Genomic DNA, 54,707 nt, shown 5'->3' on the forward strand with positions numbered 1-54,707 from the left:
TCGCGAGGACATGATCTGGCGTGTGGTGGCTCGATACTGCGAACTTCGCGGCACTACGCCTGCACTCGACAAGGCCTCCGCCTACATCCTTCTCGATGGCATCTTTCAGCGCGCCCTCCTGCATCACCTGGCCGACAACACAGCCGAGGTAACCGCAGCGCGTCGCCAACTGCATGCTGCGTTCGCGTTACTGGATTGCCCGACGCCTCAGTAGGTTCCCGGCCGAGTCCCCGTGTAGATGCCGGGAACTCGAAAGCGCAGGGGCTCTTCGTCGTATTCTTCGAGGGCGTGTGCCGTCCACCCCACGATCCGGGCCAGTGCGAACAGCATCTCCGGCATGTCCGCCCGGAGTCCGTAGGCGAGCGTGAACGCGGCGAGAGCGAAATCCGAGTTCGGAAAGGTATCGAATCTGCTACTCACCTCCTCGATTATCGTGTCCGCAGCAGCGACCACCATGGGGTCCGCACCGCAAGCGGGGTCCCGAAGCAATCGCAGTATTTCCTCGGCGCGAGGGTCTCGGTCGGTGTAGATGACGTGCCCGAAGCCGGGCACCCGCTCCCCGGACCTCAATTGTGTTGCGAGAGCGCCTATCGGATCATCGATTGCCGTCGTCAGGAACCGGTGCACGGGATCGGCGGCCGAGCCGTGCAGGGGGCCGTCGATACAGCCGAGTCCCGCCGAGACTATCGAGTACAGATTGGCCCGGGTGCTCGCCGCAACCCGAACTCCGAGCGTCGACGCAGCCAGACCGTGGTCGGCCATCAGAACGAGCGCGGCCTGCAGCACTACCCGACCATTCGGATCGGATGCGTCGGACTTGATTGCCTCCCAGACCGATTCGGCGATCAGAAGCTCAGAGGAACCACCACCGAGGGCTGCTGCGACCGTCAGCAGCAGCTGCCCTGCCTCGCGGACAACGGATGTGGACCCGGTGTCGAATCTCATCGGGCGGTAGGTGGACGCGATGTCGACGGCAATGCGGATCCGATCGATGGACCGGCAATCAGACGACAGCAACCCGAGTGCAGCTCGGCATCGTTGTACGACAACAGGATCGGCGACGAACTGCGCTCCGTCCACCAGCTCACCCGTCCACACGAACTGTGCGACCGACTCGAAAGTACGTGAGCTGAGCTCGACCGCGTCATGCCCCCGGTAGTAGAGATGACCATCGTCGATCAGCGTGATCCGAGTCCGAATTCGTTCCACCGCACCGATATCGGTGCGGCGAGCAGTATCACGTCCGGCGAGAGATTCCACCTCGTCGACGTCGAACACGCTCCCGCGCACTCCGGGTAGTCGAGTGCTGGTCAACAGACCGCGGCTGACGTAGGCGTACACCGTTTCCGGCTTGACGCCCAGTCGTGCGGCGGCTTGCGTGGTGGTGAGCATATTCCGACCGTCGGCGTGCGTCATGTCCGCCTTCCACATTGACTCGATCAACATTGACAAGAATCAACATTAGCGCGGATCGTAGGGGTTGACCAGCGCAAAGGAGTGCAGCCATGACCGTTCTCGACGCCCCACGGGGGCTCCACAACGTCGTCGTCACCACCACATCGATCGGAGATGTACGCGGCGACGAAGGCTTTTATCACTACCGCCAGTACTCGGCGATCGACATCGCGCTACACAAGACCTTCGAGGACGCGTGGTTCCTCATGATCGAGGGCCGGTTGCCCAGCGACTCCGAGCGCGCCGAGTTCCTGCGCACGGTGGCACCACTGCGCGTGCTGCCGAAGGACGTCGCAGCGGCCGTGAAGACAGTGGCACTGTCGGGTCCGGAGCAACCACTCTTCGCGTTACGGACGGTGTTGTCGGGAGTGGCCGGCGCTGTACCGCTGTACGAGTCGTCGGAATCGGACAAGCGTGCGACCGCGCTGCGTCTGTGTGCGATGACGCCGACCATCCTGGCTGCGGTGCACAGGATTCGGGCCGGCCAGGAGCCGATCGATCCACGCGAGGACCTGACCACGGCTCAGAACTGGCTGTTCATGATCACCGGACAGGTGCCCGACAACGACCGCGCCCGGGCAGTCGACCGATACCTCACGGCCACGATCGATCACGGGTTCAACGCGTCGACGTTCACTGCGCGAGTCGTGGCGTCGACCGGGTCGGACATCGCGTCCGCAGTGTGTGCAGCGATCGGTGCCTTCGCGGGCCCATTGCACGGAGGTGCCCCGGATCGCGCCCTCGACGGGCTGGACGAAATTGCCGATGTCGATTCTGCAGATACGTGGGCACGCGCGAAAATCGCGGCAGGAGAACGCATCATGGGATTCGGGCATCCGGTGTACCGAACCGATGATCCCCGATCGGTGATGCTGCGCGAGACTGCGCAGGAGATGGGCGGTGAGCTCATCGACAAGGCGGTTCAGGTCGAGAAGGTCATCGCCGCTGCGCTCGCCGATCTGAAGCCGGACCGCAAGCTGTACGCCAATGTCGAGTACTACGCCGGCGTCGTGATGGAGCTGTGCGGAATTCCGCGGTCGATGTTCACGCCCACCTTCGCATGCAGTCGGATGGTCGGGTGGTGCGCCAACATCGTCGAGCAGTCGCACGACAGCAAGATCATTCGCCCGATCGCCCGCTACGACGGCCCAGCGCCTTCGGCAGTGGTGCGGTCAAGTGCCAACCAGGGCACCTAATCACGCCACTGCGGAGCACTCATCTTCGCGAACAGGTAGCGCCGAAGCGCATTCGATCACAACTCTGGTCGATGTCACGCCAGAACTCGTCGGGAGACATGTGGCCTGCGACCTTCATGCGCACCTTCTTCACGTCGAGAGCAGGTCTTCCGTTACGACGACCATTGCGAATTCCCCGTGCAGGTCGGTCGCAGTCATGGCCGACAACGTCGCGGCAGGAACTGTGGTTCCGTCGAGGGCATGGAGATAATTGCAGCCATCGGGGAGCTGTACGAAATGATGAAGAAGGGAACACCCCCGACTCTGTCACACTACGACCATGAGCGGCCACAGCGACGAGCACAACCGTGTGAAGCGACAACCGGCGAGCTTCCGGCGCGAGTCGGCAGTGTGGTTTCCGATCTCGCTGGCTTTCGCACTCACCGTTACCTTCATCGAAGTCGATCTTCGAGCGATTGTGTCGAATCCAGCCGTAGTTCTCTTCGGCCCGGTCTTCGTTGTTCTGTCCCTCATTCCTGGAGCGATAGTGAGCTTCTTCGCGGTCGCCGCAACAAGAGTTGCCGATCGATTGATGAGGGAAACGCTGTCGAAGGAAAACACACAATCGGTTGCTTCTCTTCATGGCACCTTGGCGGGGTTCGTCGCCGGCCTTCTCACATGGTTCTGGTTGCTGTTGAACAACTCGAAAGCTGATACAGCATCAGTCATCATCGCCGCCGCCTTGGTCGCGCTGGTCGCGGCGATCTTCGCAGCGCGAGGATTGATAGCGAGACGATCGAGTTTCTGACTACTACTACGAAGACATAGGCTGCCAGCCCGGCCAGCTCCTGCATTGTCCTGTCACGATGCAGGTCACTTCCGTTGTGCGCTTGTTCAATTCGAGAACAGGTCTTCCGTCGCAACCACAGTCGCAAATTCCCTGTGCAGGTTGGTCGCAGTCATCGCCGACAACGTCGCGGCAGGAACGGTGGTTCCGTCGAGGGCGATGCGATCGAAGGTGTGAGTGGCGTCGATGACGAAGTACGTGTCATATCCGAGGTTTCCGGCCATGCGAGCCGTCGTCTCGCAGCAGTGGTTTGTCGTGATTCCGCAGATGACGACCTGGTCGATGCCTTCGGCGCGTAGCCAGGCATCGAGATCCGGCGTGCCGTAGAAGCTCGAGTTGACCCGTTTGCTGACCAGTAGGTCGGGACTTCCTTCGATGATGTCTTTGAACGCGTGCCCAGAACCGCTCGGCGACAAAGGAGATCGGGGGTTGTCGGAATCGTGTCGGACGAACACCACCGGCCAAGACTTGGACCGCCACAAGCGAAGTAGAGCGGCGATGTTGCCTTCACACAACGGGTTGTCCCGCGGACCCCAGAACTCGGCATCGTCGAATCCCGCCTGTACATCGACAACGATGAGAGCGGGCCTTCGGAAGTCGATCTGTGATTCGCCCATGCGGCCAAGGATACGACGAGGTTGCTACTGCTGAATGTCGAGCAGCAGTCGCTTCAGCAAGGCAGCAAGTTGGCTTCGCTCGCCGGGAGTAAGTGATGTCAGCAGCGCTTCCTCGTTCGCCACGTGTGCCGGTAGCGCTGCATCCACAGCCGAAATCCCTGCAGCCGTCAATTGCACGATGACCACTCGACGGTTCGTCGGGTCGATTTCGCGTTCGATCAGACCTTTGTCCGTGAGCCGATTCAAGCGGTTCGTGATGGCTCCCGACGTCACCATTGCACTATCGAGCAACTGCCCCACGGTGAGGCGATGCGGGGCTCCGGTGCGCCGAAGCGTAGCGATCAGATCGAATTCGCCTGGCTGCAAACCATACTCGGCCAAAGTCACCTGAATACGCTTGTCCAGAACGGATGCAGCTCGACTGATGCGCCCGATGACCGCCATCGGGCTGACATCGACATCGGGCCGCTCGACCGTCCACTGTTGCAGGATCCGATCCACTGCGTCCCGCACCTCGTCCGACACCTACTGACCCCTCACCGCTGAACCGTTGACGTCCGGCAAGCATACGCATACTGTTCAACGCAGGGATAGTTCAACGTTAAGATCTTTTCCGAACCAGGAGGCGAGATGCGGGCATCACCTACCGATGCTGATTCGACCCACGCTCGGGAGCCCCGCGGCGCATCCTCGACTCTCGGAATCACCGCCGCGGCCGCACTGGCCCCCATTGTCTGGGGGACAACATATTTGGTGACCTCCGAGCTTCTCCCGCCGGATCGACCCATGACCGCCGGTGTTCTTCGCGCCGTTCCGGCGGGGCTGCTGCTTCTACTCATCTCACCGGGGATTCCAGGACGCGGTTGGCGACTGAAGACCACTGTCCTCGGCGTGTTGAACATCGGATTGTTCTTTCCGATGCTGTTCGTAGCGGCCTACCGGATTCCTGGAGGCACCGCAGCCGTCGTCGGTTCTGCGCAACCTCTCGTCATCATCGCGATGTTCACGGCGCTCGGGTGGGGACGCACGCGTCCTGTGCAGATCGGATGGGCCCTCGTCGCTGCAGTCGGGGTCGCGCTGACGACGATCTCGAGCACCGTTCGACTCGACGCGATCGGCCTCGCCGCCGCGGCCATCGGTACCGCCAGCATGGCGACCGGCATCGTCCTCACCAAGCGTTGGGGTGTGCCGCCGAACACCAATCCGCTCAATTCCACTGCGTGGCAACTACTCGTCGGCGGCATGGTGATCTTCCCGTTGATTCCGATCGTCGACGACGGTCCGTGGGCCATCGACGCCGAGGCTGTACTCGGCTACGCGTGGCTCTCGGTGATCGGCGGCGCGATGGCGTACGCGTTGTGGTTTCGCGGTGCCCGCGCGCTGCCCTCGGCAAGCATTTCCCTGCTCGGCGTCCTCAGTCCGCTCACCGCGGCCGCCCTCGGTTGGATCGTGTTGGGACAGAACATGACAGCGCTGCAATGCGCTGGTTTCGGCGTTGCACTCATCGGCTCGACAGCCGGACAGTTCATGCCGAGAAACACACGGTGACGGTTGGCCGCATACAGAGAATCCCGAGCGGGCGCTCGTATGAGCTCCCACCCGGGATCCGCTTCGACTCGACGGGCTACCGAGTCAGTAGTTCGTAGATCAGCAGGCCCGACAGAGACAGGATGGACAAGAAGCCGAGGACGCCGAGCGCGTTCTTCCACCACGTGTTTCGGAGATCCCCCATCAACTGACGGTTGTTACTCATCACGTAGAGCAGGAAGCCGAGGAACGGGGCCACCAGCACGGTCAGAGCCTGAGCGACGATGATCAGTTGGATCGGCGACGAGGTGAATACGATCGTGATCGCCAGGCCGAATGCCAGGATTGCAGCGCACGTCGCCTTTGCCGTCGGGGTACTCGGTGAGGCCCCTCGCCCCAGTGCGTCGGACAGCATCGTGCCGCCGGCGGTTGCGTTGGCGACCATGGACGAGAACGCAGCTCCCGACAATCCGAGCGCGAAGATCGTGGATCCGATGGGCCCCGCGATGGGTTCGAAGATCTTGGCGAGTCCGACCAGGGTTGCCGCTTCGGCGTTCTGACTCCCGAGAACGGCGGCGGCCACGACGATGACGAGTGCGGTCATGATGCCCGGAGCGACGATGCCGGGAATGGTGTCGGCGATGGAGGTTCGACGATATTCGTCTCTGGTACGGCCCCGCTCATGAATGCCGTAGGAGGTGAAGAACGCTGCGTTGAGCGAGAAGTTGGTGCCCACGAGAGCGACGATGAGCAGCATGCTTCCGGGAGGGGCACTGGGCATGACTCCGCTGAGTGCCATGTACCAGTCGGGCTTGGCAATGACTGCGCTGATGATGAACGCGGCACCGAGAAGTCCGACGATGACGAGCAGGACTCGCTCGACTATGCGATAGACGTTGCGGAACAACAGAATCAGTGCGACGAATACCGTGCACGCTATCGTCCAGATCAGCGGGGAGCCGCCGAAGACCATCGACAGCCCGAGCCCGGATCCGACGGCGTTGCCGACCGAGAAGCAGAGTGTGATGACGAAGACGCCGATTCCGGCTGCGACACCGACGCGCTGACCGAGGACGTCTTTGACCGAGCTGATCAACGACTTCGGCGTGCGTATACCCAGACGCACGCTCATGTCGGCGTAGACGAGCATGAACACCGTCGACAACACGACGACCCAGATCAACGCGTAGCCGTACTTGCTGCCTGCTTCGACCGCACTGGCCAGGTTTCCCGGGCCGAACTACCAGGCACCGGCGATGAAGGCGGGACCCGCCATGGCCAGCGTGCTCAAGACGGTCTTCCATCGATTCGACATGGCAGGCGGTCCGTCTGCGGTGATGGTGGACGCAGCTGGTGCCACCGGGGTCGTGCGGGGATGACTCATGACGAGCCTTTCTGGTGACGCTCCGTACTCGCTACTAGAGGCAGTGTGCCCTCGGCTCGACGCGGTGGGGAGCGGATACGAAAAGTACGAGCGAAGGTCGGTGTGCGGCATCGATGGCCACAGGAAGATGGCCATCGATGCCTACCGAGTGATCTGACGCGGTCTGATCCTGTGAAGGAACTCAGACCAGCGCGGGTACTACCGAGCCGAGGTTCGCGGAGTCGAGTGCTGCTGCGATCTCTTCGTGAGCGCCTGCGGCGAGTGGCAGCAGCGGCGAGCGGACGGTGGCGTGCTCGAGGATGCCGCGGTGGACCAGGCCTTCCTTGAGCGCGACGGTGCCCTCCATGTGAGATCCGCGGTGGTAGACGTTCGCGGTGACGGGCAGGAGTCGGTCGTGGATGGCGCGTGCGGCCGGGTAGTCCTTGGCCTTGCCTGCGGCGATGAGCTCGACGAGGGGTTCGGGAGCCAATCCGCCGTAGCCGACGAGGAGCCCGTCGACGTCGAACATGGTGTGCAGCAGGTACTCGTCGTGGCAGCTGAGGATCTGCAGGTCCGGGTTCTCCTTACGCAGAACCGGAATCTCACGGTCCCAGCGGCGCATGTTCCGAACACCGTTCTTCGTGGCGAAAACGCCCTCCTGAGCAGCGATTTCGAGCTGGGTGTCGAGGTTGTACGTCGCCTTGGTGACGTCCGGGTACTGGAACAGGATCAGAGGCAGGCCCGACCCTTCGTACAGTGCCTTGTAGCGGTCCTGCGGTGCGCCGTCCTGGTAGCCGAAGCGCAGCCAACCGTGCGACGGGTAGACCAGGCCGCCCGACGCACCCGCGTCGACTGCGCGCTTGGCTTCTTCGACCGACACGGCCGTACCTTCCCCGGTGATGCCGGCGATGATCGGAAGCTTTCCGTCGACCGAATCGCGAAAGGCACCGATCACTTTGGCCTGCTCGGTCTGGGTGAGGAACGTGCCTTCACCCGCGTGACCGAGGACGACGAGACTCTTGACGCCATCGACGCTGCCGAGCCAGGACCCGAGGCGCTGGATTGCGTCGTAGTCCACCTCGCCGTCGCGAGTGAACGGCGTGATCGGTGCCGGGCTGAGTCCGCGGAGATCGAGTGAATTCATGTTGTCGTCCTTCTCGAGAATTTGATGGGAACGTTGTCGGGAACGTTTGCATCACGCTAAGCCCACTGCCATGAATGTGTCAACCATCACCTTCGAGATGCAGAGTGACGGGCGTTTCTCTACGCCGGTGCAAACGTTCCTGGGACGTTTGCATGCGCCGCAGGCTGGCGATCTGTAAGTTCGGCCGTACCAGGAGTTCAACGAACAGTCAGGAACTGCACATGCGTTCCACCCGAAGCGGGCTCTCGACGGAGCGCACGGACGCCGTCACGCTGCGTGACGTCGCCAAGGCTGCCGGGGTGAGCATCTCGACCGTCAGCCGCGTGCTCGACGACCGTGTCGCACCGTCCCGATCCGCGACAGCCGTCCGGGTGCGCGAGATTGCCGAGCATCTGGGGTATCGGCGCAACACGTTCGCGTCGAATCTGCGGCGGGGTGCCACCGCCACCATCGGCGTCCTGGTGCCTCGCCTCTCGGACACCGTGATGGCGTTGATGTTCGAGGCCATCGACAGGGCTGCAGGCAAAGAGGGCTACCACGCCGTCGTCGCGACGAGCGGCGACGATCCCACCGACGAATGGAACGCCGCGCAGTCGCTTCTCGAGCGCAATGTCGATGGGGTCGTTCTCGCCACGAGCCGCACCGACGACCCCCTCCCCAGCCATCTCCGCGAGAACGGAATTCCGCACGTCCTGGTCTTGAGAACCGACGGCAAGAGCCCGTCCTCGATCGGCGACGACGAGACAGGCGGATATCTGGCGGTTCGTCACCTCATCGATCTCGGCCACACCGACATCGCAGTGCTGACAGGCCCTCTGTTCACCTCCAGCGCCGTCGGCCGTCTGGCGGGCGCGCACAAGGCATTTGCCGAAGCCGGCCTGCAACAGCGCCCGGAGTGGACTATCGAGACCGGCTATGGAATCGAAGCCGGTGCACGCGCAGGACACGATCTGCTCGACGGCACAGGCCGCCCGACCGCCGTGTTCGCCGCCAACGACAACCTCGCCCTCGGAGTGTTGTCGGCAGCGCACCGACATAATCTTGCTGTCGGAGAGGATCTTTCGCTCGTCGGTTACAACGACATCCCGCTCGCCCAACTGTTGCCGGTCCCCCTGACATCGGTTCGCACCGCATTCGACCAGATCGCGCGAACCGCAATGGAGATACTGCTCAACGGTGACGACGGCTCGACTCCCCTGAAAATGGCGCTCCCGACGCTGATTCCGCGCCAATCATCGAGCCGCGCGGCGCGATGAGTGCATGAGCGTCATTGTCTCGGTTGAGCCCTCCCGCATGGTCGGGGTGATCGACGTGATGCCGGTTGCCCTGTGGGCTGAAGCGATTGCAGGCCGAATCGGGTGCAGCTGACCGCGGTGAGCGCGGTCAGCTGCACCCGATTCCGGCTGTCAGCGGGCTCCGAAGTGTCTACCTTCGGATCTCGATCGAAGAACCGGTTTGCCTCGTCGTTCTCGAACCCGGGACACTGGGGTGCCCACCCATGTTGGCGTACAACGCTTTCCACCCGGCCGTGAATGCGTCGAACATATTTCGGGCACGAAGCTCCCGGCGAACAGAAGTGCAGCGGCGGGTCGCCCCTCTCCGTCGGCGAACAGACGTCGGGCCACGTCTGTTGAATTCGCGACAATCCCGCTACGATCCTCGGTACATCAGACCGACCGGTCTCGAACATGGAGGATCACATGCCGTATCTCGGTTTGCTGGTGATGTTGCTGTGGGTGTTCTGTCTGATCGACGTGATCACGGCCGACGACGGTGGAGTGCGATTCCTCCCGAAGATCGTGTGGCTGCTGTTGGTGGTGTTTCTCCCGCTCGCCGGCTCGTTGGCGTGGCTGTTCGCGGGTCGTCCGATCGGGGGTGGAATCTGGGGAGGTCCCGGCGGCGGCAACCGGCGGGCGATCAATTCTGCGTTTCCGGAGTACGAAACGCGCCCCGGTCGTCAGGCCGCGCAGAATCCAGATGCCGATGCGGAATTTCTTCGGCAGTGTCGAGAGCGCGCAGAAGAGCAACGTCGACTCGAGCGCGAGCGCCGCAAGCGAGATCTCGGATTCTGATCAGTGTGCCTGGATCGACGGCGACTCGATGGTGCCCCATCGCGAGGGTGGCAGAACGATCAGGCGCGCTTTGCCGATGACATTTCCAACGGGCACCGTGCCGCCCAGTTCGTCTTTGCGGTGGGCTCTGGAATCGGCTGAGCCGCTGCGGTTGTCGCCCATCATCCAGAGATTGCCGGTGAGCACGGTGACCGGCCCGAAGCAGCGTCCGGATCGGGGCGCCGTCTCGCAGGTGAGCGTGTTCTCGACGAACGGGAAGTCCATGACGACGTACGGCTCGTCGAGTGGCTGACCATCCACCTCGACGCGACCCTGCGCATCGCAGCACTGCACGGTTTGCCCACCGGTGGCGATGACGCGTTTGACGAGGTCGTTCTCGTCGGGTGCAACCAGTCCAGCCCACGAACCGGCGTCCTGCAGCGCTTTCGCTATCGGGTTGGTCGACCGCGAGGAGCTGTACCCGACGTTCCACGACGAGGTCGGCGCACGGAACACCACCACATCACCTGGTTGCGGGTCACCGAAGCGAAAGGTCATCTTGTCCACGACGATCCGATCGCCCGTGCATCCCGCACACCCGTGCAGCGTCGGTTCCATGGACTCGGACGGTATGAAGTACACGCGGCCGACGAACGTCTGCAGAGAAACGCTCAACACCAGCGCAACGACGACGAGGACGGTGATCTCGCGAAGCCAGGACGGGATTCTGCGTCGCTGAGGATCGCGTGCCTTTGTCATCCTGGCAGCCTAGAGCCAGGCAGTTGCGTAACGTACTGAGCATGTTGTTTCTGGGTCTTGTCATCGCTGTCCTCGGCGCGGTGATGATGACCGTCGCGACGAGACAGCTGTCGCGCGTCAACGAAGGCCACCATCTTCCGATGATCATCGGAAGATTCGCGGTCCGTTCCCCGTTCGCAACGGCAGCGCTTCGAGTGGGAGCTCAAACTGCAGCCCTCATCGCTGCGCTGATCGTCATGAATGCGACGTGGGATTACACCGCGCCCTGGCCCTCGATCATTGCCGTCGTCACAACTCTCGTTGCACCAGTTGCAATTCCAGTCATTGCCATAACCTCGACGCACAATCGGTGCCTACCGGCCCCGGCACAGTGACCATCCGGGACATCACGGACTCACGAGGTCGAGACGGACCGGGTAGACCCGGAATCGACGGCACGGTCGAAGATGGCCGTCACTCGACGATCAAATGCATGCCGGCACGGTAGCAAGCCGATTCAGTGGTGCGCCATCGGCTTTCGTCAGCTCGAAGGACACGTTCCGAACCGCTGGCGGCCTCGGCGAGCATCGGTCCATACTGTTCCGGTGCGAAGAGCCGGATTCGGAGCCATCACCCTGGTTGCCTTCGGTTGCGCCTGCGCACCCGTCGAAGTCGACGAACCCCGGCTTCCGATTGCATCTATTCGATCGACTCAGTTCGCCGCTCCCCCGTCGCCTGTCACCGATGCCGTTCCCAGCGCCGAGCAGTTGACTGCCTTGCTTGCAGCCAGCCTGAACTACTCGGTACAGGAGGAGGACCGGGCGCGACTGTTCGACGGACCCAGCGAAGGCAACGTGTCGCTTGCGCGCGCGTGGGGTGCGCAACCGGATCCGCAACACATCGATTTCACGACAGTCGCATTCACCGGCCCGGACACAGTCGATGCGAGCGGGACGGGATCTTTTCGTGGCCTCGAACCCTATTCGGTCGGTCCCATCCCCTTCGTGCGGTTCGACAACGAGTGGAAGGTCTCCCGTGCCTTCGCCTGCGGAGTGGTCAGAGCCTTCGATGGACCCGATGCATGCGAGTGAACGCGATCGGTCGCACCACACTCGAAACCGAACTCAGCGCGTCTGGACGTTCTCACTGACCGGATTACCGAAACGGGAGGGCGCGAGAACATACGCGAATGCGTAGCTCACCGATGTCAGTGTTCCGAGCACTATCAACGACTCCGGGTGCAGAGATGGATTTCCCGAGGCCGCCTCGGTCCATGCGAGCAGTCCGCCAACCACCAGCATCACGGCCGCTGCCGAACACAGCGCGAAACGGTGCCTCCATCGGTTGCGAGTCCGCGGCGGCCAGAACGCCGCAGTCCGCACTGCGTAGTGCCCACCTGCGACCGCGACCAAGCCGACCATCAGTCCGAACACTCCGCCGATCACAGCCGGGAGGGTCAGGTCCCACCACCGACCGTTGGCACTCGACCAAATGAGGACCGCAGCCGTGCACGCACCGCTGGCCGCCGCCACGCACAGCTCCTTGGCGACCCATTCCATGCGAATGACTCAAACACACAGCTCCACGTCGATTGAATCCGGTGCAGCCAGCCGCGCTGAGCGCGGTCCATTGCACCCGATTCGCACTGTGGAACCGCTCCGGCGCAGTGAACGTCCAAGTGGACATGCTCGATGAATGGTTGGCACAGCACGACGGCGTGATCACCCGCGCGCAGGCGGCGATGTGCGGCCTGAGCGGCGATGCTGTGGACCGCTCGGTGCGAGCGGGTGCGTGGCGAACGATTCGTCGCGGGGTGTATTTCGTCGTCGATCGCCCGTTCACTGCGGACGCGCGCATTCGATGCGTTGTGTGGGGTGCTGGACCGAACGCTGTGCTCAGCGGGGAAGCCGCGGCCTTCTGGCACCGGGTGATCACCGACGCACCGAGCATCATCGAAGTCACCACCCCACGCAAAGGGCGAAGCCGCGCCGAGGGATGCCGACTCCGCCGCCGCGATATCCACAGCAAGGACATCGTCGAGCGCCGCGGGCTTCAGGTCACGTCTCTCGAACTCACCGTTCTCGAAGCCTCGATAGGCAAGGCGCACATCATGGATCGGGCACTTCAGCGACACACCGACCTCGGGCGATTGCAGCGAGCCCATGCGCGAAACCCGGGTCGCACCGGCGCTCCCGAGGCGAAGCGGCTGCTGAAAGTAGCAGCGAACGGTGCCCGCTCGGAGGGAGAGCGTCTCTTGATCGGAGAGTTCCGGGCCCGCAAGATCAGCGGCTGGGTGGTCAACTATCGATGGGGCGAGTACGAACTCGACATCGCGTTCCTGGCCGAGATGCTGGCCATCGAGATCGACGGCTGGGCATTCCACTCCGATCACGATGCATTCCAACGGGATCGGAGCAGGCAGAACGGCATCAGCCCGAGCTGGACGATCCTTCGCTACACCTGGGCCGACCTGACCGAACGCATAGATCACGTGATCGCCGAAATTACCGAAACCCTTGATCGAATCCGGTGCAGCCAGCCGCGCTGAGCGCGGTCAGCTGCACCCGATTTGGCCGCCGCGAGGATCATCAGAGCACCCTCCCAAGACATCGTCAGCGTCGCGAACTATCCGGTATCGTGAAGGAAACGGGCAAAATGGACCACGCCAGGTCGGAGGCCGAGATGCAGAAGCCGTTTCGCGAGTGGGTCATGACCGGCGCACTCAGCAAGAAGTGCGGCGCAACCCGAGCCGATTACATCAATGCGCTTGCCCTGGTCCCCGCAGTCGGTCTCGGCTTCCTCCTGATGCACTTGATGATCAACTCGGGCTCGACAGCTCTCGATACTGCAGCAGGATGCCTGGGCGGTGCCATCACCGGATTCCTGTATCTCTACCTGGCCTACCGGGTCGATTCACGCAAGAAACGCGGACCTGCCCCCACGCCGCCACTCGGTGCTCGGCCGACGCGTCTTTGAGATACACCGGTCCGGCGGATCGATGCGCCTCTGTTGCACTCTGACCGACTGAAACCCACATCGATCCGGATCTCAGGCGCGCTTGGACAAGTACATTCGCTCGTCTGCCATTCGTAGCAGTTGGTCCGGGTCGGCGGCCGGTTCCCAGCTCCATCCGACGCTCACCGAGACCGGGATGTCGGTGCCGTCGATGTCGTAGGGGCCGGCGAGGAGTCCGCGAACTCGGTCGGCGAGGCATTCGACACCGTTGCGTGAGCGGGCACTGCGCAGGAGGACGACGAATTCGTCTCCGCCGATACGGCAGGCGACGTCATCGGAGCGGGTGTTGTCCAGGATGCGACGGCCGATTGCCTGGAGTACTCGATCCCCCACCGCGTGTCCGAATCGGTCGTTGATGGACTTGAATGCGTCGACGTCGACGAAGAGCACTCCCACCGGACGACCGTCGGCGGAGTCCTTCATCGCATGCAACTCGGACATCAGGCGTCGGCGATTGGCCAGTGAGGTGAGGTCATCGATCAGCACCTGGCGTTCGAGTGATGCCTCGGCAGCTTTGCGTGCGGTGATGTCCTGGATCTGCGCGATGATCACGTCGCCGGATTCGTCGTCGCGCACCACGGTCACGTTGCGCTGCACCCAGATCGTGGCACCGTCCTTGCGGATGTATCGCTTCTCCGACGCCACGTTCGTCAGCGTCCCTTCGGCCAATCCCTTGAGGTGTTCGTCGGCGAGGGGAATGTCGTCGGGATGGGTGATGTCGCGAAAGGTTTTCTGTCGCAATTCTTCTGCGGTGTAGCCGAGCAATTCGCACAGGGCCTTGTTCACCTGGAGCCATCGTCCGTCGCGGGTCATCACCGCTTTGCCGATCGGGGCGTTCTCCATCACGTTCTGGAACAGCCGGATCGCGCGATCGCGCTCACGCTCGACCTCGGCGCGCGCGCTGACGTCGACGACCAACGCGGTGAACCCGACGACGACACCGTCGACGATATCGGGAACGTAGGTGGCCTGAGTAACGCGCACAGCACCGTTGACGTCGATGAGGGTCCGGTCGAACTGCTGCTGCTCACCGGCGAGGACGCCGGTGATGTACGGCAGGTTCAATTCGTACAGCGTCTCACCGAGCAAATCTCGGATGTGCTTGCCGACCAAGTCCTGAGGTTCGATTCCGAAGAAATCCGCATACACGCGGTTGGCGAACACATTCCGGAGCGCGCTGTCCCAGTATCCGATCATCGACGGCAACCGATCGACGGCACGGCGCATCACCTCGTTCGATGCGTTTCGCGTAACGGTCATGAACCACCTCACTTGTGACGCCGACCGTTGAACGGTACCGAAATATATCGCGATCGGCCTGCAACACGAACATCGATCCCATCAGTGCGCAAGTGCGCACATGTGTGTACGTTGAATCCATGCTTCGCGCCAACATCGCTTTTCGACGCCTCTTCACCGCGCAGGTCGTCGCGTTGCTGGGCACCGGACTGCTCACGGTCGCGTTGGGGCTGCTCGCCTACGACATCGCAGGCAGTGCCGCAGGCGCTGTGCTCGGCACCGCTCTGGCGATCAAGATGATCGCGTATGTGTTTGTCGCTCCGATTGTTTCGTCACTGACCAGCATGCTTCCCCGCAGGTTCGTGCTCGTCACCGCCGACGTCGTCAGAGCACTCACCGCGCTGGCGTTGCCCTTCGTCGATCAGGTGTGGCAGGTATACGTGCTGATCTTCGTGCTGCAGGCCGCGTCGGCCACCTTCACTCCCACCTTTCAGGCCGTCATTCCGTCCGTGGTGCCCGACGCGCAGCAGTACACCCGCGCGTTGACTCTCTCGCGACTCGCCTACGACCTCGAATCTCTGGTCAGCCCACTCATCGCCGCAGCCCTGTTGACCGTCATCGGCTTCCACACGCTGTTCGTCGGCACAGCCCTGGGGTTCGTCGCCTCCGCGGCACTGGTGCTCGGCACCGCATTACCGAGACACCTCGCAACCAAGGCCCGAAGACCGACCTCGGGCATCGCGACGTTCCTCAGAAATCCCGAACTACAGGGACTGCTCGCGTTGAACACGGTGGTTGCTGCAGCGACGGCTCTCGTGGTGGTCAACTCCGTGGTCTATGTCCGCGATCTGTTCGGCGGATCGAGCAGCCAGCTGGCCATCGCTCTCGGCGTCTACGGTGCCGGTTCGATGGTGGCGGCACTGTTCATCCCGCGAGCCCTCGGATCCATCAGCGATCACACCCTCATGCTCACCGGGGCGGCAGTAGCCGTGACCGGAACTGCCGCAGCAACACTGGTGGCCACCCTGCACGGAGGGTCGGCCGCCTGGGTTGCACTGGCCACGACATGGGCGCTGCTGGGCGTCGGGACGTCGATGATCAACACGCCGTCGGCGAGGATTCTGCGTCGTGAATCCGACGAGAGCACTCGGACGTCCATCTTCACAGCGCAGTTCTCGCTGTCGCACGCGGCGTTTCTGCTCACCTATCCGATTGCGGGTTGGGTCGGTGCCCGGTTCGGGCTGTTCACCGCGGCGATGGTGCTCACGGGCTTGGCTACACTTGCGGCACTGTCCGCAGCACGCCTGTGGAGTCGCTCCCGAATGTCGGTGGTCGTCTCCGCGTAGGGAGACGACGTTCGATGCCACCGAAGAAGGAACCGCGCATCAGTCTCGACCATGCCGTCGAACCGGACTCCGCCCGCCTGGCCACGGCCAGCGACACCTTTCGGATGCTCTCGGACCCCACCCGACTGCACATCCTCTGGCTACTCGACCGAGGCCCCGCCGACGTCAGCGCATTGACCACGGCCACCGGAACCTCCCGCACCGCCGTCAGCCAGCATCTGGCCAAGCTCCGATTCACCGGACTCGTCGAGACCCGACGCGACGGCCGCAACGTCATCTACAGCCTGGCCGACGGTCACCTCGCCCGTCTCGTGCGTGAGGGCCTCAACTTCGCCGACCACAAGGTCACCGGCGAGCCCCCGCACGAATAACCCTGCATTACAACAAGAAAGCACCCGATGAAACGCCTGGCCGTTATCGCAGCCGCCTTACTCACCGCGACGGCACTGTCGGTCGCCCCGGCAGCTGCTCATGCGTCTCTGCAGTCCAGCAATCCTGCCGAGAACTCCATGCTCGACGCCGCGCCGGACGAGGTGACCCTGACGTTCAATCAGTCCGTGCAGTCGAACTTCGCCACCGTCACCGTCATCGCACCCGATGGGATCGATTGGGCAGCATCGGATCCCGTCGTCGACGGCAGCACGGTGACCGTAGATCTGGACGGGCTCGGCGCTGCGGGTGAGTACAACATCGGCTACCGAGTGGTCTCCGCCGACGGGCATCCGATCACCGGCAGCATCCCGTTCCAACTCACCCAGGCGTCTCCGACGTCGGCGGCGACCGCAGCAGCGGCGGCCCCAGCCCCTACCGAAACAACACCGACCGCCGCCGCGGAAGACACCGAAGACAGCAGCGGCTTTCCGATCTGGATCATCGCGGTGGTCGTCGTCGCTGTGGGTGCGGCCGGTGTTCTGTTCGCGCTTCGCAAACGCAGCAACTGACAGCCTCGACCAGTGCGGACGTGAGAACATGCAGCATGAGTGACGGTGGCCCACGCCCGAAGTCCGATGGCCGTAAGCGGCGTTGGGAACAGCACAACACCGATCGTCGACGCCATATCATCGACGCCGCCATGACGGTGCTGGCGCGCGACATCGCACCCGGTGAGCGGCTCACCACCGCTCAGATTTCCGCCGAGGCCGGGGTGCATCGCACCGGTCTGTACCGGCATTTCCGTGATCGCACCGACTTGGATACGGCCATTCAGCGGGCCATCTGCTCGGAGTTGACGGCCACGTTGGTCACGTCGTTCGCGTTGACCGGAACACCTCGCGATGTGGTCCATCGTGTGGTGAGCACCTACGTGCGGTGGGTTGCCGAGCATCCCGCGTGGACGCGTTTCGTCGAGCAGGACGTCAGTGCCGAGGCACCGACTCCCCTCGAGGAGACCAACGCAATGCTGGCCGAGCAGTTGGAGGTGAGCGTCGCCGCGTTCCTGGCGCTCGTGCACGCGGACCTGACCGCCGACGATTGGTCGCTGGTGCGGCCGTGGGTGGCGGGCCTGGTCTCCGGCTGCATGGGTGCGGTGCGCAGTTGGAGCGGGCAGACCGAATCACGGACCGGCCTCGATCATTTCGCCACGTTCCTGGCCGACACCATCTGGCTGCAGGTCAAGGGACTCGGAGCGTCCCGCGGGATCGCGATCCCGCAGGTGCCCCTCGAAAGCGTCGTCGAGGAAACTCAGCCGAACGACGGCTCACTGCGGTAGCGCGAGGGGCGTCCGTCGATACCGAGGGCGCGCCAGACGCGTCGGGACACGCGGTTCATCAGTCCGAGCTCACCCGCCAGCATTCGGACGTCACCGAATGTGTCGCGCAACGCCTTTCGTGACGGTTCGCTGTTCCACCACACGGCGTCGACGACGTCGTCGGGGATGGCGAGGTCGCGTCGCATCTGCTTGCTGGGCTTCATGATCATGTCGCACAGGATTCGCATGATGACGGGCATGAGCACCGAGATCGACGCCTTCTGAACGCGTCCGAGCCGCGGTGCCTTGTGCTTGAGGTACTGGTGCGCGAAGCCGATGTGCCGCGCCTCTTCGGCGATGTGGATCTGCATCACGCGCATCACCAGAGGGTGCCCCACCGCACCGCTGCGCAGAATTCCCTTCTGCATGTGGTCGATCGGCTCCTCTCCTGCGAGGACGCCGACGAAGAATCCGAACGGTGCCGATCGGCTCGCGAACAGTGCGAGCACCGGCACGATCTTGCGGAACCACGCGGGCCCGCCCGGTACGTCGATGCCGATACGGTTCACCAGTTCCTGGAACATCTGGGTGTGGTGGCACTCTTCGGTCGCCTCGTGCGTCGAGTACCGGAATTCGGGTGAATCGTTCGGCAGCGTGAGGGCGTAGTGCATGAGTCCGCTGATGAGGATCTGCTCGAACTGCAGGCCGACCTTGACCATGCTGGCCTGGCGATACATGCCGATGCGGATCTGCTCGTCCAGGGGACGCGACTTGTACCAGTCGGTGTGGCCGAGCGGATCCTCGTCGGGAAGTACCCAGCGTGGATCGTTGGGGACGATCGCGTACTCGGGCTCATCCCACGGGATGTCGAGGAAGGCGTCGAAGTGCTGGTGCACCGATGCCGTCGACAGTGCATGCAGGTTGTCTCGGTAGAGCGTTCGTGCGTCGTCGACTGCAGTCATGGTGGCCCTTCCGCCTGCGTCCGAACAATGTGTACGCAACACAGCGTCACACATAAAATGCGTTAGTGCAACGGACCGTCGCAGATAAAACGGAAATTCTCTTCGAAACGACGAAACCGGCCGACCGCTGTGCGATCGACCGGCCTCGGGGAGGGTCACGTCACCAGTACGGCAACACCATCACAACAAATCCGACGCCGACGATGATGCCGAGAATTCCGGTGCCGACGGCCAAGGCGGTGTCGGAGCGTTCGGCTCGCTCCCCGGCGAGATCGGGGCTGCGATCGGCCCAGAGCGCGGAAGCGACGGCGATCAGTCCTGCCGCGATGCCGAGCCCGGCAGCCCAGAACGAGACGATCGACAGCGCGCCGAACATGACGGCGATCTCGGTCACCTGAGCGCGGGTACGGATGCGTCGGTTCCACCACTTCGGTGGCATGTCGTCGTCCGAATCACGTGTATCGAAATGGGGAGAGGTGACGGTCACTGCGGACTCCTTTCGAGTGAGAATGTGCCTCCATTTTGGCACTCGCCGGTTGAGAGTGCCAATCCCCTGCTCCACTCGACGACGGTCGGCGCAGCCCGAGGCGGTCGACGCAGCCCTTGGCGCACCGGCGATTTGGATTGATCTTTCTGAACTAACCAAAGGACCTCGCTGCATGCCGCCCAATTCCTGGGATCCATGTCGATCGAACAGACTATTGCAATAAACGCGCTCCACTGATTCCCATTGCGCTACCGATACTTTCGATCGAACTACGCGACACAGAAGACCCCTTCTCTGTAGGCTCTCGCTTCCGAGAGTGCACTGCCTGTTCGAACCCTGAGGAGCCGTCGAGTATGAACCCGAGTCAAGAGGTAGATCTGCTCACCTTGATCGACTCGATACAGCGAATGGATGATCTCGACGCTACCTGGCTGGCAGTATCGACACTTCTTCTGCAATTCTGCGACTCCCACAACAACACGCCCCAAGATTGGGGGTTGCCCATCGGCGAACCACAGTCGGCAATTATGGCTACCGAGGCATTATTCATTGCCGAAGTTCTCGAATCGGGCGGGTCGAACCCCACCGAAGATTCTTCGTCTGCGTTCGCATCCGCCGACCACCGGATGGCACTCCAACGAGTCGCACGAGAGGGACTGGCGCAGTACCGGTTCGCAACCACCAATTTCACGAGCCTTGTCGTTGCTCGAGGTATCGCCGGCGGAATCGACGAAATGTTCGGGCACACCTACATCGAATGGTTCCGAAACGAACTGGAAGTCGCTGTCACGGCCGGAAACGTTCATCCCATTCTTGCCCACGATCCGAGACGATGGATCGGAGAACACAAACCCAACTCCAACATCTCGAGCCTTCCGAGCAGGGACCTCGCCCGGTCGCCACGGCTGCAGATCGCACCGAAGTCGGCTTCGACGATCGGATTCGTCCTAGATTTTTCTTTTTGGCATCGCCTCAGCATGCTCGGCGACTCGACCGGACTGAGCGCCGCAACGTTGCAACCGAACCTTCGACTGCACGAGTTCGACGTTGTCAAAGACGAGGGAGAGCCCCCGACCTACACCAACTCAGGTCCTTCCGATCCTCGAATTCAAGCGGCACGGGTGTTGAATCTGATTCGCGACGCCGGCGAGCGCGATACGCCGGTCGCTCTACTACCGGAGTACTCACTGAGCCAGCAGGCAGCCGAGCTCGTCGAGTCGGGAATCGAAGACCTCGAGCGTTGCCCTGTCCTCGTGGTCGCAGGGATATCGGGCGAACCGGATGGTGACGGCCGAGTGCGCAATGAGGTGTGGGTCCACATCGGGGCCGACTTCGCTACGCGCGGGAGGTGGGCAAGGCTGCCAGGCAAGTTGTACGGGGCAACGATCGAAGGCTACCAGGAGGGAATTGCCGCCGGAACCGAAGTGCGGGTGCTCTGCTGCGAATCGTTCACCGTGGCAATACTGACATGTAAGGACTGCCTGGACGGCGCACTGATCGATCAGCTCGCGGCGATCGGAGTCAATCTCCTACTGGTTCCGGCAATGACCCCCAAGACTGCGTCCATGATCGGGTCCGCTACTCGCCTGTCCCAGCAAAGCCAAGCTTTCGTAGTGATGGCCGTCGGACCCGCCCTGTGGGTCGACACCGAAAACGACCACGTGCCGTCGAGGTACGTACCGCACCGAGCAGAGGCCACGTTCGCAGGACCGTACGCCGACGGCAGTCCTACTCGATGCCTTCCAGATCAACATCTCTGCCCTGGCCTCGACGAGGTCGGTTCATGGCATTTCGACTTCTCGACCCGGTCTGCCCAATGGTTCCCCGAACCGAACACAACTATTGACAATAATTGAACAAGGGGTAGCCTCGACACATGACTTCTACCGCCGATCTCACAGTGCTACTAGGCAGCCTCGCGACTCGTGCTCGCGACACGAAGCCCAAGCTGACCGCGGCGGTAGGCCTGATCAACGATGTCGGGCGGATCATGACGGTCGGTCGACCGTCGGATCTGCGGAGCGTTCAAACAGCAGTTGCCGCTGTGCGCGAGCAGCTCGATGGCGGCGACGTGCAGAACACCCCGACGAAGGCGCTGAACGGTGAGCACAGCCACGTGTACCTAGCGGGTGCCCTGTGGGCTCTCAACGAGGTCATCGACATACAACTCAGCTCGATCGACGCAGTACAGTCGCAACCCCGACGTGCGACCCGAAAGAAGCGGATAGCCGATGCGGCGCTGGCAGCAATGAAGGACACATCGGACGTGACGCCTTCCTCCCTACTGGAAGCCGTTTCCCATATCGAAGCCACAGTTCGACCGGACGAAATCTCTCGGGCGCTCGGCGACCTTCTCGCAGACGGGGTCATACAGACTTCGCCTGCCGACCGAAACGCTGACCGCCGCAATAAGTTCTTCACCCTGACCACCGTCGGCAGATCTCTAACCACTGGAGATACGCCTCGATAAGCAATTGAGTTCTCGCTGCGCAGCACTCAGTACGTAACTGCTGAATCTGCCGTGGATCCTGGGGGCAACAATGGACTCGACTCAGCTCCTGCCCAGCGAATATGACGGCGCGTACGATCCGAACCACCCACTGAGCCGGGCATGCAGCAACCTGATCGCAAGTGTGGAGGCCTTGAAGAACGACTTCACAGAACTTCAGGTCAGCCTCGAGAAACGAACTGCTCGGGCTGTCGAGAACTGGAACCGAGCGCGGCTCGAGTACGCGCCGGAGAGTGGGACCGGATCAGTTGACCGTGTTCAATACTTCGCCCCACCGGCAAAGCAACGCTCCTTCACCGACAGTCTTCGTCGACTCAGAATGTCGGAGTCTGCAGAACACACGTTTGCGGGAAATATGATGCTGGCCCTGGTCGCAGCATTCGACACGTTCGAGAGCGAACTCATGAGGGCGGCTTTCAAGTTGCGGCCAGAACTTCTGAACCCGTTGACAAAATCGATCAACTGGGCAGACATCTCACCTTTGGCAGACATCGAGGCTGTTCGCGGTTTGTTCATCGAGATGGAAGTGGAGTCGATCCTTCGATCCAGTCACGCGGAGCAAATCAAGGCAATCGGAGTCCGATTCCACCTCGGTCCAATGGACGATTTCACCGAACGGGAGTCGCTGATCGAGATAACCGAACGACGGAATCTGTACGCACATCAGGGCGGCCGTGTGTCTGCGTACTATATTTCACAGTGCGGCAAAAACATTCGAGAAGCACCGGTCGTGGGCACATTCCTGGAAACCACTTCAAATTATTATGCGTCGGCATGTGAAGACATCTTGACCATCGCGGTGATGCTGACCCAGAAGGTGTGGCGATCCGTCGGTGGCAGTACGCAGATCGGGAAGGCCGACCGCGATCTGGCGCAGGTCATCTACGTCTTCCTGGTGTGCGAGGAATGGGCGTTCGCTGCGCGTCTGTTGAAGTACGCATGCTCGATGAAGAAGCACAGTTCGGAGCAACACACACTGGTCTTCAGAGTCAATCGTGCACAGACTTTCAAGTGGATCGGCAATCAACAAGCATGTGAGTCGATTCTGAACACAATCGATTGGGATGCACGAGACGTCGGCCTCCGACTGTCACGAGCAGTCCTGTTCGACGACTTCGCCGAAGCCGGGGAGTTGATGCACGAAGCCGGGTCGACAAATCATGTCCGAAAGTCCGCGTTCGATCATTGGCCGGTGTACCGAGAATTTCGGCACTCGGAGGAGTTCCGCAGGGTTTACCGAGACCTGTACCAAGAAGACGCACCCACAACCATCGAGACTCGTGGAGCCGGTCGAAACAGGAGTATCGATGAACCGCCAGGTCCAGAACGATCGATCGCCGGATAGCCGAACGCACTACACAAAACCCCCTGCTCCCCAGTGGCGTCAAAGGACCCCGGTGCACGGGAGGTCGACGCCAGTTTGCTGTTTCAGCAAGCACGCTTGCCAATGAACCGGATGGCTGTCAGGCTCCGATCAGCACACCACCGGGAGAGGACGATCGATGACTCACGCATTCGACAAGGACTACTGGGAGCACCATTGGGATGACAGAACATCCCATACCGTCGCCGCGAATCCGTATCTCGTGGAGGAAACAGCCGGATCGACGCCCGGCACCGCGCTCGACGCAGGATGCGGTGCCGGAGGGGAGGCGATCTGGCTCGCCGAGCAAGGCTGGCAGGTCACCGGCGCCGACATCTCCGCAGCCGCCCTCCAGTCCGCCGCGCGACAAGCGCAGACAGCAAAGGTCGACGTCACCTGGATCGAAGCCGACCTGACGACCTGGAACCCCACCGAGCGATGGGATCTGGTGATGACCCACTACGCGCATCCGTCGATTCCACAGTTGGAGTTCTATCGACACATCGCGCAGTGGGTCGCGCCGGGCGGTTCGCTGCTCATCGTCGGGCATCTGCACGATGGCGGACACCATCATTCACAAGATGGCGAGCCGCCGCACGAGGCCACCGTCACCGCAAAAGAGATCACCGCCCTGTTCGACGCCTCCTCGTGGCACATCGAGACCGCAATCGAGCGTTCCAGGACCGTCGGCGGTGTGGGTGTGCACTCGAAGACGTTGCGCGATGCGGTGGTTCGGGTCAGTTCGCGGACACCGCGATAGCTTCGGCGAGTCCGTCGACGAGTGTCGGCAGGAAGTACGGAATCGACAGTGCCGTCGGGCCCACTGCAGCTCCGGCTTCCTGCCCGACGAATCCGGCGACCACACCTGCTGCAACGGCCGGAATCTGGCGCGAGACAGGCGAATCGAGGAACTGCTGCAGGGCATCCTCGGTATCGACCTGAGTGAAGACCACGTCGGCATCGATCTTCGAGATGTTCTCCGCCGAGACGGTCGTCGAGTAGGTGGCATCGTCGGTCGCGAGGTCGGTCACCGAGGCAGGTGAGACGAAGCCGAGATTCTCGAGCAGCTCCACTCGCGGGTCCGACGGCAACAGAAGGTAGTACACGTCGGCAGCCTCGGACACGTATGCGATTGTGCGGCCGTCGAATTCGGGATGCCGAGCGCCTGCGTCCTGCACCTGGCGGTCCAGATCGGCCACGAGTTCGCGTGCGCGCTCGGGGACCCCGAGAACATCACCGGTCGTCGTGATGACGTCGCGCCACGGCGTCGACCACAGTTCCTCGGGCGGGGCGATGACGGGAACGCCGGCAGCGGTCACCGCGTCGTACTCGGCACGCGTCAGTCCGGAGTGCGGAGCCAACACGACGTCGGGGTCGGTGGCGAGAAGCTTCTCGACCGACAGTGCGTCCGTGACGTTGTCGAGCAGAACCGGGGCCGGACCGCCGAGCGACTCGATCGCGTCGGACACCCACGGATAGATCAGATCGTCACCTCCGCCGTACTCGGCCGACGGCATTGCCACCGGGACTACGCCCAGTGCGAGCACCGCGTCGGTGGTGCCGAATCCCCATGTCGCGACCCGTTCGGGAACCGCGTCCAGCGTGGTGTCTCCGTACATGTGGTGCACGGCCAGCGGAAATGCGCCGGTGGACGGCGACTCGGTCGGGCTGTCGGTCGAATCGTCGGAGGTGCAGCCGGCCAGTGCGATGGACGCGGCCGCCACGGCGGTGAGCACTGCAGCGAAGCGGAACGTGAGGCGATGAGTCATGAAAGTCCTGTAGCTCGTCGATCGGAGTCTATAGGTTAGCCTTAGCTTCCTTTCGATGCGAACACCCCCTGCTCTCGGCTCACAGAAACCTCGCAGCGATGGTTCAGCGTCCTCACCGGAACGTCCCAGAGTATTGGCACTACCGAAAGAACCGACGCCATCTCAGAGGAGACCGACGATGCCCCGAATTCCAGAGCCCACCAACACTTCTGCCGGACCAACCTACGAGGGCCGACTCCTCGACCGCCCCGATGAGGAAGTGGTCGATCAGGGTGCCGGGTTCGACATCACCACCCTCGTCACTCGCCGACGTGTGCTCAGCCTCGTCGGTGCCGGGGCCGGAGCGTTCGCACTCGCCGCCTGCTCCAGCACCTCCAGCGCCGGAAGCAGCACCACCACAGCAGCTTCCACGTCGGCGACCACCGCGAGCGCCACCACTGAGATCCCCCAGGAGACCAACGGCCCCTACCCGGCCGACGGCACGAACGGCGTCAACGTACTGGGAGAGTCCGGAATCGTGCGCCGAGACATCACGTCCAGCCTGGACGGCGGCACCACGGTCAGCGGGGTTGCCCTCTCGCTCACCTTCACCCTCACCGACCTCGCGAACAGCAACGACCCCTACACCGGCGCGGCCGTGTACCTGTGGCAGTGCAACGCCTCCGGCGAGTATTCGATGTACTCCGAGGGCATCGAGGACGAAACGTACCTTCGCGGAATTCAGGTCGCCGATGCCAACGGCACGGTCACCTTCGACACGATCGTTCCCGGTTGCTACTCCGGACGCTGGACCCACATTCACTACGAGGTCTATCCCGACGCCGCATCGGCTACCAACGTCGAGAACGCAATCGCCACATCGCAGGTCGCATTCCCGCAGGACATGCTCGAGACCGTCTACCAGGAGAAGACGGACCTGTACCCGGATTCGGCGAAGAACCTGACCCAGATGGGCAGCCTCGACAACGACAACGTCTTCGGCGACGGCTACGACCTGGAGATGGGAACCTTCACCGGCGATCCCACCTCCGGCTACGTCGGATCGCTCGCCGTGGCCATCGACGCCACCACCGAACCGACCATGAGCGCGCCGCCCTCGGGCGGAGCAGGCGGAGGCGGCGGCGGCGGCCAGGCTCCGATGGGCGGCGGCACTCCCCCGGCCGGCGCATCCGCACCCACCAACTGATCACCCTCACCCCACACTCCCGAAGGAAACACCATGTTGCACAACCTCACCGGATGGCACGCCCTCATCGTTCTCGCCATCCTGCTGCTCGTCTTCGGCTCCACCAAGCTCCCCTCACTCGCCAAGGGCGTCGGCCAGTCATTGCGCATTCTGAAAGACGAAGTGCGCGAGGAGAAGAAGACCGCCACGCGTGACGACACGCCGGCACCGGTGTTCGCCGACGCTGCATCCACGCCGGTTCCGTACCGACACACGTCGTGAGCACAGCCACCGCCGCGCAGGGCTCAGCCACACTGCCTGCCACCCCACGGGGCACCATGCCTCTTGCGGGGCATATGCGCGAGGCACGTCGCCGCGCGATACGCGCGGCGGTGTCGCTGCTCGTCGGCATAGCAATCGGATTCGCGCTGTCCGATCAGATTCTCGACATCCTGCGCGCACCCGTCGAAGAACTCGCCCTCACCCGCCAGGCCAGCCTCAACTTCGAAACCGTCACCGGCGCTTTCGATCTCGAACTGAAGATTGCCCTGTTCACCGGCGTCATCGTGTCGTCTCCGGTGTGGTTGCGTGAGCTGTTCGCCTACCTCACCCCCGGCATGACGCGTCGGGAAAAGAAGTACGTCTACGGCTTCTCCGCGGCCGCCGCTCCACTGTTCGTCGCCGGCTGCGTGTTCGGGTTCGCCATCTTCCCCCGCATGGTCAGCGTCCTCGCCGGTTTCTCCTCCGACCAGGACAGCACCATCCTCAACGCCTCCTACTACGTCGACTTCGTCATGAAGATCGTGTTGGCTACCGGCATCGCCTTCGTCCTCCCGGCCCTGCTGGTGATGCTCAACTGCCTCGGCGTCCTCTCCGCGCGCAGGCTGCGCAGCAGCTGGCGTATCAGCGTCGTCGCCATCGCGCTGTTCAGTGCACTGGTCACGCCCGCCGCAGACGTCCTGTCGATGTTCCTCGTCGCGGTTCCCATGGCCACACTGTTCGGGGCAGCAATCGTGATCACCGAAATACACGACAGACGCGCCCTGACACCACCGAAACCGGAGCTCTCATCATGTTCGGCCTGACCTTCGAGAAACTCTTCCTGGTCGCGATCATCGCCGGGTTCGTCCTCGGCCCCTCGCGCCTCCCCGGATACGCCCACCAACTCACCCGCGCCGTGCGCACTGTGCGCCACTTCGTCGACACCACCCGCACGGCCGCCGAAGACGAGATGGGCGTTCCGCTCAGGCGTAGCGAATGGGAATCGATGAACCTGCGGCAATACGACCCACGCCGCATCGTCACCGACGCGTTGCGTGACACCGACTCCGCTCCGAAATCCGAGTGGCCGGAACCAGTCCTCGCCGAAGCAGCCCGGGTGCGGCCCGGTCAGAAATACCTCATCACCGGATCGGCATCACATCCACGACGCATCCTCATCGACTCACTCCCCCAGGACGATCCACGTCGCATCGCGGCGCAACTGACGCCGGAAGCCGCTACGTCGAGTATCGGTCCTGGTCCGACAGCTTGAAGTGTCAGCCGGTTCGAGCGAAATTGACACCGGCTTCGAGCGAAACTTGTGGTCCGCACGAGCCTGGACAAACAGTCCCTGCGACCGCCCGCGCCTGAAAACCGGTGACACTGCCCGAATGAAGCGGGCTAGCAACCAAACATGTTGCTATGGAGCATAATTGGCACTGCCGTTCTGACCTGCAGCGACAGCCGGAGTACTACCGTCGCAGCATGAGGAACACCAGGTCGTTGGCGCGAACGATCGGCGTCGCAGCTGCCGCACTCGTCATCCCGCTCGTCCTCGGTTCGACTGTCGTGGCATCGTCGTCTCCGATGACATCGCGAACTCAACAGATCTCCTCGGCACCCCTGCGTCTGGGCATCATCAATCCCAACGGCCCGTCCGCCACGTGGGAGTTGGAGCAGATCGAATCCGTCCTCGGCGAGCGTGCCTCGCTCGCCGTGATCTACAAGGACTTCGCACAGCCCGCTCCCATCGCCGAGCTGGACGCCGCCGATGCACGCGGGTCGACGACTCTGCTGACGTGGGAGCCCTGGGCTGCGGGCGCGGGCGTCGTGCAACCCGATTTCCAGTCCTCGGACATCACCTCGGGCCGGTACGACGCCTACATCACCGAATGGGCTCGGTCACTGGCCAATTGGGGCAAACCAGTGATGCTTCGGTACGCGCACGAGATGAACGGCAATTGGTATCCGTGGGCAGATCGGGTCAACGGCAACACCGACGGCGACTACGTGCGTGCATATCGCCACGTTCACGATCTCTTCACCGCAGCCGGTGCTTCCAACGTCGAGTGGGTGTGGAATCCGAACGTGCCCAACGCCGTTCCCATGTCGGTGGTCTACCCCGGCAGCCAGTACGTCGATGCAGTGGGTCTCGACGGGTACAACTGGGGAACCAGTCAATCGTGGAGCGTGTGGCAAACCCCGGATCAGCTCTTCGGCGACGGACTGACGCAGGTGCGGGCACTCGCTCCGGGCAAGCCCATCGTCGTCGGCGAGGTCGCGTCCGCCGAGGCCGGTGGGTCCAAGCCTGCCTGGATCACCCGGTTGATCGAGTACCTGGCCGCGCAGCCGGACGTCACCGGGTTCCTGTGGTTCGACATGAACAAGGAAGTGGATTGGCGCATCGACAGCAGTCCCGCCTCCGCTGCCGCCATGGCATCGGCTCTCGCCGCACGGCCCAGGAGCTGACTACCAGGCAGACAGCGCGGCCGATGCTGCGTCGAGTGCGGCGGGCGAGCTGTCCAGACGCCAGTTCGGCTCACCCTGTTTGTCGAAATCGAACCACAGCACTCCGCTGACCGAGGTCGAGTCCAGGTACTCGAACAGGTCTGTGATCCAGGCAGGCTTGTCACCCAACCGGTCTCCGGTTCCGGTTTCGTAGATCCAGACCGGCTTGCCCGGCGCGACGGCGTTCGCTGTCTGGAGCGCCCCGCCGAAGACCTCGTCCGGCGTCTGCCACGACGTCGCCTCGCCGCCTCCGTTGTAGCCGTCGATGCCGATCACATCGACGTACATGTCACCGGGGTACGACGCCTCGGCGGTGGGCAGCCCCTCCGCGCGGCCACTGCTGGCGTCGAAGGACCACACCCATTGCACCTTGTTGGCACCGGTGCGCATGAAGATGTCGTGAACGCGTCGGTAGGCCGTGAGGTAGTCGTCAGCGGTACTTCGCGAACCGTCGACCGACCACGGGTACCAGGTTCCGTTCATTTCGTGTGCAAAGCGAAGTTGCATGGGCTGATCGAATTGCGCTGCTGCTTCGGCCCATTGGGTGATGTATGCATCGAACTCGCCGGACGCAATACGAGACGGTGAATAGTTGTCCTGATACTCGCCGGCGTTCGGATCCCACGGCTCCCAGGTAACGGCAGGAATCGCGCCTCGGTTGTGAATCTCGTACAGGGTGCCCACCGGTAGCGGACGCTGCCACGCCCATGCCTCGAAGAAGTTGACCACCTGGGGCTCTCTCCCCAGCTCCGCACCGGTGGCGAAAGCCGATCTCACTCCGGCATTTTCGCCGTCCGAGGACAAACCGAACGTGCGCGCAGGGCGGTCGGGCACTGACGAGCAGCCACCGACCGCGACGGACAGCACAGTGATGAGCGTGAGCAACGACGTCCGAAAGCGGGTCATAAGGAGTCCCAGGTTAGATCAAACGACGGACAGTCCGAAAACAGCGGCACAAGCAATCTCGAGGTATGTTTCGGTGGTCGGGGGACACCAGGTCAATGACGACCCCATTCCATCTTCACTGCCGCGCTCGTGAGCCGATTGGTCGTCATGACGTCTATCTTCCAGAGCCATACTGTGCGCTTCGCTCCACCGGATTCGAGTGAACTTGCATCTCCACCAACGGATATCGAGCGCGACTCGTACCTGCAGAGTGAGCACCGTTGGATTCCCCTGGCGTCGAGTTTCGGTGGCTTTCTCACCACGGTCAGCCTGCTGTACCTGGTGCAGGGGCAGGCGTGGGCAATTCCGTTGCTCGTGCCACTCGCCATCACGACGGCAGCGATGATCCTCTCGTTGCTGACCTCCGTGCAGCCGCGCCGCGACACCTTGGCCGGCCACCGAGAGCGAGTACGTGCGTATCTGCCCGTGCACTACCCGAGCGTCGATGTGTTCCTGCCGAGCGCGGGCGAAGACATCACTGTGTTGCACAACACTTTCTGGCATGTTAGTCGGCTCCAGTGGAGTGGCGAGCTGACCGTCTACGTGCTCGACGATTCCGATCGGGACAGCGTTCGAGACTTGGCCGATGCCTTCGGTTACGAGTATCGCGTCCGGCCCAATCGTGGATATCTGAAGAAGGCAGGCAATCTGCGTTTCGGGTTCGACGAGTCCCACGGGGACTTCATCACGATTCTCGACGCAGATTTCGTACCGCGGCCGGACTATCTGTACCAACTCATGCCGTACACCACCGAAGAGGACGTGGCCATCGTGCAGAGTCCGCAGTACTTCGACACCACGCTGCGGATGAAGTGGATGGAGTACTCGGCAGGGGCGACGCAGGTGCTGTTCTACCGCTGGATCCAAGCGGCGCGAGATCGAAGCGACGCGTCGATCTGCGTCGGTACCTGCGCGATCTATCGGCGCAGCGCCCTCGAGGTCGGCGGCGGCTTCTCGGCCATCGAACACAGCGAGGACGTCTACACCGGTGTCGATCTCATGCGGGTCGGATACCGAACTCGGTACGTGCCGGTGGTCGTATCGAAAGGACTGTGCCCGGAGACGCTCGATCAGTTCTCCAATCAGCAGTACCGCTGGGCCAACGGCTCGATGAGTCTGCTCAAGTCCCGCGATTTCCATGCGGTGAAATTCTCACTGCGCCAACGCCTGTGCTTCTGGTCTGGCTTCATGTACTACATCGACACGGCGATCAACATCTATGCCATCGCGCTGCCGCCGATTCTGATGGCCTTCCTCGCCCCCGAGGACGTGTCCATCAACAACTACCTCTTCGTGTTCCTGGCCATGGTGGTGCGCATCGCCATCGTCCCCGTCGTCACCATGGGTCGCGAGAGCGCCATCGGGCTCGACCGCGTGCAGACGTTCTATTCCTACATCCACTCCGTGGCGGTGTTCGATGTCCTCCGGGGTCGCACGGACGCGTGGCAGGCGACAGGAATCAAGACCCGCTCCACCACCGCTCTGCGCGTCAAACGTCTGATGACCACATGGCTGGTGCTCGTCCAGGTGGCGATGTGGGTCGGCGTCTTCTGGCGAGCTCCCGAATACGGCTGGTCGAACTACGCACCGATGATCGGGTTCGCCGTCTTCAACCTCGTCGTGGTCTATCCCCTGATGTTCTGGCGTACCGAATTCCCCACCCTCCTCGATCCGATGACGTTGCGGCGAAAACTGTTTCGCTCGGAGATCTCGACCTTCGTGCACCAGATGCCACCCGCTCGCTCCACCCGGCGCACACCCTCGACGCCCCGCAGCTGGCTGACGGCGTCGTGGCCGTGGCTGGTTCTGATGTGCGCGGTGTCCTCGGCTCTGTCGCTTCGGCCCGGTTCCAACACCACCGCCTTCCAGGACGAGGGCCTCTACGTGTTCGTCGGGCACCGGATGATCGAGCACATCACCGACGGCGTCAACGTCACGGAATATCCGGGTGCCTACTTCTCCGGCGCTCCGGGCCTGTTCCCGATCCTCGCTGCAGCAGCCGATTCCGTCGGCGGCCTCGAGGCAGCACGCATGGTCAGCATGGTGTTCGTCTGGGTGGCGATCGTCGCGACGTACGGCGTGGGCAGCCAGCTGTTCGGCCGGCTCGCGGGCCTGCTCGGTGCCGCGGTCTTCCTGCTGTGCGGCTCGGTGATCTTCCTGTCTCACATGGCGACCTTCGATGCGATGGCCATGAGTCTGGTCGCCGTCGCCCTGTGGCTCACAGTGCGCAGTGCGCAACAGGATTCATTGCTCTGGGCTCCGATCATCGGCGCAGTACTGGCCTTGGCGTTTCTCACCAAGTACGCCACTGCGGTCTATCTCCCCGGTATCGCGGTGATCGGAATGCTGCTGACGTGGAACAAGATTCGGTGGGGAGCCGTCCGGCAGGCTCTGTTGATCGTATTGTCGGCCGTCGCGATCTCCTTCTTCGTTCTGGTGTTCTGGGCTCAGGATCTGGTGCCCGGAATCGTCTCGACCACCACCAACCGCACACCGATCTCTCCGGCCTCGGCGTCGCTGCTGCTCACCAACGCTGCGATGTGGATCGGGGTGATCCTGATCCTGGCGGTGTTCGGTGCTGCCCTCCAGTGGCGTCGCTGGCCGCTGGTCCTGACGTTGTTGGCGTTCAGTGTCATCGGGCCTGCACAGCAGATTCGCATCGGCGAGGAAACGTCGCTGTCCAAACACGTCGCATTCGGCATGGTGTTCGCGGCCCCACTCGCGGGGTACCTGCTCGGCTGGTTCATCGCTCGCTCGAGGTGGTTCGGGGTTCCGTTCGCGGTCGCTGCGCTGTCGATGCAGCTGGTCCTGGGCTGGACTCAATCACAGGAGTTCCTCACCTCGTGGGTCGACGACACCGCGGTGGTGGAGGCCCTACGTGAGGAGATCGCCGTCTCGCCGAACAAAGCCATCCTCGGTGAGGAACCGTCGGCGCAGCGCTACGCCCTGCGCGGTGAGGTGGAACCGATCCTGTGGACGGACACGTTCAGTCTGAACTACGGAAACAAGAACGGCATGAACGCATACCGCGAAGCGATCGACCAATCACATTTCGGCACGATCTATTTGAGTCTGAACACCGACAACGGACGAGCGATCAATCAGTATCTGACCACCGGAGACACGCCGTATCGGCTCTCGAACAAGGTGCCCTTCACGCGTCAGGGCGAGTTCGCGGGGTACTACCTGATCTGGACCCCGAAGGTGTTGGCGCGATGACAATCACCTACTCGGACGTCCTGGTGTGCATCCCGACTTACAACGAATCCGCCAATCTGGTTCCGCTGGTGCGTCGGGCATTGGATTCCGTTGCCGGTGCCACGATTCTCGTCATCGACGATTCCAGTCCCGACGGCACCGGGGACATCGCGGACGCTCTGGCGGCCGAGCATCCGGACGTGCGAGTTCTGCATCGGCCCGCCAAATCGGGTCTGGCCACCGCGTACCTCGATGCGTTCCGATACGGCCTCGAGGACGGATTCACGAGACTGGTGGAGATGGACGCCGACGGCAGTCACCCTCCCGAACGATTACCCGCGATGATCGCGGCCTCCTACGCTCCGGAGGTCGGCCTCGTCATCGGATCCCGTTACGTGCCCGGCGGGCGTACCGAGGGGTGGCCCCTGAGCCGAAAGATCCTCTCGAAAGCCGGAAACACGTACGTGCGCATGCTCACGCCGTTGACTGTTCGAGACGCCACCGCGGGCTATCGAGTTTTCACGGCTGACGTGCTTCGAGTCATGGACCTCGATTCCGTGACCTCGCGCGGGTACAGCTTCCAGATCGAAATGGCATTGTTGGTGGCCGGTACCGGAAAGAAGATCAGCGAAGTTCCCATCACTTTCCGCGAACGAGAATCCGGTACCAGCAAGATGAGCCGCGCCGTCGTCCTCGAAGCACTGTGGAAAACAACGATCTGGGGATGGCGGAAAAGATCGGTGCAGCAAACAGCACACACGGCGGAAGTCGAAATCCGATAACCGCACCTATTCATATCTGGCGGTTGGAGCGGCGAAAGAAGAACGACATGTAACACATTCGTGCATGATGTAGCGATGACTACCAGCGTCTTGGCCGCTTCGGAGTCGGGTGTGTCCGCAATTGCGGTGTGGACCTTGATCGTCGTCGTCATCGCTGCGCTCGGTGCTGCGTGGGCGGCGATGAGTGTTCGACGGGTAGGCGCGAACGAGGATGTGATGTCGCGGGAGTTGGCGGCGTTGCACACCGCCGTCGATCGTCAGGTGCGTCAGGCCAGCGACAACGACTCGTGGAATCGCGACCAGGTGACCGCGCGTTACCAGGAGCTACTCTTCGCGCTGTCGAACCTCGATCGGGTTGTGGCCGAGGAGATTTCGGCAGCGGTGGTCTCGACGCCGGTCGGTGACCTCGAGGCTGCGAAGCGGGCATTGGACAAGGCATACGACCAGCTGAATCTGGCGCTCACTGCCGCATTGGTGGTGGCGCGCAGGCGCGTCCATCCGTTGGCACTGGAGTTGTCTACGGGCATCGATCGTCGGGTGTTCGCTCCGCTGGCTCCCGACACCGGAATCCCCGCTCCGGCCCACGAACGTCTGCAGAGCGAGCACGCGTACATCACCAGAATGCATTCGTTGCTACTGAAGGCGATGCGCGCCGATCTGGGTCTGCTCGATCCCAGCGCCGAGGCGACACTGATCTTCACGACGAAGGAAGTGGAATCCGGTGTGCTGGCAGATCGATCGACAGCCGCCGGCCGTAGTGCTGTGCAGCTGATCGATCTTCTCGAGGATTTCGGTGTGATGCCGTTGCTCGGCGCCGAGGACAACTTCGTGATGTCCGACGCGTTGCTGGTCCAGTGCGAGGAGCTCTACAGCGCGGTGAGCCCGAACTTCCAGGCGGTTCTGCGCCACATCGGCGACGAGATCCATCTCGCGATTCGTCCCGACCTCACCGACGATCGCCTCGAGGAAATCTACGAAATCGCGGTACGACTGGTCGAAGCCGGATTACGCGGAAACATCCACCGCAGAGACGGATTGGACGGCAGCAGCCTGTTCCTCATCGATCCGACCCACAAGGCGGGAATGGATCGGGTGTAGCGATGCGCGTGCGCCCGAGTACGCCGGTCAGTCTTCCGATCGCTTCAGGACTGCAATGCAGGTCAGAAACAGAATCTTGATATCGAGCCAGATGGACCAGTTCTCGATGTAGTAGTTGTCCCATTCCGCGCGATCCGCGATGGGGGTCTGGCCCCGCAGCCCGTGCACCTGAGCCCATCCGGTGAGACCTGCTTGCACGCGATGCCGCTCTCCGTAGCGTCGGATCTGCGCAGCGAACAGGTCTACGTATTCCGGGCGTTCAGGACGGGGTCCGACCAGGCTCATGTCGCCGCGAAGGACATTGATGAGCTGAGGAAGCTCGTCGAGTGAGGTCTGCCGCATGATCTTGCCGATCTTGGTGCGTCGGTCCACGCCTTCCACTCCGCCGGGTGCTGCTCCCTCGGCCGGAACGAAATCGGCATCGGAGTCCCGCGGTGGCCGCATCGACCGGAATTTCAAGCAGTCGAAGGGGACCCCATCGCGGCCGATTCGCTCTTGTGCGAAAAAGATGGGGCCTGGGGAGCTCGACCGCACGAGCACCGTGAGCAGAAGGAAGACCGGCGACAGAAGAAGTAGACCCATTCCCGCGCCGAGCCTGTCCAGTACGCCCTTGAGAACGAACTGCCACCCTCTCGGATCGACATGATGCAAGACCATCAAGGGCAACCCTCCGAGATGCTCGATATGAGCGTGCACGCCGACGGTGTCGAACATGCGAGGCACGAGCCAGACACGAGTTCCGGCGTTTTGTGCTGCACGGATCGCTGCCACCACCTCTTCATGAGGAGCGGAAGCGAACGCAAACACAACTTCTTCCACCCGATGCACTCGGACGATCCGAGCCAGGTCGCTGAGTGTCCCGAGATTCGCGAGTTCCTGGTGCACTGCAGGATTTACGTCGGAGACGGAGTCGATCGTCCCTATGGGATTCATCCCGTATTCGGAAAACTGATTCATTCTGTGCGCCAGTTGCTCCGATACGGGGCCGCTACCGACGATGAGGGTGGGCGCACTCGAGTGGTGTCTCACTCGAAACCAGCGCTCTATCCACGCACGGGCCAGACAGGCGATCGCGAGTGCGCCTGCTGCGCACAGCCAGACTCGAATCATGACCGGGCCTGGGGCATAGGACGGCTCCGTTGCCAGAATCAGGGCGAGCGTGATCAGAGTTGCAAAGGCCACGGCGGTTTGAACCGGTCCGATTTCATCGATGAAATTGCGTCGAAGCCCTCGTCGGTAGAGCTTTCGCGAGGCAAGGAGCACAAGGAGCGTGGGCACGAAGAGCCATGGGTGCCAACCCAACGCTGCGGCACTGCCGGGCCGCAAGTGAAGACCTTCGGCTACGGCGATGACTGCGGCGATCACATCGACGACAACGGCGGCGATGGGGCTGACCGGGTCGATACGAATTCGATCGGATACGTTCCTCCCGAAACGCACCTTCACCGAGAGCGGTGTTGTCGATCTCGTCATCGATGTTCCGTGAGAGTTCGGCACGATGCACGGTCCTTCCGATGTTCATGCCAGCCGAGCGGTCAGGCCGTTCGGCATTCGGCATTTCGAAACACCGAATACTTATCACTCTCCACGAATTTTCGGCGACCAACGGCAGTATTACAATCACCGAAAAACAAACTGCTAGAAGGGAATTCTCTGGCGAATGAGCCAGGCGATGTCTTCGAGGGTCTTCACGTGACCGGCAGTCCATTTACGTGGCCGGTAGTCCCACACATCCAGTATCCCGACGGTATAACCGGCTTCGGACTTGATCGGCGCTGCCATGTATGCGACCAACTCGGACGTCGCGTGATCCCTCAGTAGCGCATGCTCTCTGATATCCGGGGCCACCAACGTTTCTCCCGTTTCCACCACGACACGACACGCAGACCGTTCCACCGCCACAGTCTGCGGCTGCGCTGCTGCTCCCGTGGTTCCGACGCTGGCTTTGATGAATTGCGTGCGATCGTCGACGAACGAGATCGACGCTCCTTGCGCTCCCATCGCTCGCAATGTCATCCGGGCCAGTTTGTCGAACTGCTCGTCACGCGCACTGCCGATCATGCCCGTGGCTCGCGCGGCGGCGACCCTGTCCACATCGTCGATGAGCAGGTGCGTCTGGTGGGGAGACGTCGAATCGAGATCGGACAACTCGATGCTCTCGGATTCGAAGCTACGGGCGTCTGCCAACACGGCGGCCACCTCTGGCGAGGACTCTCGTTCGAGTTCCGTGACGAGCCTAGTGATGATCGCCCGACGCGCATAGGTATTGAGGGACTCGCCGGCCTTGTCGGCATGCTGCGTCAACAGTGCGTTGATTCGATCTCCGAAACCGGTTTTCCCTAATTCCACACGCCGGACGTTAGTTGACTGTGCGCCAATCCGAGTAGTGACCGACCGATAAAGCCCGCAGTCTTTTGTGGGACGACCATTCGCTCGATCGCCAGTGAAGATCACGCCACGACCACAGGCGTCGTCACCAGTCGAAGCTTGTTCCTTGACGATCCGATCTACCCTGCCCTTGAGCGGTGACGAACGAGCACCAACGCAGTTCCGATGAGCAAACCCACTGCGGCACCCCACGTCAGGTACACGACGGTGTTCGGGTTGATCGGTGCCTCCGAGACCTCGGCCTGACTGAACATCTTCAAGGCCACAGAGGGAACCTCGCCTGTCTCGGTAGTCTCCAGGTCGGCAACTACTGCGCTCAGTTCGGTGGCCATGGTGTTCGCGATGTCGCGCGCGAGCTCCGGAGAACTATCGGTGGCGACGATGTCGAACACAACGGTCTCCGGCGAGTAGGTCATCGTCACCTTGTCGGCCAACTCCGCCGGAGTGAGATCGAGCGCCAGATCGGCGATCACTGTCGAGGCCAGAGCCTCGTTGGCGACCAATCCCGCATACGCCGGAATCGCCTGTTGCGAGAACAGGTTGCCCTCGTACACATCAGGACTGTAAGTCGACCCCGAGGTGGAGACGAACATCTGAGTGCGCGATTCGTACACCGGTGTGATCAGCGAGGTAATTCCGAACGCCGTCGCCATCGACAGCGCGATGGATACGGCGACGATGCGCCAGCCCGCCCTCATCGTCCTTCCGAATTCTCGCACCGCCACCTCCAGTCTTCTTTGTCCATCTCGGTGTGGCGTATCGGTACTGTACCGCCGACACATGACGAATAAATCTCCGACGCAATGTCTTTCACCTATCGTCGACCTTGCCAACGGATGACACTACGGCGGCCTATGCGTTGGCTGAGGCGAGGGATTGGAGATAGTCCCACAGTGCGCGTTCGCGGGCGGGGTCGTAGGACTCCCCCGAGGACGGAACTTCACGAGTTCGGTCGATGTAGGCACCGGACGGTGCGGCAACGGTGCCGACAATGGCGTCGGCCAGTTTGCGCCCGGCGGTGGAGATTCGGTCGGCGAACGGCGTGAGCGCCAACACCGGCAGGATCCACCGGTTCACGAACTGGTCACGCCTGCTGGCTTCCCTGGCCAATCCAGTTCCGGGAACGAGACTCGGGTTGTAGGAGACGATGTCGACGCCGTCCGGCAGTCTGCGTGCCCATTCGTGCACGAGGTAGATGGCACCGAGTTTGCTGGTGGAATAGGCCATCCGTCCGGCCGTCACCGTTTCGGGCTCGGGAAACGCGGAGGGGCGTGCGACGGCCTCCGGGGACGTCCACTGTGGTGCGGGCACCAATCCGCCGGTATGCCGGAAATCGCCGAAGTGGGTGTCGCTGACCGTGATCACGACACGTGCCGGTATGACGAACCGGTGCCGAAGCAACTCGATCAACAGATGGTTGGCGTAGATGTTCACTGCGAACGTGGTCTCGAGACCGTCGCCGGTCACGTGGACGTCGTCGACGAACTGCACTCCCGCGTTGCCCGCGAAGCCCTCCAGCGGCGGGAGCGTCCCGTCGTCGACGAGCTGCAGGATGCGCGAGGCACCGGCCCGGATGCTCGCCACATCGGCGAGATCGGTGTCGATGACCGTGACGTGATCGGAGATGGCGCGCAACCGATCGGCAAATCCCGCCGGGCCTGCGCCCCGGGCCAGGATCACCAGGTGCAGGTCGCGATCTCGACGAAGTAGTTCCTGGGCAGCGATGAGCCCGATGCCGCGTGTAGCTCCTGTCATGACCAAGCTGTGCATCGGACAATCCTTCGTTTGAGTTGACGTTGTCCACTCAGTAGACCGAATTCAGTGAACGCTGTCAACTGATAGATTCGGTGGCGTGACGAAGCGAGCGGAAAGTGCGGCGCAGACACGGCAGGCACTTCTTCGTGCGGCCGCTGAGTTGCTTGATCTGGGCGGGCCGGATGTGGTGACGCTCCGAGCGGTCGGAGATGGCGCGGGAGTGTCACGATCGGCGGCCTACCGGCATTTCGTGGACAAGGATGCACTGCTGATGGCGCTCGCCACCGACGCGTGGATGCTTCTGGCCGACTCGCTCGAGGCGATCGTCGCCGATGGCGAAAAGAGCGCCGATGACGCGATTTTCACAGCGCTGGCAGCGTTGTCCGACTTGGGTGGCGCGCGACCCCACCTCTATCGATTGATGTTCACCGGGCCGGCGGCGTCACCGGCGTCGGTGTCTGCGATCTCGGCGGCCGAGCGGGCACAGGACGCCTTCATCGACTTGGTGAGTCGAGTCTCTGGCGAATCGAGAGCACGACCGATTGCCGGGGTGTTGTTGGCCGCTGCACACGGACTCACCGACCTCGATGTCGGTGGTCACCTGCCGCCGGACAAATGGGGTGCCGACCGCGCCCATCTCACGCGCCTACTGGTCACGATGATCCCCCACGACGGTGAGCGTGGCGAGAACGGCAACCACGCTTAGCCTTTCGCCGCCCGCCCTACCGCTCTACCGCTCTACCGCTCTACCGCTCTACCGCTCTACCGCTCTACCGCTCTACCGCTCTACCGCTCTACCGCTCTACCGCTCTACCGCTCTACCGACGGACGTCCTGTCACACAGATCTGTCGGATGCTCGCGGGATCCGTTGTGGGATTGCCATCGGCGCTAGCGGGCGTTCCACGAAAAGCTCTGGGCGATCGTGATGAACACGATCGCCCAGGATTCATTTCCTCAGACCGGGGTTTTCGATGCCGTTCCTGGGTAAGTCGCCGGGTGCCTCGGGGCGACGTGCCCGAGAGTACGGCGCAGCGGCAGGGGCTGCGGTACGTGCGGTTGCGCTCGGCGCAGCTGATCCTGTCTGGGTTGATCCGGAGTGCACCGACGCGGGTTGTGGCGCAACAGGTGCCGCGGCGGGAGTAGGTGGAACAACCGGAGGAGCCGGCGTTGCCACCGCTGCCTGCGGCGCGGGAACCGGCGGTGCCGTCTGCCGCGGCAGGCTGGCATCGGCCGAGTAGTTGTACGAGTAGCTGTACATGTCGCCCTTCTTCGAAGGCGTCAATGCCAGCACCACACCCAGGACGTGCGCCCCGATCGTTTCGAGGTTCCCGATGGCCCTGGACAATTCGTTGCTCTTGGTATGCCCGTAACGAGTTACCAGAAGAGCGCCGTCGCTGTGGGTGGTGAGGACGGCCGAGTCAGTGACGGGCAACAGCGGAGCGCCGTCGACGATGACGTAATCGAACTTGGAGCGCAACTCGACCATGAGTGCACGAGACGCCTCCGAGCCCAACAGCTCGGACGGGTTCGGCGGTAGCGGGCCCGATGCCAAGGCCTGGAGACCCTCGTACCGGGTCGGCTGCAGCACCTCGTCCACCTGGGCCTGTCCGGCGAGGACGGTACTCAGACCGACCGAGCCGATGAGACCCATGTACTTCGAGATGCGGGGACGACGCAGATCACCCTCGACAAGAACGACATGATGTCCGGCCTCGGCAAGCGAGATGGCCAAGTTGACCGCTGTGGTCGTCTTTCCCTCGCTGGGAATGGCGCTGGTGACGACGATGACACGCGGCGGGTGATCGACTTCGAGGAACTGCAGATTGGTGCGTAGCTCACGGAACGCTTCGGCGCTGGAGGACTGGGCAAGATCCTGGAAGTCGACGGCCGGATGAGTCTTGCGCTCCTTGTCGAACGGGATAGTGCCGACAAGTGCCTTGCCGGAGATCGACTCGATCTCTCTGCGGCCCTTGATGGTGTTGTCCAAACGATCGCGCAGTACCGCAAGTGCGATACCGAGCAACAGGCCAACGGCCGCTCCGAGGGCGAGGTTTCGCTTGGTCTTCGGGCTCACCGGAGTTGCTGACGCGTCGGCCTGCTGGAAGGTCTTCACACCGGCCGACGGAGTTCCCCCGTCCTCGGGGGTTTCGAGCTCGCGCACCTGGTTGGTCAGCTCGGTTGCCATCGCATTGGCAATGTCGCGAGCAATCGCCGGCGATGCATCGGAGACTGTGATGTCGAACAGAACGGTGTCGGGAGTCGACGACGCTTTGACCTTGGCTGCCAGCTGCGACGGCGTCAATCCAAGGGGAAGCACGTCGAGCACTCGGGCGGCCAATGCCTCGCTGGTCACCAACTCCGAGTAAGACGCCACACGTTGCTGAGAGAACAGGTTGCCCTGGTATGCCTCGTTAACCGACGTTCCACCGGAGGTGGAGACGAACATCCTTGCGCTCGATTCGTAGAGCGGCGTCGTCAACAGGGACGCGCCCAGGGCACCCAAGATCGCGACGATCACGGTGACGGCGATGATGATCCACCTCGCCTTCAGGATTCTCAGATAATCCTGTATCTCCATGCTTCGCGCTCCTCATAGGTTTCGTACAACGCGCAACGTGTCACTGCGTGGCTCAATCGTTACATAGCTGATTGTTTTCCGTGCACCGGATGAGCCCGGACACAGAACGACTCAATTCATTCGTTCGATAGACGAACACAATTAAGCGATTGCCCCGTTGTCAGGTATCACTGCATCAATCGCACCCAATTACGGCGTCCGAACCACACTGTTCGACCTCGGCTCGTCTGGCGAATTCGACCCGCTGGACAGGGACAGTAGCCAGAAATACACCTCTCGCGACAACCGAGGTGATTCTCGACACTCCTCGGACCGACCGTCGACCGAGCGTCCGCGTGAAGCCGGATCCGCCAGGAACGCCGAGTCGGACAGTGCGGTCACGTCCAACCTACGAGCCAGAGCCACACTCACCTTCGCGTAAGTAGTTCCCGTCTACCCTCGACCGCTGACACCTCGCAACCCAACCGGCCTCGCCCGGATCGTCTCGCAACGTACGACTGTGCGCGAAACTCCCGAAGCGGCAGCCAACCAGGTATCTCGATTCCACTCAACCTCGCCGACGGAGGCTCCGCTACACCACGAGCTATCTCGGCCAAAAGACCGACTGCGCAATCAAGCTGAGCGTGGCTGCCGCGACACAGCCGGAATTCGTCGTCGTGTCCGGTGGCCCAACGGTTACGAGGCCGGCAGTTCCAGCCTGGCCGGGGCCCAGTACGACTACAGCCGCAAGTGTCCGGCGGTTCTCTCGCCGGTCAGCAATACCGATAAGGGCAAATACGAATAGACACACTGAATCCACCAGAAACAAGTTCTGAAACAGTACGAGCAGCGCCACGCCTGTCGCTCGATGGCCGAGGCACCAATCAACGCCCGCCCCGCGGATACGCAGTGAAGTCGCCCTACGCCATTGCGATACCGCTCCGTACCAGACCCGGCGAGGCGTTACCACACGTCGTCAGCTCCACCGCTGCGAGATGGGATGAGGAGCACGCCGATCAAAGTTACTGCCCTAGCGAGCCACCGCAGAAGCTTCCAATTCTTCAGCACTTCGTGGCACATGTGCAGATCATGCACTAATTGTCCGGACGTCCGGGTACTTCGTCCGTATCAAGACTCGACCGAAAGGCGATCAATATCGAAGCAGCACATACGAGCCCGGCATAGCCGGTGCAGCCTCAACTTCATGATCTGGAGCTCCGCGCCCACTAAGAACCCTCCAGATCACAGGCGCAGCGACGGCATACGGTGGTGGACCCGTGCGGTTGAGAAGCCGCTGCTGGGCATGCCGGAGCACCCATCAACCCACTCAGCCACAGGCAAAGCACTGCACGTGCCGGCGATCCACTCCGACATTCCACGAAACGTCGAGGTAGGATACACAGCTGACGTAGCAAACCCACGAACCGCGACATTCAGACGAAATCCCCGGGGTCCCCACTACCGTCTCGCGGAGAGCTTAAAGCGAATGACCGCATAGGCACCCAGCGCTGGGTGAGAACGCAGAATGGCAAAACAAAGGTACAACCACAATCAACGGTCAACTTCTGCAGATGAAGCTTCACGCCTTGGCATTGATGCAATTAGGCGCCGCCCCAGCGATATACCGGGACGTTCAACCGCACGTGCCAAAACCTCAGAAATCAACAGCGACGAAATAACTAAAGCCAAGAACCGCACTAATTGCATCAATATGGACTCGCTACCAGGCGCCGCAACTTTGTCAACCAACTCCAAGCAAAGCGGATGAAATAGGTAGACTGCATACGCACGAATACCAACATGAACTAAGATGGGATTAGACAAAAACTTTCCGATTCTAAAATTTGAGAGTAGCAATGCGGGCAGAAACAGTATCGCCGCTACCGCAAACACAGTGTGCGCATAGCGGCTCGACTCATCAAAAGGAAGTAGTTTATCCGTAAATAAAAACAAAACAAGAAAAGCAAAACAAAAAAATGACGCATTACGGCCAGAAAGTCCGTACAAGAGCGCAAAAGTAGCTCGACTGTGAGCAAGAATTGCCACGAGGCATCCTCCCAGAATGGGGAGGTAGATACCAAAGTAGCCTAGACCTGGAATGAAACTGGCAACGGCAGCGAGCAGAACCAGTACCTGAAGGACCGGCAACCGATAGCAGCGACAAAGTGAAATTCCGAACGCCGCAATAGGCCACAAAAAGTAAAATTTTTCCTCTATACCCAGAGACCAGCTATGACTGAAGGTGCCGCTACCCGCAAGGTCACCGTTGAACGTTGATAGCAGCGGCAATCGATCGAGATAGCCAGAGGTCCCTGAACCTTGTTGAAACATCAAGACGAGCATCGTGAAAACACCAAGAGCTACAAAATACAAAGGAACAATTCGGAAAAACCTCCGAATATAGAATCGTGAAATTGATACGCGGCCATAATTACCCTCCTCGCGAATCAACAGTGTTGTTATCAGAAATCCACTAATAACAAAGAATAACGTTACACCGAGAGATCCATTGATGATTTGCCACATCGGGTCGTGCGTGTGAACGGCCAGGACCAGCACGACGCTCACAGCTCTCAGTCCATCAAGCACTGGCCAATACCTCGCAGATTTAAACGCTGCAAAGGCCTCCGCTGACTCTGAAGATTCTCGACAAACTACCTGCCATGTTCTCACGCAAACGATAATACTTGAGCCAGAAACTTTTCTACGAACGGAAACACACTGTTTACTTCAACCACGCAGTTCCGGCAAGATGGCGGTTGTCAAGCCACAGAGGCAACCATAGGACCTTCTCCATCAGGAAATGGACAGCGGAAGCTCCTCCTCGCTTGACGCCTCGTGACTCACATAAGTCGAAGGTTCCGACCTTCAGACCAAAGCCTCATCCTGCGGCGGGGATTCAATATTCACAGGTTTCGTCTCCCCTGGCACCCGCACAGCATCAGCTAGGCCGATACCAACGAGGATGCCAGCAATAGCCATGGGTCCCGCTAGATTCCAATAACCGCCGAATACCATCGCAATCAATAGCGCCACTAGAATCAAACTTGCGGACCGAGACAAAACCGATGGACTGCGGAGCAAATAGACCAGCACCCCAATCATCGACACAAGCACAGCGAGCAGACCGACGATACCGAACTGTATACCGAGGTTGAGGTACCCGTTGTCGGTAGTCAGGGCCCCCAGTGGAGCCTCCGTTGGGTTCGATTGACTCACTGGCCCGCTCGCCCCGCCGCCGAGCCCGAGGAGGTTGTCCCCGAAAGCCGCGATTGCACGAGGGAGTGTGCGATTTGCACGATCATTAAACGAAGTGTCGGATTGCAGTCCAAAAACAGAGGTCAGTCGATCTACCGAAGCAGCCCATCGAGGACTTTCGGACTGCCAATACGCCAGTCCCGCGATCAATAGGAAAACAGAGGGAATAACCTGACGTGCACGACGGTGACCCTTGCGCATGTATCTATTAACTGGCATTAGCAGACCCAAAGCGATTGCGACCAACCCACCGTACATGGATCCTCGAAGAAGAGAGAGAACGAGACCGACAAGGCCGATCACTGCCAGAGTCAACGCCAAGCCACGCCACCGCCTTGGTAATGAGGTCGAGTAAAATAGCACAAAGGGTGCCAAAGTACCCATGAACAGACCGTACGTTTGACTCGACCCATAACCTCCGATGGGCCGAACCAGTCCCCCGACAAGGTACGTCGACCCAGATTCGAGTACACGGCCGAGTTCGTAGGGCGTGTAACCAATGAAGACCTGCTTTAGTCCCAGAAATGCATTACCCCCGAAGCCAATGAACAGAACAATCATTACAAAGCGAATCGCCCGATCATACTTTTCCGGTGACCGATCCCGAAGGGCTGTAAACGAACCGGCCGCCGCAAGGGTTGCTGCGATTGGGAGCACGAGCGACACCCAACCTGTGATGGCATACCCTCGGCTACGATAGGCCAAATTAATTAAGAGAAATATTACGCTAATCGCCAACGCTAAAACAACAGAGACTCGGATAAACGCTGCGACATGAATGTGACGCATATTCAAGACCGCAAGCCCGAGCAGACCGAACGTGGCAACCAGAGTCAGGTAACTTGCAGTAGTTGAAAAACCTTCAACGAAAGTCGGCAGTGAGAACGCGAAAACAGCAAACGCGACAAAGGTCGCTTCGATTCCAACGCGATTTGTACATATGACAAATAAAGCCACCACCGGCGGCACAAGCAGAAGCACCGGACTCATCGTCACCCCGGCACCCACTGCTCCGGCAGCCAGCGTCATACCGAGTATTACAACCGCATTCGCGCGATTCAGAGAGTTTGACTGCACAGTCCTGAAGTCTTCCATACAACGGCCAAGTCGGCACGGGTCCGCCGCCAGAGATCCGCAGGTGTGCCAACAGGTGGGAAAGACTACACCGCATCGGTTCCATACATGGGAGCTATCGTTACTGCGCGTGCGTAGCGGATAGACCAGGAACGGTCGTTGACCACACACAACTACGATCACGGTGACTCTGAGGTTGGATGCCGGCGATTCTAAGTTGCAAGCCGAATCTGCCTCCCCAGCTCAGCTATTGCCCCGAGACGGTAGCCAGCTTGAGAGTGCAGCTCTGAGAACAGGTATCAAAGCCTTCGAAAATTCCACTGTTATATGATGCGCATCACGGTATAGCGCGATGTCTCCTCGCTGCACGGCGCAAACGCCGTCAGGGCAGTACCACTCACGGGTGTCGATGAAGCGGGCTTTCGTTCCACCAACCCCCCTCTCGTCCGACTGCATTCGGGTAGCATTTACGACCTCAGCAACCGGCCGGGAACAGTCGCCAACTGACTCAAGGTGTTCGGAAAGACACATAGAGGGCTCGACCTTGAACATCGGACCATCGCCAAGGACGACCACCTCGCTTCCGGCCGGCATCCTCTCAATGGTCCGTCTCAGACCATCACTCCATTGGGTTTCTAGATCGCCAGCCTGAGCCGTCGCCTGATGCGGGTAATTCGACAACACGATCAGCGACGGTCGCAACCGGTCGATAACTCGGAATGCTTCCTCACGCCACTGATCGCACGCGACATACGGAACCTGCAGTCTGCTGTTCCACGTCGCGATGTCCACAGACGGGCATGCTGACTTGGTCAGAGGCACCAACCGAAATCTGTCGTTATCGCCCATCTCATCGAATGCGGGGAACCACTGAGCCGCATGGGAGTCGCCGAATAGAACAACAGTGTCATCGCTCCCCTCATCACCGAATTGACACACTTTTGGTGCGGCATCTGCGTAATCCAAATGGCAACCGTCAGAATAAATTTCTGGGTTGCTGTCCCTGGCGTGTTCCAAGGTGGGCCGTATGTTGGTTGGAACAGATACCCCCACCGAAACGTCAGCAGGAAAGGCGTCGACAGGCCAACCGCCTGCCACACGGTCGGTCGCCAGCCTAGGCATCACCCCTGCGCCCAGGGCGAGGGATACAACAGCAACTGTCGCTGCGAAACCTAGAGCAAAACTACGCGTAGGACGCGCGCGCTCGCCCCTTTTGTAGCGAAATGGCCTCTCGACGAACCGCTCGGTCAGCGCCGCCAAAACGATTGCGGCAGAGCAAAGTAAAACGCGAAGCCACGCCGGAGACTCCGACCGGTAGAGCGAAGGTATAATTAGAATTGGCCAGTGCCAAAGATACAGGGAGTACGAGATCCGACCGAAGAACTGAAACGGTCGATAACTTAGCAAGCGGGACAGGCCATCCGTTGTCACCCGTGCCCCACCTATCAACATGCCGGCCGCCCCAACCACTGGGACAACCGCAACGTATCCTGGAAATACGGTCCCATCGTCGAACGCGAAGACGGCCGCTACAACAAGCAAAAAGCCGGTCCACGAAAGAAACCCACCCGTTCTGGGTCCGATTCGAGCGCCAGTGTATAAAGAGGCCGCAATTACGCCACCGACGCCAAGTTCCCAAGCACGAGTAGGTAGGGTAAAAAAGGCCACTGGCTGGTTTACATTAGTAAAATACAGACCCAGTCCAAAGGACGCTAGGCTGACGGCAGACAGTACGATAATTAGAAGCCTGCGACTACCCCAAATTGAGAAAACCAGCATGATCAGAAGAGGCCATACAATATAGAACTGCTCCTCTAGCGCAAGCGACCAATAATGCTGAAAAACAGATGGCGTATTGCTCGCAAGGTAATCAGTCCCTGTGTATGCAAACCAGACATTCGACAAGTATGCCGCAGTAAAAACTCCGTCTATCGAAACATCCCGCATGGCAAGAGGCGGCAACAACCAACGCGAGAGGGCCAAGGTTGCGACGAGAACCAACAAAGAAGCTGGCAACAAACGACGGATTCTTTTTGCATAGAAGTGTGTCAGGTCAATGCGACCCTGACGCTCAGACTGACCTATTAGGTGACCAGTTATCAGGAAACCTGAAATAACAAAAAATACGTCGACACCCACGTATCCACCCGAAACGAGCGGGACCCCTGCGTGATACAGAAGCACACAGAGGATGGCGACTGCACGCATACCTTGGATATCGGATCGATACCCATTTGCTTCAACCGCGTCTGCCACTGGTTTCCTTCTGCTGGGAGTATACTTAGCTTTCCGCATTCTAACTCACGTCCATAATGAATGCATGCCTTGAACAGGCCCCCGCTTGTGCAATCAGTTGAACTATGCCCAGGGTCGACTAGCCCGACGAATCAACGCTTTCCTGACGAGTTACACGAGAAGGCCGTCATAATAAGGTCACCGGTTGTAACCCACACAAACGCCAACCAGGAACCCAAACAGTATCGCAACCGTGCCAACTATTTTTAGCTCCACTCGTGAGATTGCTCTATCCCTGAGAGCACAGCATCGATTGCTAGAACAAGCGCACGATCGGAAAAAGCTTTGGACCTCGCCTGAGCTCCGACACGCAAACGGTCTATAGTCAGCCGGTCGGAAAACACCGATGAGATCTTTGCAGCCAAAATTTCAGGATTACCAGGCGGGACCAACACGCCGTTTGTCTCGTCGTCCACTATCTCTTCTGGACCACCACCTTTTGTCGCAAAAACAATCAATCCAGCGGCCATCCCCTGTACAATAACCTGACCGAACGGTTCAGGGGAGGTTGAGCAATGCAGCAAACCATCATAATTGGATAGCAAATCTTGTACATCGTCAACATGACCCAGTAGCCGTACATTGGGATCGCGTTCTGCTTTTTGCTCGATTAATCTCATATATTTATCCTCACCAAACCAACTTGTGCCTGCAATGTCCAAATTGAATTTTGCGTCTTTGTGGCCCTCATTCAAAGCCGCCACTGCGGCGATCGCGATATCGACGCCCTTCCACGGTGCTATGCGTCCCAAGTAGATGAGCTTGAATGGACTCCCGCCTGACTCCTTCAAGGTGTCTACTTCACTGCTCAGCCCGCTGGGGCTATAAACTAAATGAACGTCCATACTTCTCTTCATCGCCAGGACCGTGGATGCGGTCCAGTTAGAGTTTGCCAAACAGAAGAGCGTCCTGTTCAGAGTGACGTTACGCGTGAGGAATCTCGCAACAAACGAAATGCTTCCCTCGACGAGTCCATCGCGAACCCAGTAGCCGATCCTGTGCTTTCTTGGGCAAATAACCGCAAGGATTAGCGCGACGCGCATCGAGTTGGCTACCACAAAAGTGGACTGATAGACCTTTAGTCGACGCCTCAACTCGAAGACTGATGACAGCAAGCTATTGCGCCGATTTTCCAGCAGTTCTATTTGCACATCATTGTCGCGCACCCGGTCCCAGATCGGACCATCCTGGAATGCCAGAAGACCAAGATCGCTTCTTCGGGAGGCGCTCAGATATCTCGCCAGGGCGAGATCTCCACCGCCCGGTGCGGCGGTGTGAGACACAAAGAGCCACTTCGGCGACGCATTCTCGCGTGCAGAACTTGTAGGGGACTGGTCTTGTTCGCTAATTTGAGCCACCTGCTTTAGTAGTATAGAAAGGGCCTGGTGCGCAAAATCGTTAGACTATTTCAGGCACGCGCTGGACTATTTGAGCTACCGAGGACTGAATGGTTAATTTTTGCGCATTAAGAAACACATGATCTGACAGCGCCGCTCGCAGCGATGGGTCGGAGTACAGATCAACGATTGCTCTAATCCAGCGATCCGGTTCATTATTGGGAAGGATGAAGCGCTCAGCTAGAGCTGAATCAGTGATAAGAAGCTCGGCTGCACCAAACGAGTTCGAGAGCACCACAGGAATCCCTGACATGGCCGCTTCGACCGCACTGCGACCGAAGGCCTCTCGATGCGAGGTACCAAGATAAACAAGACAATGGTCCCAAAGTCTCTCTGGTGCAACCCACTCTCCAACTGCGACGTTATTGGAGCAGCGCGAAGACAGCGCCTCCTTCAAGGGGCCAGTGCCATACATTATCCCGGTTAATCGACTCAAGTCTCGCGTCGACATTATTTCTAGGAACAAATCCGGATTCTTGTCGCGGTTGAACCGCCCAGCCCACACCACCCGGTGCCTCTGTTCTACACCATCGTACGATCGTTCGATTCGCTTAATTCCCGCCGGCAACAACCTTGGCTCATGAATTTTTGGTATCTGCCGTTGAAGCACTCGAGTCGTCACCCAGGCCTCTTTCGATCTGAGTAGCGATAACTGCTCAAGGGACCTCCAAATGAGCCGCTTTGAGGCCGGGCTCTCCCCGGGGGCTGGCCACGGCAAACCTCTTAGGTAAGCCACCCATGGTTTGTTTAGCATTGCGAGCGCCATGTCGGTTTGTGGATTCAAACTGATAATCAAGTCACTGGTGTGTACGTGAACATTGTCAGCAAGGAGCCCTCGGAGTCGGAAGACTCCTATAAGGCTTGCAGGTTCGCACTGAAATTCGTCGACCCATTCCTCGACCGGACCATTTGGTTCTCCATCTGCTCGATTAGATACGCCAAGCACTAGTGACCAAGGAAGTCCCTGTCGCCTGGCTTCGTCGACGGTCTGCCGTGCGGATCGATATACACCGGTCCTGGCGACCAGAGGCGCCGCGACGAGACAGACGCGTAGTTCATGCAAAGGTTTTGTGATCATTGCAGGGACTCAATTCAGGCTTTTGTGGTTGGTGGACGCGTATCTGATCAAACGTTGTGCTTACGGAACGACAGCAGCGACCGTTTCACCGATGCGGGAATATGGCCAGATTGGTCTGCGTGCCCGATCGCGACAAGCATGACTACCGACTCGTCGGAGTCTAGGTGCACAAACTTTTTGATCGCGCGATTCCGACTCGATACATCGGGCCAGTTGATGCAGCATGCGGATAGACCGGCGGTCTCTAACGCTAAGAGAAACGACATGGACATTAGACCACCGTCGATGTATATCGCGTGCCGATCAAAAGCGTGCCTGTAGCCCCCTAACCGCCCTATCACAACCGCAACAGTCGGCACTTGGTGAGAGAATCCTCTTGTTCCACCTGCACAATCAAGAACCGGCCGTGTCAAATCCGTTCCATGAAACAATTCGAATCGGATATTTTGACGATTGCATGCACTTGGGGACTCTGCGGCAACCTCTAGCGCTCTGTCTATGACATCGATGTCGATCGGATCTTCGGTGAACCAACGAACTGATCGTCGTTGGCGAGCGAGTATCGCAAACTGGACGGGATCTATAGTGCTGATTAAAGTCTCGTTCCGAAAGTACGGTATTTTTTGGGGAAGATCGTTGATCTGGTTCCGGCGCAGGAAGTCCATCCTCGCTTTCACGACCCATTCATCAGTGTTCTCTTTTGTTACGTTGAAAAATTCGCTAAAGACGTCCGTTGCCCACAACGAATCCGCTTCCGGGAGTACATCGGAGTCTTTGAGCTGGTTGAAAGACTCGACTGCCGTGTGCACGTAGGCCTTACCAAAAGGAAGCCTCCTCGGTCTCATAATGAGACCTTTTTCAATCCGGTGGATGTCTCTACGCAACATCGTAATTTGACTGTCCCGATCGCCAGTGAGGCTCTTCGCACGTCCGCTCGCGACCTGACCGGCTTCGTTTCGCAGCTCGCGAAGTGTCAGAATCACCGCCAATGCTCTGAACGGTAGCTTGTCAAATCGACTCAGAGATATCTTGTCGATCTTGAAGTATAGATTTCGAACGAAGTCTCTCATTAGTCGTCCCCTCTGAATTCTTTCATCATAGACGCTTGGGCCACGACATATTCTCTGACGAATTTTGCAGGAAGAACAGATGCAAGTATTAGTCTTAGCATTGGTCTCGTTCGTTTTGTGAAGGCCAAAAACACGATGCTGCTCACCGCGTAGGAGGCCACCGATGCCCACGCTGCGCCGTTAATTCCGATTTTGGGTATCAAGATGAAGTTCGCGATAATGTTAATTGACGCACCTGCCGCGTGCGACCAAAGCGAAAATATCAACAATCCTTCGACGATCAGCCACCGAGAGACCGCCGTCCGCACGAACAGAAATACTCCTGCAAATATGTGAATCGAAAGAACCGACGAGCTCGCCGAGAAATCCGGTCCGTACAGCGTCCCAATTATCAGCGGAGCCAAAATCGAGACAAGTAGAGCGCCGCCGATTGCCGACCAAATCAGGCGCCGCATTAGAGCGGACAACTCGATCCCGTAATGTCCGATATTGGTCCGTGCACTCCGGATTAGTTGGGGAAATGCAGCGGTTACCATTGCCATCGCCAAGACTGACCAGGCTTCAGATATTCGGGTCGCTGCAGAGTAGATTCCAACACTGGCCACCGATGACAATATTGAAACAATAACGATATCTATCTTCAGATTAACCTGTGCCAGACCACCCGAGATCAGTATTGGCCAACTTCGTCGAACAAGTCGAATTGCTTCCGCCGGAACGAACCGCAATTTCACCTCACCATCACGTGTCCCGTGATTTCGTCTCGACATTAGATCAATTACTGGAAGCAGATAGACAAGCGCGTAGTCCACCGCATAACCCAGTGCCACGAATCTAAGGTCGGCGGCCAGGTAGATTGGAACCAACTTTGCCACAGTTGAGGCACCGAGAGCGACGATGCGAAGGGATACAAGCCGTTTGAACTCTATTCGGGCGTTGTACAGACAATCGACGGTATCCATGCCCGAGAATACGTACCCGATGCCCATGATTAGTGCCAAGGACAGGATCGAGGGGCTTTTTTCAAAAAGGTAGAGCCCCCCCAGCATGGCAAGCAGAAGGAGAAGGCCAGCTGCAATTTTCGCCAGACTGACCGTTAATATAATCGCGCCTCGCCGATCAGGCTTCTCGACTAAGTCCCGTACAAGCACGCCGCTTAGCCCCAGCGCGGAGAATCCCAGGAAGATCATCACCCACGAGTTTGCGGTTGTCACCGCACCTATTCCGGATGGTCCATACTGTCGCGCGATAAATACCGCGATGACGAACCCTGAACCCATACGTAAGATACTCTCTCCGAACAGGAGAGCCGTATTCGTCGAGTTTCCGCGTCCGGTTTGAACCTTCTCGGTCACGGCAGCATCGTGTTGAGTTCAGTCCACATCACATCGACCCTGGACTTTACTGTGTCGTGAATCTGCCGAAGGCGGGATGTTTCCTGCTCGAGTTCAATAGTTTCTATCTTTGAGATGGTGCTTGACGGATCAAAAGGATCGGCAAGTCCGTCCGTGACGTCAAAGTCGTTCATCAGGGCTTGATATTTGTGTGACCAGCTGTGGGCCACAACGGGGACCGAACTGGATAAGGCGCTGACAGCGGCATGGTATCTGCCTGCGACAACCACGTTCGACTGCGCTAGGACCTTCTTGCATTCCATTCCCGACGGAGGCGATAATACTTCAAGTCCACTAGTCCGGTCCGCGACGGCGTTCAGTATCTGAAGGTCATTCGGCCCCTCATGGCACAGTCCCGTAATGTGCCTACCTTGTCGTGTTAGATCCATTACGGTTTGTGCAAGTGAATCTATGTAAGAAGGCATCTTGGACTTGTTCTCTCGCGAAGCGATGTTCCAATTCGGCACAATTATGACATCTCGTTTTGGCGTTTGAGTGGTGTCCACGGTTAGCCCTATGGTCACGTCTGGGGCGATTGAGATTTTCCGGTGGTCGTCGTACACCCCCTTCACGTAGCGTTCCGAGGTTTTATCACGAGCCCAAATCCGGTCGGTTAATTCAAACACCTCTGCGGCCGACTCTGCCATACCTGCATTCTCGAATGGTCCGAACGCCTGGGGAAGCATCGAGTATCCTATTCCCGACTTCTTCCATCTGCGGAGACGTCCTAAGCGTGATGTAAGTGGCTGCATTCCCCAGGCATCAGTCATGCTGAAACCCGAGACGTCTAAGACATAATCGAACGCCCCATCAGGCACAATTTGGATGTGTCGGATCAAACCCGACGGCAATCGGTCCCATCCGAGGCTTCGGAAAGCGCCCAGTCGTTCCACCGATACCATTGGGAGCAAGGATAGTTCTCGACGCGTATCTGCGTTTACATCTCGCATACTGACTACGGGCTGATGACCGTGCTCGGTTAGCCAGACTGAAGTCGTCGCGAGCAGGAGCTGAGCTCCCTTGTTTTTGGAGTTGACTCCGTAAATCAGGACTCGCATATCAGCTCCACAGCTTGGTCATAGTCACGTGTGGTCCGTTCGTAGTTCGTCGAGGTCGTTGCGGACCATCATCTGCACTAACTCCGTGAAACCGACCTTCGGCTTCCACCCCAACCTGTCGTGCGCCTTCG

The 54,707-nt window shown here is 60.4% G+C and carries 54 protein-coding genes (1 of these 54 cut by a window edge); 29 read left to right on the forward strand and 25 right to left on the reverse strand.

The window, feature by feature from the left end; genetic code table 11:
* Positions 1-214 carry the 3' portion of a TetR/AcrR family transcriptional regulator gene (locus tag CH302_RS02925; protein WP_037193838.1) on the forward strand. 425 nt of this gene lie to the left of the window's left edge, so 214 of the gene's 639 nt are visible here — the last part of the coding sequence; its start codon lies beyond the left edge, outside the window; it ends in the stop codon at positions 212-214.
* Here the strand turns inward: CH302_RS02925 and CH302_RS02930 are convergent.
* The gene (locus CH302_RS02930) at positions 208-1,392 is read right to left on the reverse strand and encodes a citrate synthase (protein WP_230596387.1); all 1,185 of its coding nucleotides are present in this window, start codon (positions 1,390-1,392) and stop codon (positions 208-210) included. The two genes, CH302_RS02925 and CH302_RS02930, sit on opposite strands and share 7 nt — an antisense overlap.
* Positions 1,393-1,505: 113 nt before the next feature.
* Here CH302_RS02930 and CH302_RS02935 point away from each other — a divergent pair, with 113 nt between their 5' ends.
* Together CH302_RS02935 and CH302_RS02940 are read left to right on the forward strand one after the other, a co-directional pair.
* The gene (locus CH302_RS02935) at positions 1,506-2,651 is read left to right on the forward strand and encodes a citrate/2-methylcitrate synthase (RefSeq protein ID WP_037193834.1); all 1,146 of its coding nucleotides are present in this window, start codon (positions 1,506-1,508) and stop codon (positions 2,649-2,651) included.
* A 319-nt stretch (positions 2,652-2,970) separates the two neighbouring features.
* Positions 2,971-3,438 carry a hypothetical protein gene (locus CH302_RS02940; RefSeq protein WP_037193832.1) on the forward strand — a complete coding sequence of 156 codons (468 nt, stop codon included), beginning with the start codon at positions 2,971-2,973 and terminating at the stop codon, positions 3,436-3,438.
* Between the two features lie 86 nt (positions 3,439-3,524).
* Here the strand turns inward: CH302_RS02940 and CH302_RS02945 are convergent, their stop codons facing one another.
* Complete coding sequence (locus CH302_RS02945) at positions 3,525-4,094, reverse strand: cysteine hydrolase family protein (RefSeq protein WP_037193830.1); 570 nt, start codon at positions 4,092-4,094, stop codon at positions 3,525-3,527.
* Between the two features lie 24 nt (positions 4,095-4,118).
* Positions 4,119-4,619: a MarR family winged helix-turn-helix transcriptional regulator gene (locus CH302_RS02950; RefSeq protein ID WP_037193828.1), complete on the reverse strand. Its 501-nt coding sequence runs from the start codon at positions 4,617-4,619 to the stop codon at positions 4,119-4,121.
* Positions 4,620-4,724: 105 nt separating this feature from the next.
* Between CH302_RS02950 and CH302_RS02955 the strand changes: the two genes are divergently transcribed.
* Entirely contained in the window at positions 4,725-5,642 is a 918-nt protein-coding gene (locus CH302_RS02955; RefSeq protein WP_052047929.1) for an EamA family transporter, read from the forward strand.
* 76 nt (positions 5,643-5,718) lie between these two features.
* Here the strand turns inward: CH302_RS02955 and CH302_RS02960 are convergent, their stop codons facing one another.
* A complete protein-coding gene (locus CH302_RS02960) occupies positions 5,719-6,804 on the reverse strand; it encodes an Nramp family divalent metal transporter (protein ID WP_230596385.1) in 1,086 nt (361 codons plus the stop codon).
* 13 nt (positions 6,805-6,817) lie between these two features.
* Between CH302_RS02960 and CH302_RS29900 the strand changes: the two genes are divergently transcribed.
* Positions 6,818-7,000: a hypothetical protein gene (locus CH302_RS29900; protein WP_176460621.1), complete on the forward strand. Its 183-nt coding sequence runs from the start codon at positions 6,818-6,820 to the stop codon at positions 6,998-7,000.
* Positions 7,001-7,003: 3 nt separating this feature from the next.
* Positions 7,004-7,162, forward strand: a complete 159-nt coding sequence (locus CH302_RS29905; RefSeq protein ID WP_155292947.1) for a hypothetical protein — start codon at positions 7,004-7,006, stop codon at positions 7,160-7,162.
* 24 nt (positions 7,163-7,186) lie between these two features.
* Here the strand turns inward: CH302_RS29905 and CH302_RS02965 are convergent, their stop codons facing one another.
* A complete protein-coding gene (locus CH302_RS02965) occupies positions 7,187-8,128 on the reverse strand; it encodes a dihydrodipicolinate synthase family protein (RefSeq protein WP_037193826.1) in 942 nt (313 codons plus the stop codon).
* Between the two features lie 221 nt (positions 8,129-8,349).
* Here CH302_RS02965 and CH302_RS02970 point away from each other — a divergent pair, with 221 nt between their 5' ends.
* Positions 8,350-9,384, forward strand: a complete 1,035-nt coding sequence (locus tag CH302_RS02970; RefSeq protein ID WP_052047928.1) for a LacI family DNA-binding transcriptional regulator — start codon at positions 8,350-8,352, stop codon at positions 9,382-9,384.
* Positions 9,385-9,828: 444 nt separating this feature from the next.
* A complete protein-coding gene (locus CH302_RS02975; RefSeq protein ID WP_037194160.1) occupies positions 9,829-10,200 on the forward strand; it encodes a PLD nuclease N-terminal domain-containing protein in 372 nt (123 codons plus the stop codon).
* Here CH302_RS02975 and lepB read toward each other — a convergent pair whose 3' ends face one another.
* On the reverse strand, positions 10,201-10,938 hold the full coding sequence (gene lepB / locus CH302_RS02980; RefSeq protein ID WP_037193824.1) for a signal peptidase I: 738 nt from the start codon (positions 10,936-10,938) through the stop codon (positions 10,201-10,203).
* A gap of 41 nt (positions 10,939-10,979) precedes the next feature.
* On the opposite strand from lepB, the gene CH302_RS02985 reads away from it, so the two are divergent.
* The gene (locus CH302_RS02985; RefSeq protein ID WP_037193822.1) at positions 10,980-11,312 is read left to right on the forward strand and encodes a hypothetical protein; all 333 of its coding nucleotides are present in this window, start codon (positions 10,980-10,982) and stop codon (positions 11,310-11,312) included.
* Between the two features lie 210 nt (positions 11,313-11,522).
* The gene (locus CH302_RS02990; protein ID WP_037193820.1) at positions 11,523-12,008 is read left to right on the forward strand and encodes a hypothetical protein; all 486 of its coding nucleotides are present in this window, start codon (positions 11,523-11,525) and stop codon (positions 12,006-12,008) included.
* A gap of 33 nt (positions 12,009-12,041) precedes the next feature.
* Here the strand turns inward: CH302_RS02990 and CH302_RS02995 are convergent, their stop codons facing one another.
* On the reverse strand, positions 12,042-12,476 hold the full coding sequence (locus CH302_RS02995; protein ID WP_037193819.1) for a hypothetical protein: 435 nt from the start codon (positions 12,474-12,476) through the stop codon (positions 12,042-12,044).
* A 41-nt stretch (positions 12,477-12,517) separates the two neighbouring features.
* Between CH302_RS02995 and CH302_RS03000 the strand changes: the two genes are divergently transcribed.
* Positions 12,518-13,465: a type IV toxin-antitoxin system AbiEi family antitoxin domain-containing protein gene (locus CH302_RS03000; protein WP_369679433.1), complete on the forward strand. Its 948-nt coding sequence runs from the start codon at positions 12,518-12,520 to the stop codon at positions 13,463-13,465.
* A 107-nt stretch (positions 13,466-13,572) separates the two neighbouring features.
* A complete protein-coding gene (locus CH302_RS03005; RefSeq protein WP_037193817.1) occupies positions 13,573-13,893 on the forward strand; it encodes a hypothetical protein in 321 nt (106 codons plus the stop codon).
* Positions 13,894-13,965: 72 nt separating this feature from the next.
* Here CH302_RS03005 and CH302_RS03010 read toward each other — a convergent pair whose 3' ends face one another.
* Positions 13,966-15,192: a GGDEF domain-containing protein gene (locus tag CH302_RS03010; RefSeq protein WP_141216591.1), complete on the reverse strand. Its 1,227-nt coding sequence runs from the start codon at positions 15,190-15,192 to the stop codon at positions 13,966-13,968.
* A gap of 119 nt (positions 15,193-15,311) precedes the next feature.
* Between CH302_RS03010 and CH302_RS03015 the strand changes: the two genes are divergently transcribed.
* From CH302_RS03015 to CH302_RS03030, 4 genes are read left to right on the forward strand one after another with little or no spacing between them, the layout of a single operon-like run.
* A complete protein-coding gene (locus CH302_RS03015) occupies positions 15,312-16,517 on the forward strand; it encodes an MFS transporter (protein ID WP_037194156.1) in 1,206 nt (401 codons plus the stop codon).
* Between the two features lie 14 nt (positions 16,518-16,531).
* A complete protein-coding gene (locus tag CH302_RS03020; protein ID WP_037193813.1) occupies positions 16,532-16,888 on the forward strand; it encodes an ArsR/SmtB family transcription factor in 357 nt (118 codons plus the stop codon).
* Between the two features lie 27 nt (positions 16,889-16,915).
* Positions 16,916-17,458 carry a copper resistance CopC family protein gene (locus CH302_RS03025; protein WP_037193811.1) on the forward strand — a complete coding sequence of 181 codons (543 nt, stop codon included), beginning with the start codon at positions 16,916-16,918 and terminating at the stop codon, positions 17,456-17,458.
* A gap of 35 nt (positions 17,459-17,493) precedes the next feature.
* On the forward strand, positions 17,494-18,225 hold the full coding sequence (locus CH302_RS03030) for a TetR/AcrR family transcriptional regulator (protein WP_052047927.1): 732 nt from the start codon (positions 17,494-17,496) through the stop codon (positions 18,223-18,225).
* Here CH302_RS03030 and CH302_RS03035 read toward each other — a convergent pair.
* Together CH302_RS03035 and CH302_RS03040 are read right to left on the reverse strand one after the other, a co-directional pair.
* Positions 18,198-19,166 (reverse strand): AurF N-oxygenase family protein, encoded by a 969-nt coding sequence (locus CH302_RS03035; protein ID WP_037193809.1) that lies wholly within the window; start codon positions 19,164-19,166, stop codon positions 18,198-18,200. The genes CH302_RS03030 and CH302_RS03035 overlap by 28 nt on opposite strands.
* Positions 19,167-19,326: 160 nt before the next feature.
* On the reverse strand, positions 19,327-19,653 hold the full coding sequence (locus CH302_RS03040; RefSeq protein ID WP_052047926.1) for a hypothetical protein: 327 nt from the start codon (positions 19,651-19,653) through the stop codon (positions 19,327-19,329).
* Positions 19,654-20,279: 626 nt separating this feature from the next.
* Between CH302_RS03040 and CH302_RS03045 the strand changes: the two genes are divergently transcribed.
* The 4 genes from CH302_RS03045 (at position 20,280) to CH302_RS03060 (ending at position 24,285) form a co-directional block, all read left to right on the forward strand.
* Positions 20,280-21,509, forward strand: coding sequence for a hypothetical protein (locus CH302_RS03045; protein ID WP_141216592.1), 1,230 nt, complete (start codon positions 20,280-20,282; stop codon positions 21,507-21,509).
* 20 nt (positions 21,510-21,529) lie between these two features.
* Positions 21,530-22,123, forward strand: coding sequence for a hypothetical protein (locus CH302_RS03050; RefSeq protein ID WP_037193806.1), 594 nt, complete (start codon positions 21,530-21,532; stop codon positions 22,121-22,123).
* A 70-nt stretch (positions 22,124-22,193) separates the two neighbouring features.
* Positions 22,194-23,507 (forward strand): hypothetical protein, encoded by a 1,314-nt coding sequence (locus tag CH302_RS03055; protein WP_037193804.1) that lies wholly within the window; start codon positions 22,194-22,196, stop codon positions 23,505-23,507.
* 157 nt (positions 23,508-23,664) lie between these two features.
* Positions 23,665-24,285 carry a class I SAM-dependent methyltransferase gene (locus CH302_RS03060; protein ID WP_037193802.1) on the forward strand — a complete coding sequence of 207 codons (621 nt, stop codon included), beginning with the start codon at positions 23,665-23,667 and terminating at the stop codon, positions 24,283-24,285.
* On the opposite strand, the gene CH302_RS03065 is transcribed toward CH302_RS03060, so the two are convergent.
* Positions 24,263-25,294 (reverse strand): ABC transporter substrate-binding protein, encoded by a 1,032-nt coding sequence (locus CH302_RS03065; RefSeq protein WP_037193798.1) that lies wholly within the window; start codon positions 25,292-25,294, stop codon positions 24,263-24,265. The genes CH302_RS03060 and CH302_RS03065 overlap by 23 nt on opposite strands.
* 178 nt (positions 25,295-25,472) lie before the next feature.
* On the opposite strand from CH302_RS03065, the gene CH302_RS03070 reads away from it, so the two are divergent.
* The 5 genes from CH302_RS03070 (at position 25,473) to CH302_RS03090 (ending at position 29,189) form a co-directional block, all read left to right on the forward strand.
* Positions 25,473-26,480 carry a dioxygenase family protein gene (locus CH302_RS03070; protein WP_037193796.1) on the forward strand — a complete coding sequence of 336 codons (1,008 nt, stop codon included), beginning with the start codon at positions 25,473-25,475 and terminating at the stop codon, positions 26,478-26,480.
* A gap of 33 nt (positions 26,481-26,513) precedes the next feature.
* Positions 26,514-26,741, forward strand: a complete 228-nt coding sequence (locus CH302_RS03075) for a twin-arginine translocase TatA/TatE family subunit (RefSeq protein ID WP_037193794.1) — start codon at positions 26,514-26,516, stop codon at positions 26,739-26,741.
* On the forward strand, positions 26,738-27,544 hold the full coding sequence (gene tatC / locus CH302_RS03080) for a twin-arginine translocase subunit TatC (RefSeq protein WP_230596382.1): 807 nt from the start codon (positions 26,738-26,740) through the stop codon (positions 27,542-27,544). Before CH302_RS03075 ends, tatC begins: the two co-directional genes overlap by 4 nt.
* Positions 27,532-27,993: a preprotein translocase gene (locus CH302_RS03085; protein WP_052047925.1), complete on the forward strand. Its 462-nt coding sequence runs from the start codon at positions 27,532-27,534 to the stop codon at positions 27,991-27,993. Before tatC ends, CH302_RS03085 begins: the two co-directional genes overlap by 13 nt.
* Before the next feature lie 212 nt (positions 27,994-28,205).
* Positions 28,206-29,189 carry a glycoside hydrolase family 26 protein gene (locus tag CH302_RS03090; RefSeq protein ID WP_052047924.1) on the forward strand — a complete coding sequence of 328 codons (984 nt, stop codon included), beginning with the start codon at positions 28,206-28,208 and terminating at the stop codon, positions 29,187-29,189.
* Here CH302_RS03090 and CH302_RS03095 read toward each other — a convergent pair whose 3' ends face one another.
* Entirely contained in the window at positions 29,190-30,134 is a 945-nt protein-coding gene (locus CH302_RS03095) for a glycoside hydrolase family 26 protein (protein ID WP_037193792.1), read from the reverse strand.
* Between the two features lie 147 nt (positions 30,135-30,281).
* Between CH302_RS03095 and CH302_RS03100 the strand changes: the two genes are divergently transcribed.
* From CH302_RS03100 to CH302_RS03110, 3 genes are all read left to right on the forward strand, one after another.
* A complete protein-coding gene (locus CH302_RS03100; protein WP_141216593.1) occupies positions 30,282-33,392 on the forward strand; it encodes a glycosyltransferase family 2 protein in 3,111 nt (1,036 codons plus the stop codon).
* Positions 33,389-34,153, forward strand: coding sequence for a polyprenol monophosphomannose synthase (locus CH302_RS03105; protein ID WP_037193790.1), 765 nt, complete (start codon positions 33,389-33,391; stop codon positions 34,151-34,153). The genes CH302_RS03100 and CH302_RS03105 overlap by 4 nt, the downstream gene beginning before the upstream one ends.
* Positions 34,154-34,228: 75 nt before the next feature.
* Complete coding sequence (locus CH302_RS03110; protein ID WP_037193788.1) at positions 34,229-35,251, forward strand: hypothetical protein; 1,023 nt, start codon at positions 34,229-34,231, stop codon at positions 35,249-35,251.
* Positions 35,252-35,278: 27 nt separating this feature from the next.
* Here CH302_RS03110 and CH302_RS03115 read toward each other — a convergent pair whose 3' ends face one another.
* The 4 genes from CH302_RS03115 to CH302_RS03130 all read right to left on the reverse strand — a co-directional run bounded on the left by CH302_RS03115 (position 35,279) and on the right by CH302_RS03130 (position 39,394).
* Positions 35,279-36,724, reverse strand: coding sequence for a sugar transferase (locus CH302_RS03115; RefSeq protein WP_037194141.1), 1,446 nt, complete (start codon positions 36,722-36,724; stop codon positions 35,279-35,281).
* 165 nt (positions 36,725-36,889) lie between these two features.
* The gene (locus CH302_RS03120; RefSeq protein ID WP_037193785.1) at positions 36,890-37,600 is read right to left on the reverse strand and encodes a GAF domain-containing protein; all 711 of its coding nucleotides are present in this window, start codon (positions 37,598-37,600) and stop codon (positions 36,890-36,892) included.
* 158 nt (positions 37,601-37,758) lie between these two features.
* Positions 37,759-38,421, reverse strand: a complete 663-nt coding sequence (locus CH302_RS03125; RefSeq protein ID WP_082323772.1) for a YveK family protein — start codon at positions 38,419-38,421, stop codon at positions 37,759-37,761.
* Between the two features lie 70 nt (positions 38,422-38,491).
* Positions 38,492-39,394 (reverse strand): SDR family NAD(P)-dependent oxidoreductase, encoded by a 903-nt coding sequence (locus CH302_RS03130; RefSeq protein WP_230596380.1) that lies wholly within the window; start codon positions 39,392-39,394, stop codon positions 38,492-38,494.
* 97 nt (positions 39,395-39,491) lie between these two features.
* On the opposite strand from CH302_RS03130, the gene CH302_RS03135 reads away from it, so the two are divergent.
* A complete protein-coding gene (locus CH302_RS03135) occupies positions 39,492-40,100 on the forward strand; it encodes a TetR/AcrR family transcriptional regulator (protein ID WP_037193780.1) in 609 nt (202 codons plus the stop codon).
* A 241-nt stretch (positions 40,101-40,341) separates the two neighbouring features.
* On the opposite strand, the gene CH302_RS03140 is transcribed toward CH302_RS03135, so the two are convergent.
* The 9 genes from CH302_RS03140 to CH302_RS03185 form a co-directional block, all read right to left on the reverse strand.
* Positions 40,342-41,973, reverse strand: coding sequence for a polysaccharide biosynthesis tyrosine autokinase (locus tag CH302_RS03140; RefSeq protein ID WP_037193778.1), 1,632 nt, complete (start codon positions 41,971-41,973; stop codon positions 40,342-40,344).
* A 1,530-nt stretch (positions 41,974-43,503) separates the two neighbouring features.
* Positions 43,504-44,625, reverse strand: coding sequence for an acyltransferase family protein (locus tag CH302_RS03150; RefSeq protein WP_369679434.1), 1,122 nt, complete (start codon positions 44,623-44,625; stop codon positions 43,504-43,506).
* Positions 44,626-44,820: 195 nt separating this feature from the next.
* Positions 44,821-46,239 carry an O-antigen ligase family protein gene (locus CH302_RS03155; protein WP_176460630.1) on the reverse strand — a complete coding sequence of 473 codons (1,419 nt, stop codon included), beginning with the start codon at positions 46,237-46,239 and terminating at the stop codon, positions 44,821-44,823.
* Positions 46,240-46,527: 288 nt separating this feature from the next.
* A complete protein-coding gene (locus CH302_RS03160) occupies positions 46,528-48,579 on the reverse strand; it encodes an acyltransferase family protein (protein WP_082323770.1) in 2,052 nt (683 codons plus the stop codon).
* Positions 48,580-48,785: 206 nt separating this feature from the next.
* Positions 48,786-49,862 carry a glycosyltransferase family 4 protein gene (locus CH302_RS03165; protein ID WP_141216594.1) on the reverse strand — a complete coding sequence of 359 codons (1,077 nt, stop codon included), beginning with the start codon at positions 49,860-49,862 and terminating at the stop codon, positions 48,786-48,788.
* 115 nt (positions 49,863-49,977) lie between these two features.
* Complete coding sequence (locus tag CH302_RS29910; protein WP_176460632.1) at positions 49,978-50,598, reverse strand: glycosyltransferase family 4 protein; 621 nt, start codon at positions 50,596-50,598, stop codon at positions 49,978-49,980.
* A gap of 503 nt (positions 50,599-51,101) precedes the next feature.
* Positions 51,102-52,124 carry a nitroreductase family protein gene (locus tag CH302_RS03175; protein ID WP_052047919.1) on the reverse strand — a complete coding sequence of 341 codons (1,023 nt, stop codon included), beginning with the start codon at positions 52,122-52,124 and terminating at the stop codon, positions 51,102-51,104.
* Positions 52,124-53,479 carry a flippase gene (locus CH302_RS03180; RefSeq protein WP_037193770.1) on the reverse strand — a complete coding sequence of 452 codons (1,356 nt, stop codon included), beginning with the start codon at positions 53,477-53,479 and terminating at the stop codon, positions 52,124-52,126. Before CH302_RS03180 ends, CH302_RS03175 begins: the two co-directional genes overlap by 1 nt.
* Complete coding sequence (locus CH302_RS03185) at positions 53,476-54,576, reverse strand: polysaccharide pyruvyl transferase family protein (protein WP_082323768.1); 1,101 nt, start codon at positions 54,574-54,576, stop codon at positions 53,476-53,478. Before CH302_RS03185 ends, CH302_RS03180 begins: the two co-directional genes overlap by 4 nt.
* Between the last annotated feature and the right edge of the window lie 131 nt (positions 54,577-54,707).

The organism is Rhodococcus sp. 15-2388-1-1a (assembly GCF_002259145.1).
Lineage (GTDB): Bacteria > Actinomycetota > Actinomycetes > Mycobacteriales > Mycobacteriaceae > Rhodococcoides.

Coding starts and splice junctions, on each gene's coding strand:
- CH302_RS02930 (WP_230596387.1), bottom strand. CDS start 1,392: ATGCTCACCACCACGCAAGCCGCCGCACGACTGGGCGTCAAGCCGGAA.
- CH302_RS02935 (WP_037193834.1), top strand. CDS start 1,506: ATGACCGTTCTCGACGCCCCACGGGGGCTCCACAACGTCGTCGTCACC.
- CH302_RS02940 (WP_037193832.1), top strand. CDS start 2,971: ATGAGCGGCCACAGCGACGAGCACAACCGTGTGAAGCGACAACCGGCG.
- CH302_RS02945 (WP_037193830.1), bottom strand. CDS start 4,094: ATGGGCGAATCACAGATCGACTTCCGAAGGCCCGCTCTCATCGTTGTC.
- CH302_RS02955 (WP_052047929.1), top strand. CDS start 4,725: ATGCGGGCATCACCTACCGATGCTGATTCGACCCACGCTCGGGAGCCC.
- CH302_RS29905 (WP_155292947.1), top strand. CDS start 7,004: ATGACGAGCCTTTCTGGTGACGCTCCGTACTCGCTACTAGAGGCAGTG.
- CH302_RS02965 (WP_037193826.1), bottom strand. CDS start 8,128: ATGAATTCACTCGATCTCCGCGGACTCAGCCCGGCACCGATCACGCCG.
- CH302_RS02970 (WP_052047928.1), top strand. CDS start 8,350: ATGCGTTCCACCCGAAGCGGGCTCTCGACGGAGCGCACGGACGCCGTC.
- CH302_RS02975 (WP_037194160.1), top strand. CDS start 9,829: ATGCCGTATCTCGGTTTGCTGGTGATGTTGCTGTGGGTGTTCTGTCTG.
- lepB (WP_037193824.1), bottom strand. CDS start 10,938: ATGACAAAGGCACGCGATCCTCAGCGACGCAGAATCCCGTCCTGGCTT.
- CH302_RS02985 (WP_037193822.1), top strand. CDS start 10,980: ATGTTGTTTCTGGGTCTTGTCATCGCTGTCCTCGGCGCGGTGATGATG.
- CH302_RS02995 (WP_037193819.1), bottom strand. CDS start 12,476: ATGGAATGGGTCGCCAAGGAGCTGTGCGTGGCGGCGGCCAGCGGTGCG.
- CH302_RS03005 (WP_037193817.1), top strand. CDS start 13,573: ATGGACCACGCCAGGTCGGAGGCCGAGATGCAGAAGCCGTTTCGCGAG.
- CH302_RS03010 (WP_141216591.1), bottom strand. CDS start 15,192: ATGACCGTTACGCGAAACGCATCGAACGAGGTGATGCGCCGTGCCGTC.
- CH302_RS03015 (WP_037194156.1), top strand. CDS start 15,312: ATGCTTCGCGCCAACATCGCTTTTCGACGCCTCTTCACCGCGCAGGTC.
- CH302_RS03020 (WP_037193813.1), top strand. CDS start 16,532: ATGCCACCGAAGAAGGAACCGCGCATCAGTCTCGACCATGCCGTCGAA.
- CH302_RS03025 (WP_037193811.1), top strand. CDS start 16,916: ATGAAACGCCTGGCCGTTATCGCAGCCGCCTTACTCACCGCGACGGCA.
- CH302_RS03030 (WP_052047927.1), top strand. CDS start 17,494: ATGAGTGACGGTGGCCCACGCCCGAAGTCCGATGGCCGTAAGCGGCGT.
- CH302_RS03035 (WP_037193809.1), bottom strand. CDS start 19,166: ATGACTGCAGTCGACGACGCACGAACGCTCTACCGAGACAACCTGCAT.
- CH302_RS03045 (WP_141216592.1), top strand. CDS start 20,280: ATGGCACTCCAACGAGTCGCACGAGAGGGACTGGCGCAGTACCGGTTC.
- CH302_RS03050 (WP_037193806.1), top strand. CDS start 21,530: ATGACTTCTACCGCCGATCTCACAGTGCTACTAGGCAGCCTCGCGACT.
- CH302_RS03055 (WP_037193804.1), top strand. CDS start 22,194: ATGGACTCGACTCAGCTCCTGCCCAGCGAATATGACGGCGCGTACGAT.
- CH302_RS03060 (WP_037193802.1), top strand. CDS start 23,665: ATGACTCACGCATTCGACAAGGACTACTGGGAGCACCATTGGGATGAC.
- CH302_RS03065 (WP_037193798.1), bottom strand. CDS start 25,294: ATGACTCATCGCCTCACGTTCCGCTTCGCTGCAGTGCTCACCGCCGTG.
- CH302_RS03070 (WP_037193796.1), top strand. CDS start 25,473: ATGCCCCGAATTCCAGAGCCCACCAACACTTCTGCCGGACCAACCTAC.
- CH302_RS03075 (WP_037193794.1), top strand. CDS start 26,514: ATGTTGCACAACCTCACCGGATGGCACGCCCTCATCGTTCTCGCCATC.
- CH302_RS03085 (WP_052047925.1), top strand. CDS start 27,532: ATGTTCGGCCTGACCTTCGAGAAACTCTTCCTGGTCGCGATCATCGCC.
- CH302_RS03090 (WP_052047924.1), top strand. CDS start 28,206: ATGAGGAACACCAGGTCGTTGGCGCGAACGATCGGCGTCGCAGCTGCC.
- CH302_RS03095 (WP_037193792.1), bottom strand. CDS start 30,134: ATGACCCGCTTTCGGACGTCGTTGCTCACGCTCATCACTGTGCTGTCC.
- CH302_RS03100 (WP_141216593.1), top strand. CDS start 30,282: ATGACGTCTATCTTCCAGAGCCATACTGTGCGCTTCGCTCCACCGGAT.
- CH302_RS03105 (WP_037193790.1), top strand. CDS start 33,389: ATGACAATCACCTACTCGGACGTCCTGGTGTGCATCCCGACTTACAAC.
- CH302_RS03110 (WP_037193788.1), top strand. CDS start 34,229: ATGACTACCAGCGTCTTGGCCGCTTCGGAGTCGGGTGTGTCCGCAATT.
- CH302_RS03115 (WP_037194141.1), bottom strand. CDS start 36,724: ATGACGAGATCGACAACACCGCTCTCGGTGAAGGTGCGTTTCGGGAGG.
- CH302_RS03125 (WP_082323772.1), bottom strand. CDS start 38,421: ATGTGTCGGCGGTACAGTACCGATACGCCACACCGAGATGGACAAAGA.
- CH302_RS03130 (WP_230596380.1), bottom strand. CDS start 39,394: ATGACAGGAGCTACACGCGGCATCGGGCTCATCGCTGCCCAGGAACTA.
- CH302_RS03140 (WP_037193778.1), bottom strand. CDS start 41,973: ATGGAGATACAGGATTATCTGAGAATCCTGAAGGCGAGGTGGATCATC.
- CH302_RS03155 (WP_176460630.1), bottom strand. CDS start 46,239: ATGACGCTGGCTGCCGGAGCAGTGGGTGCCGGGGTGACGATGAGTCCG.
- CH302_RS03160 (WP_082323770.1), bottom strand. CDS start 48,579: ATGCGGAAAGCTAAGTATACTCCCAGCAGAAGGAAACCAGTGGCAGAC.
- CH302_RS03175 (WP_052047919.1), bottom strand. CDS start 52,124: ATGAGAGACTTCGTTCGAAATCTATACTTCAAGATCGACAAGATATCT.
- CH302_RS03185 (WP_082323768.1), bottom strand. CDS start 54,576: ATGCGAGTCCTGATTTACGGAGTCAACTCCAAAAACAAGGGAGCTCAG.